Below are 54,819 nucleotides of genomic sequence, written 5' to 3' on the forward strand. Positions count from 1 at the left end.
GGTCCTCCCAACTCATCGTCGATCTTCACGTAGAGTGCGGTGAGAAGGGTCTCGATGTCGTTCGTCACAAAACGATCATGGAGGCCCTTCCCCTATGCACCGCAAGCCTTCGGACTTACTCGTCTAGGGTGTGCCTCGTGTGGTGGTGCATCGCGCTCACACCGCGACCATGGTGACGCCCGCGTCGTCGAGGGCCGCCTTGACCCTGATGCGCATCTCCCTGGCCACCTCGGCCTGCTCGTTGGGCAGCGTCTTCGCGGTGATGCGGAACACCACCGAGCTGTCGGAGAGCTGCTCCACGCCGAACACCTGCGGCTGCTCCACGATCTTGCTCTCGCGCAGCTCGGGGTCGGCCCAGACCTCCTCGGCCAGGTGCTCGAGCAGCACCCGCACGCTGACGATGTCGGCGTCGTAGGCCACCGGCACGTCGACGTAGGCCCGCGACCAGCCCTGCGACTCGTTGCCGACCCTGGTGATCGTGCCGTTGCGGACGTACCAGACGCGCCCGTCGGCGTCGCGCAGCCGCGTGATGCGCAGGGTGACGGCCTCGACGGTGCCGACCGCGGCGCCCACGTCGACCACGTCGCCCACGCCGTACTGGTCTTCGAGCAGCATGAACATGCCGGCGATGAAGTCTTTCACCAGCTCCTGAGCGCCGAAGCCGATGGCCACCCCGAGAATGCCGACGCTCGTCAGCAGGGGAGCGATCGGGATCGTCAGCCGGTCGAGCACGGTCAGCACGGCGGTGCCCAGGATGACGATCGAGGCGACGTGCTTGAGCACCGAGCCCATGGTCTCGGCCCGCTGCTTCCTGCGTTCGCGGAGCAGCGCGTCGATGCTGTCGGTGGCGGCGCCCCTGCGGAACCGACGGGTGATCGAGCTCTTCGCGGCGGTGCGATGGACCAGCCGCGTGATCATCTGATGCGCGATCTTGCGGAGGACGAGCGCCAGCACGACGATCAGCACGATGACGATCGCGCTGGCCGCCATGGGTGCCCATACCGCATTGTCGAACATCCCGACGAGGGTAGAGCAAACAGGATCCTTGGTACAGATCCCGGCCATGTCCTGGACGACCTTCTCCGGATCAGGCAGCCCGCTCGACGGTGAGGCGGGCGGTGGCGACGGCGTCACCAGCAGTAACAAAGGTGGATCCCCCTCCAGAAGCGGTTCGGTCGGGCTCTTTGGACCGTTGCGATCCAAAATACCGCCGACCGAACCGCCCGCCGTCACATCACGCCGGGGAAGACGGGGTCGCCGGCTCTCTGGGCCGCGGAGGGAGAGAGCGACGCTCCGATGACGGACGGCTCGGCAAGGGACAGGCACCCGGAAGCATGTCCCGTACCGGTTCCGGGAGGGATCCCCCCCAACACCCGCCCGGCGGACCGGGAGGGTGGCTTCGCGGGTACGGCGTGCGGGCCGTACCGGCCGCAGTCAGATGTGAGGCCAGAACCGGCGGAGTGACCAGGACCCCACAGGTGCGGGACCCTCCGCACCGGTCACTCCGCCGGCCCTGTGATGCCGCCGTGGATGCGGTGCGCCGCGGTGGCTGCGCTCCACCCGGCCCACCGCGTCGATCATTCGGCCACGGCGGCCAGCACGCGGGCGACTTTCGTCGCGGCACCGGCCGGGTCGTCGGCCGTGTGCATCCGTTCGCCCCAGGACCAGCAGTACCACCAATCCGGCATATCGGACACAGTGGCCGGCCTGCAGGTGACGTTCTCGGACAGGCTGGTCGCGTTCGGGTTGATGACCCGTACGAACCTGCGGCCGCTCTGGCTCTGGACCACTCGTGCGAGCAACCCGTGAGCGCCCAGTTCGGATACGAGTCGCTCCAGGTGCTCGAAGTCGTCGTCCCCCACCGTTAGTCCTCCCTACCAATCGCCGCTGGTGCGCCAAAGATGTCTCATGTCAACGGCGAACGCAACGAGCTTGAGTGGCTACAGGGAGTTGCTCTTCTCCCGAAGGATGGAAGAAACAGCCCCCGGGAGGACGATCCTTAACCGGAGGTCGGCGGAAGGCGTTTTCAAACCCGTCGTCTCTGGTTCATAGTCATGGGTAGGCGGACAGCGATCTGAGAGCTACGCTGAGTCACCAGTTGCGGACCGGTCGAGACGTGTTTGGAAGGGGCCGGGATGTCCGGCAGACAGCACAGGGAGACGGAGATCGCCCGGCGGATCAGGGCCAAGGGCCTGGCCGCCGGGCGCACTTCGGCCCAGATCGCGGATGAGATCCACGAGGCTTGCGCGTCGCAGTTCAGCACGACCCGCATCAAGGCGCACCGGTTGTCCTACGGGATCGCCTTGGCCGATGTCATCGAGCAGGTCAGGGCCCTGTTCGAGCGCGACTCCAAACCGACGCCGGGCATCGGCGAGACCCTGCTCTCGGCGTACGAGAGCGGGCTGAAACGCCCGGGGCCCGAATACCTCCACTACTTGTGCACGGTCTACCGTGTCGAGCCCGCCGCCCTCGGCTACGACGGGCCCTGCATCTGCGGCCACGGCCACGCGCACCGGGCGGTGGGGGCACTCGGCGGCTCCGAGTCCAAGGACCCGCCGCCGCTGCTGCCGACGGAGCGTGAGCTCAACATCCAGCCCATGGTCACCGAGCCCGAGGCGCAGGAGGACGAGAACATCCTCCGGCGCACGATGTTAAACCTGCTCCACACCGACACGAACCTCAACACAGCCCTCGACGGGGTCGTGCTCGGAGCGTGCGAGGGCATCAGGCGGCGCATGGACGAAACCCTCGTCTCGGCCACGGTCTCCGCCGCGATGCTCGATCAGTGGGAAGAGGCGACGCTCAGCTTCGGCCGCCAGTACACGACCACGGCCCCCCTGAGACTGCTGTGCGACGTGCTGCTCGAGCTGAGCGCGGTCCGTACGGCGATGTCCCGCCGCCAGCCCATCGACCTGCAGGAACGATTGTGCAGGATGGCCGCCCAGCTGTCCGGGCTGAGCGGCATGATCATGATCAACCTCGGCGACCACCGCCTGGCCCGCTCGTTCTTCCGCACCGGGCGCACCGCGGCCGACGAGACCGGCGACCGCGCGTTGCGCGCCTGGATCACCGCTCGCGAGTCGCTCGTTCCCCTCTACTTCGGCGACGCCCGTGAGGCGCTCTCCCTCGCCAAGAAGAGCCGCGACCTGGCCGGCTCGATGCCGTGCGCCGCGCAGGCCATGGCCCCGGTCGTCGAGGCCAGGGCGCTGGCCATGATGTCGGGGGGCGACAGCAAGAAAGAGGTCGTCGACCAGGCCAAACGCGCGCTGTCGAGGGCGCGCAGCGCCTTCTCCCACCTGAAGAGCGAGGACCAGGAGGACGTCGCCTTCGGCTACACCGAGAAGCAGCTCTACTTCTACCAGGGCGACGTGCTCACCAAGCTCGGTCAGACGATCGAGGCGGAGGTGGTGCTCGGCCAGGCGCTCACCAAATACCAGGACCACATCCTCGACCAGACGTTGATCAGGCTCGACCAGGCCCAGTGCCGGCTGATCGACGGCGACGTCCACGAGGCGCTGGCGATCGGCACCAAAGCGCTGCGCCTGGTGGGCGACGAATATCTCACCGACTTCATCGTGCGGCCGGCGCTGGCGCTCGAGCAGGCGATCGCGTCCCGTGACGCCGACGCCCCAGGGCTCGAGGACTACCGCGCCGAGTTGCGGCGATCGCGAGCCCAGCTGAAAGGGGGCGCATGAAACTGAAGATCCGGCGCTATCGATGGTCCGATCTCGACACCGTCCTCACCCTCCATCAGATCTGCCTGGCGCAGGTGGGTCTGGTGCCCGGCGACGGCGTCTACTACGACGACGATTTCCCCCGCATCCAGGAGATCTATCTGGCCTGCGGCGGAGACTTCCTCGTCGGCGAGATCGACTCCCGGGTGATGGCCATGGGCGGGCTGAAACCCGTCGACACGTGCACGGCCGAGATCTGCCGGCTGCGTGTCCATCCCGGCTTCCAGCGGCGTGGCTTCGGTGAGGCCATGCTCGTCACCCTGCAGCAGCGGGCCGTGGAGCTCGGCTTCGAGCGCGTCAGAGGCGACACCACGCTCAACCAGGAGGCCGCTCTGGCGCTCTACGCGCGCCAGGGGTGGCGCGAGCTCTCCCGGCACAAGGTGGGCGCGCTCGTCGTGGTCAACGTCGAGAAGCTGCTGACCACGGGCGTGCCCCTCGACCGCTAGCACCCCCGCTCGTCCGGCGGCCCCACCCATCCCCCTCCGGGGCCGTACCCCTCCTTGGGTGAGCATTCCCCGCACTTCCGGAGCTTCCGGCGTGACTTCTCCGCCGGCTCGTCTCGTCACTCAGAGTGACGTACGGCAGTCTCGTGAAGTGGACGATTGCGGATGATCAGCCTGACGAATCTGTCGGTGACGACCGACTCCCGCCGTCGCGGATAAGGAAGTACGAACCCGCGGGTGAGGCTCTTAACACCGAGTTGTAGAGGACCATCACCGGCTGCTCACTGTACACCTATGGCTGCGAATAGTAGTGAGATGCTTTGGGGCATGGCAGTCTTGCCCGCTCCCCGCCCCCTCCTGGGAGCTGTGCTTCTCTTGTTCGTCAGCGCCGCCTGGGGGTCGGCCTTCCCGCTGATGAAGGATCTCATCGGCCGTATACCGGTCGAGGATCTGCTCGCAGAGCGTTACGTCCTCGCGGCGCTGACGCTGCTCGCCATCAGGCCCGGCTGCCTCGGGGGTCTTCCACGGGTGACGTGGGTCTACGGAATCATCCTCGGGGTCATGTTCGGGGTCGGGCAGGTCGGGCAGGCGGTCGCCCTGCACGGGCTGCCGTCGGCGGTGTCCGGGTTCGCCGTGGGCTGCAGCGTGGTGATCACGCCGATCCTGGCGCTCATCCTGCACAAGACGAGGGTGCCGCGGCGCATCTGGGCCGGGGTCGTGCTCGCGCTGGCCGGCATGGCGGTGTTCACGCTGCTGCAGGAGATGGAGGAGCACGAGGTCTCGGTGCTCGCGCTCGGCGTCACGCTGGCCGCCGCCGCCCTCTACTCCGGCCACACGCTCCTGCTCGCACAACTGTCCAGCCGCGGGGTGGGTTTCCACGCGTACGCGCTGACCGTGATCCAGTTGTTCACCATCGGGCTGCTCACGGGCGGATACGCCGTGCGCGACGGGATCGTGCTGCCGACCGGCCCGCACGACTGGTCGGTCCTGGCGCATCTGTCGGTGGTCTCGTGCGCGCTGGGCTTCCTGGCCCGCTCGTACGGCCAGGCGCACGTGCCCGCCGTGCCCAGCGCGATCCTCATGTCGTCGCAACCCGTCTGGGTGGCCGCGATCGCCGTGATCTGGTTCGACGAGGCGATGGGTCTGAGCATGGTCGTCGGGGGCGGGTTGATGGCCGGGGCGATGTTGCTCGCGCTGCCGGGCAGGTCCGCCGCCCTGCGTCGCGGGCGTGGCCGTCGCGATCTCCTCGCAGACGCGACCAGGGCCGCCGCCACAAGGCTCGCCGACCTGAGAATCAAAAGGGTCGATCCACTGCGGCTGGACGGCGCCCCGTCGCCGATCATCGCCAAGACCGCCTGTGAGGACGTCGCGTCGTGTCCCTGGCACACCCGCTCGCTCAAGGGCGGGGGCGAACCGAGCCTGGAGCGGCTGATCGAGCGGGCAACCCTCATCGTCAGGGCCCGCAACCTGCCTCAGCCCGGCTGCTGCCAGTCGGTCACGCTCCTCGGCAAGTGCCTGTGCGACTTGATGGAGCAGTCCGAACGGACGCGTGCCACAGGATTGCACCGCTGGTTTCGCTCCCAATAGGTTACAAATACCAATCAAAAGGCAAGTGCTTGTTATCCGTTAATCCACCACTTATTCTGCCTGAACCTTGATATTCGGTGGGGTGCCTTAATAATGGAGGATTATCCCCGAGTGGAGAGGTGCATCATGAAGCGCATCATCGTCCGCAAGCCTGGCACCGTGAGGCTCGCGGGGACCTCCAGCGTCATTCACAAGGGGTGACCGGGGCGAGGTCCCACCACAGGGTTCCGGGCGAACCATATGCCCGGACAGGGCTCGCGCGACTGCTGATGCCGGTGATCGACGGGCATCGGCGGCCGCGTGGCCCGTACACCGTCGCCGCCGCGCTGTTGCGGCACCTGGTGCCGTCCGTTCTGGAACGCTCCAGTGCCCTCGTGGCGGCGTACGACATCGAGATCAGGGCGGCCGCGCCCGAGCTGGCCGGGATCGTGCCGGCCGCGCGAGTGACGATCGACGCCGGGCTGTCCGAGGAGGAACGTATCCTCGTGCCCGCGCCCCGGCGCACGCTGCGGCTGGCCAACGGGCTCACGGAGTTCTTCCACGCCGCCGTGCCTCCCGGGCGGGCGCTCGTGGTGAGCAACGCCGCCGAGGCCGATGCCACGGACGTCGAGCTGCTCGAGGTCATGATGCGGCGGATCTCGCCCGCCCTGCTGGAGATCACGGTGTTCTCCGGCGGGCCGCCGCACCCGCCCGACGACCGCGACGCCGACGAGCTGCGGGCCGTGGTGGACCGGTGCGTGCGGGAGGGGTTCCTGCACGCCGTCGCCGAGGTGGGCGAGCTCGGCATGTCCCGCACCGAGCCGGGCAGCGCGCTCTGGTGGCGTTTCGCCCAGCGTACGGCGACCGCGCTGGCCGGGATCGACCGCGCCGCCGACGCCCTCGCGGTGTGGGAGCGGGTGCGCGAGGTCAGCCAGGACCCGGCGATGCACGCCGCCGGCGCGTACGGCACCGCCATGCTCGACGCCCGCCACCGCGACCCCGCCCGCCGCGACCTGGTCAGGGCCAGGAAGTGGGTCAACGAGGCGATCGCCATCTCCACCCTCCTGCCCGACCCCCTGGAGCGGGCGTTCAAGCTCGGCTTCGACCGCAACGGCCTGGCGCTGATCGAGCTGCGGCACGGCCGGCTCCACGCCGCGCTGTCGCTGGTCGAGTCGGCCATCGAGCTGGCGGGTGAGCTGGGGGAGCGGCACCCGCTGCACCGGATGGTGCTGCTGGCCAACCGGGCCCAGCTGCTGGCCTCGCTGGGGCGCCCCAAGGAGGCGCTGGAGGACTACGCCGCCGCGATCGCCGTGGATCCGGCCTTCCCCGACTACTACCTGGAGCGGGGGAACCTGCTGTTCGGGCTCGGCCGACACGAGGAGGCGCTGGCCGACTTCGAGCAGGCCATGCGGGCCGGGCCCCCGCTGCCCGAGGCGCACTACAACCGAGCCGAGCTGCGTACCGTGCGGGGCGACGTCGACGGGGCGCTGGCCGACCTGGGCCGGGTGATCGAGCTCGACCCCACGTACGTGGACGCCTACATCAACAGGGCCGGGCTGCTGGCCGCCGCCGGCCGCGACGACGAGGCCAGGGGAGACGTCGAGGCCGGGCTCGCGCTGGCGCCGGGCAACCCGCACCTGTTCACGGTGCTGGGCCAGCTGGAGACGGCGGCGGGGCGGCTCGCCGAGGCCAGGGTGGTGCTGGACCTGGCCGTCGAGCGGGCTCCCCGGCTGGCGGCCGCCTGGGGCAACCGGGGGGTGCTGCGCTTCACCGCGGGAGACGTGGAGGGCGCGGCCGAGGACCTGTCGCGGGCCATCGAGCTCCAGCCGCAGCCCGACCTGTACGCCAACCGGGCCGTCGCCCTGCGGGCTCTGGGGCGCGACACCGAAGCGGAGGCGGACGAGCGCCGGGCCGTCCTGCCGTCCTGATGGGACGATGAGCTCATGACGGGGCGTGTGGGGCGGGCTGCCGCAGTGTGCGCCGCCCTCGGGGTGTTGTGGTGGGCCACCGTACGCCTGGCGTGGGCGGGTGTCGGCTGCGACGACTGGGGATGCCTGGTGCCGGCCATCGGGGTCGTCGTACTGATCTCGCTGGGCCTGCTCGCCTGGTCGGTCCACGCGCTGGAGCGGGTCGGCGTGCGGCCCGGGCGTCGGGTGGCGCTGGCGGCGGCCGGGGTGCTGGTGGCCTTCCGGCTGGCCGGAGAGTCGCTGCCCTCGTGGACGTCGTCGTTCGCGCACGTCGTGGCGGCCGCGCTGGCCTTCGGCGGGGCGGGGGCCGTGGGGGCGTTCGTGACGGAGAGGGGGGTGGCGCGGCGGTGGCGGGTGGCCGCCGTGCTGGCGGTGGTCGCGCTCGTTCCCGTCGCGCTGGCCGTGGCGGTGGTGCGGTCCGGCGCTTGACCCGTCCCCCCCACGCGGCCGCGTGGCGTCAGATGCGGAGCAGGGTCTTGCCGGTTACGCCGCGCGCCTCGATGGCGGCGTGCGCCGCGGCGGCCGACTCCAGGGGGAACGTCGCACCGATGATGGGCCGCAGGCGCCCGGCGGCGGCCAGCGTGAGCGCCTGCCGGGCCAGCTCGCGCATGTCCGTCGCGGGCCAGGCGATCGCCGTCACGCGGGGGCCGGGCTTCGTCATCGGGCCGCCCGCCATGCCGTACACGCTGATCCTGCCCCCGTCCTTGAGCAGCTCCTGCGCGGCCGCGCCGGTCTCGCCGCCGACGCCGTCGAAGACCACGTCCAGCCCGCCGGTGGCCGCGCGGACCAGCTCCGTCCAGCCTGGGTCGGTGTAGTCGACGGTCAGCTCGGCCCCCAGGCCGGCCGCGAGGTCGCGCTTGGCAGCGCTGCTCGCTGCGCCGACGACGCGGGCTCCGGCGTCGCGGGCGAGCTGCACGAGCAGGCTCCCCACGCCACCGCCCGCGGCCTCCACCAGCACCCACTCGCCGGGCCGGGGCGCCGCGGCGGTCGCCAGGCCCACCGCGGTGCGCCCGTCGGCGAGCAGCGCCACCGCCGCCTCGGGCGACAGGCTCTCCGGGATGGGGATGAGGTCGCCGGCTCCGGCCACCGCCAGCTCCGCGTAGCCTCCGTAACCGCCGAGCGTGCTCACCACCCGCGTGCCGGCCAGCGCGGGGTCGACGCCTTCGCCCGTGGCCTGCACGGTGCCCGCCACGCCGTTGCCCAGGATCGCGGGCAGCTCGGCCGGCCACGGCCCGCGACCGCCCCGCACCTGCGTCTCCACGAACGTGATGCCCGCCACCATGACCTTGATCAGCACCTGCCCAGGCCCGGCGACCGGATCGGGCATCTCCTCCAGGACCAGCGCCTCCGGCCCTCCGCACTGCCGCACCACCATCGCGCGCATGTCTCGACCTTCCTTAATCGGAGCGCTTCGCTCCGACAAGCTTAACGGAGTAGTCCGCTCCGGAATATCCTGGACGCCATGAGCAGACGCGGCCGGCAGGCCGAGGCGGCGCGCAACGATCTGCGCCTGTTGCGGGCGGCGCACGAGGTGTTCACGACGCAGGGGTTCGACGCACCGGTGTCGGCCATCGCCAAGCAGGCGGGCTTGGGCATGGGCAGCCTCTACCGCCGCTACCGCACCAAGGAGGCGCTGCTCCAGCGCCTGTGCCTGATCGCCATGGAGCGGGCCGTGGCGGCTGCGCAGGAAGGGCTGGCCGAGGCCGATCCGTGGGACGGCCTGGTCCTGTACGTACGCACGTGCGTGGAGTTCCGTTCCGGCGCGCTGGCCCCGATCGCGGGCACCATCGAGGTGACCGCCGAGATGTGGCGGGTGGCCAGGCTGGCGGAAGAGACCGCTGACCGGCTCGTCGCCAGGGCGCACGAGACGGGCGTGCTCAGGAGCGACGTGACGGCGCTGGACATCTCGCTGCTCATGGAGCAGTTCAGCCGCCCGGCTCCGGGCCCGCCCGACGACGGGCATCGCAAGGTCAGGGACCGCCTGCTGGCCATCGCGCTCGACGGCCTGCGCGCGCCCGGCGCCACCGAGCTGCCAGGAGACCCGCCGAGCGTCGAGTGGTACGAAGGTCGATGGGGGAGTGCGCCGTAGGTCTACGGTGGGGTGCGTGTCGTTCAACGAGTTGCTCCGTGACCTCGATGTCAGCGCCAGTGTCCAGGCCGCGGGCATCAGACGCGGCTACGGCGGGCCGCCCGCCCGCCAGGTGAGCATCCGGTCGGGCATGGCGCGCCTGCGCTGCGCCTCCCTGCTCAAGCCCCTGTACGCGTGGGTGAGCGCGGGCCGCGTCACCGAAGAGCGGTGGCGCCGCCACGCCGAGCCCGCCGTGGTCATCTCGTCGAACACCGACACGCTCAACCTGTGGCTGGCCGTCGGTCCCGGCGTCATCCTCGACGACATCCGCCGGCGCACGGGCGTGGCCTGGTCACCGCCGAACGGAGACCCGTCCAGGTTCGGCTCGGTCGAGGTCGCCGCCGACGAGGTCGCGACCGCGTACGCGGCGCTCGCCCAGGCCGGGGCGGCCGGAGATCCGGCCGCCGCGACCGTCATGGAGTGGATGCGGCAGGTGGAGGGGGCGCAGACGTTCGGAGCGCGCGAGGCGACGCGCTCGCCGGAGGCAGCGGTCAAGTGCGGCTGGTACGGCGCCCCCGACGAGACCTGCCTGCGCACGCACGCCGTGACCGTCCTGCCCAGGGGCGGCACGCGCACCACCGTGGCTGTGGCGCTGACCGCGCTGCCCTACACCGGTCCGCGCGAACGCGCGGTCTACCAGGAGCAGGTCAACCAGGGCCTGTCCGTGGAGGCCGAGCACGAGAAGGTGGCCGGCGCGCAGCTGCGCGGGCTGCTGGCGGCGACGCTGGCGGAGCTGGGCCACTCGTCGGGTGGCGACGCGTGAGGTTCACGGTTCTCGGCGGATGCGGCGCCTGGCCCGCGGCGGGTCAGGCGTGCAGCGGGTACGTCGTCGAGGAGGAGGGCTTCCTGATCTACGTCGACCCCGGCTACGCCACGCTGCCCAGGCTGCTGGAGCGCCGGCAGGCCGGCGAGGTCGACGCGGTGCTGATCACGCACGGTCACCCCGACCACTGCGCCGACCTCAACCCGCTGCTGCGCGCCCGCGCGCTCGCCGGGCGGCCCGTTCCCCCGCTGCCCGTCCACGCTCCGCCGGGCGCGCTCGACGCCGTTCTGGCGCTGGACGGCCGGCGCATGCTGGCCGGCAGTTTCGTGGTGCACGAGCTGGCGCCCGGCGTTCCGCAGGAGCTCGGGCCGTTCCGTCTCGACTCCTTCGACCTGCCGCACCACGTGCCCAACGCAGGGCTGCGGCTGAGCGGCGGCGGCCGGGTGATCGCCTACACCGGCGACACGGGACCGTCCGGCTCCTTGGTGGCGTTGGCGAAGGACGCGGACCTGTTCGTAGCAGAGGCGACATATCCGGAACGGGTGCCGAATGAGGATGCGCCTTACCTGTCCAGCGCCCTCGACGCGGGCCGCACCGCGGCGTCGGCCGGCGCGGCCCGGCTGCTGCTCACCCACCTGTGGCCGGACACCCCGCCCGAGCCCGCGCTGGAGGCGGCCGCCACGTCGTACGACGGCCCGCTCGAGGTCGCGTCCGCGGGCGTCACCGTGGATCTGCCGTGAGCGCCGCCACGACCTCGGCCAGCAGGGGAGGCTCGACCCCCTCTGGCAACTCCTCGGCCCAGGCGTAGCCACGGAAGACATGGCGCTCCTCCTCCGTCAGCGCCTTGGGGACCACCTCGGGACGGACCTCGTCGAACACCGCCAGGAAGAACGGCTCCGCCTTCACGTACCGGACTCCGAGCCACGAGAAGTCGCGCCCGACCTCGACGCATCTGCCGGACACGGCCGAGCCCGGCAGCCCGGTCTCCTCGGTCAGCTCGCGCCTGGCCGCCTCCAGCGCCGTCTCGCCGGGGTCGATGCCGCCGCCCGGCGGCTCCCAGACGTCCACCCGGCCGACCGGGTCGTACCAGTGCATGAGCAGCACCCGGCCGTCACGGTCGAGACAGACGACGCGCGCCGCGGGGCGATCACTCACGCTCTCCTGTGGGGTGCTCATCCGGAAAGAGACTATCCAGGGCGTTCCGCAGGCCGTCGGGGTAGGGCGCGAAGTACGTCTGGCCGCGCACGTAACGGGTGGCCCGCCGGTGCAGTAGCCTCGCGGGATGGCTCAACGGCGCCCGGCCCGCCTGGTAGGCGTCGATGGCGGCCAGCGCCTCGTCCCGCCTGGCCGGGTCGAGGCCGAGCATGCCGAGGCAGTGCTGCAGCACGTTGACGTTCTTGCCGACCGTGGCGGGGGTGGCGAGGGCCCGCCGGAACACCTCGGCGTACTCGCCGGCCACCTCGCCGAGCGGGCGGGCGCCGGCCCCGGCCACCACGCGCCCGGCCTGGCGGTATCGCGCGGGGTCGTGGGCGAGCACCTGCATCTTGTGCCGGGTGTGGAACTCGATCAGGTCGCGCGGCCCCCAGTCGCCGTCCAGCAACGTACGCAGCCTGGCGTGTGCGAAGATCCGCTCCGCGAAGCCCGCCAGCGCCCGCGCGTCGTCGCCGGCCACGAGCAGCGGCAGCGCCTCGCCGCCGCCCGAGCCGCCGCCCGAGCCGCCGCCCGAGCCGCCGCCCGAGCCGCCGCTGTCGGCAACGCGGCCGTCCACGCCGATCTCCCCGGTCGTCCGGCTGGGCACCCACTCGACGTACGGTCCGAGCACGCCGGCAAGGAGGCGGTCGGCCGCCGGAAGACGGTCGACCGCCACGCGAGGCCGTACGGCGGGCATGTTCACAGTGGAGCCCGGGGGCACCGGGCCGGGCAACCAACCGCGGGAAGATCAATGCCGGTCTTCGCCAAGGGCGGAGCCTCAGCGTTTCATCGCGCCGTCGGCGATCGCGTCGGCGGCGTCGCCGATGGACACGCCCACGATCTCCAGGCGGCGCACCAGCTCGCGCTGCTTCATCGCGTCCGCGGTGAGCTCTCCCGAGAAGATCCGCGAGATCTCGTACTGGTACATCCGCCGGATGGCCCCGCCCGCCTTCTTCGCCTCCAGCGCGTCCTGCACCACCGCGGAGGGCCGGGAGGCGAGGTCGCGGACGGCGTTCTCCAGGGCGTCGATGCCGACGATGACCTGGTCGAGCAGGGGGGTGAAGCGGATCTGGTCGGGCACCCGGTAGAGATGGGACTCGCGCACGAAGTCCCGCAGCGAGTCGAGCACGTCGTCGATCGAGCGCGACAGCCTGAACAGGTCCTCGCGGTCGATGGGCGTGACCAGGGCCGTCTTGAGCTCGTCGACGAGCCGGGCCCGTTCCTCGTCGCCGAGATGCTCGATCGCGCGCATCTGCTCATGCGCGCCCGTCCTGCCCACCTCACCGCCGATCATGGCCATGGCCAGCCACGCGCCCTCCTTGGTGGCTTCCAGCTGCCCGAGCAGCGCCTCCGTGAGCGCGCTGTCCATACGGCCGGTCATGAGGTCGCGGATCCGCCGCAGCCGCTTCACGACCCGGCCGCTTTCGATGCGCAACGGCGCTCCAACGCTCGTCCTCCCTTTCATGACAGTTCCACGCTCGCGATCCCCTTCACCATCGACGCCAGTGTCCAGCCGAGCAGCCCGCTCGCCGGCAGGGTCAGCAGCCAGGCCACAACGATCTTGACGGCGGCGTACCAGCGGACCCGGCCGCCGCCCTGCGCGACGCCCGCGCCGATGAGCCCGCCGGCGATGGACTGGGTCATGCTCACCGGCATGCCGACGCCCGCGGAGGCGATCACCGCCGTGCCGGCGGCCAGCTCGGCCACGACTCCGTGCGGGGGCCGGGAGGCGATGATCTCGCGGCCGAGCGTGCGGCCCGCCTTCGGCAGGCCGTACAGGGTGCCGAGGCCGAACAGGACGGCCACCAGCGACGTGTACGCCGGCGGCGCGTCCGAGAAGCCCAGCGCGATCATGAACACGGCCAGCATCTTCTGGCCGTCGTTGGCCGCGTACGCGAGGGTCTGGAGCAGGAAGCCCGCCCAGTGCCAGCGCGGCAGCGCGCGCGCCGTGGTCACCGAGACCAGGACCCGGATGAGCGCCCAGGCCAGCAGGCCTCCCACGATGGGAGCCGCCAGCCCGAACGCCAGCACCAGCCCCACCGACCCGGCCGAGACCGGCAACCCCCAGCCCAGCCCCGCACCGGTGAGACCGCCCACGACGGCGAGCGTGAGGCTGGTCGGCCGGCCTTTCGCGCTGAGCACGGTCACCACGATGAGCGCCGAGACCACCGCGGACGTCATCGCGAGCCGCCCGCCCGGCTCGTCGAAGGTGGCCAGCCTGGTCACGAACGTGAGCGCCACCTGGTGCGTTACCAGCGGAACCAGCGCCACCATCAGCACCAGCACGAGAACACCGGTCGCGGGGCGCACCGTGGGCAGTTTGAGGCCCGTCGCCAGGACGGCGCCGCCGTCGTTGACCCCGGAAACGACGGCGAACAGACCGGCGACCACGATCAGCACGACGGCGTCCAACGGCAAGCGCTCCATCCCGGCCCGCCCTGCCCGGGCGGGGCCACCTCGATCCACTCACGGCACTCATGGCGGAAAGACGACTGCCCCGTGACCCCCGGCTACAGTCTTTCCTTGATGACCAAGAACTACCCGCGTTCGTGTGGAAGATGGATGAAGATCCAATTATCAGGGTGTTCGCCCGGCTGAAGGCTGTGGGGTCAACCCCTGCTCAACCGCCTGTGACCGGACACTTCGCCACACCCGACCGCACATTGGCGGCAGGTACTCTCGGACGTGGCCGCCACGGTTGTACGCTGCCTGCACCGACCGCAAGGCGCCCGCTGACCCCACGCCCGCGAGAGTGAAGCATGACCGATCCCGCCGAATACATCCTGACGTTGTCGTGTCCCGACCGGCCCGGTGTGGTGGCCGCCGTCTCCGGCCTGCTGGCCGGGCGCGGTTGCACCATCATCGAGAGCCAGCAGTTCGGAGACCGGGCCGCCCAGCGGTTCTTCATGCGCGTGCAGTTCGCCGGCCCGCTGGGGGAGGACGAGATCACCAGCGCCTTCGCCGCGCTCGCGCCCGACTTCGGCATGGAGTTCAGGCTGCGCGACGTGGCGAGAAGGCCGCGGGTGCTGATCATGGTCAGCAAGTTCGACCACTGCCTGAACGACCTGCTCTACCGGGTGCGGGCCAAGTCGCTCGACATCGAGATCGTCGCGGTGGCCTCCAACCATCCCGACCTGCGCCCGCTCACCCAGGCGCACGGCATCGACTATCACCACCTGCCGATCACGCCCGAGACCAAGGCCAGGCAGGAGGCCGAGGTGCTGGCGCTGGTCGAGCACTATCAGGTCGACCTGGTGGTGCTGGCCCGCTATATGCAGGTGTTGTCGGAGGAGCTCTGCGAGAAGCTCGCGGGCCGGGCCATCAACATCCACCACTCGTTCCTGCCGTCGTTCAAGGGAGCCAGGCCCTATCGCCAGGCGCACGACCGCGGGGTCAAGCTGATCGGCGCGACCGCCCACTACGTGACCTCCGACCTCGACGAGGGGCCGATCATCGAGCAGGAGGTGGCCAGGGTCAACCACAGCCACTCGCCCGACGACCTCGCGGCCATCGGGCGTGACGTGGAGTGCGTGGCGCTGGCCAGGGCCGTCACGTGGCACGCGGAGCAGCGGGTGCTGCTCGACGGGCACAAGACGGTCGTCTTCCCCCGCTGAGCTCTTCTAGGGTTCGCCGATGGCGCCGACGAGCAGCGGGCCCGACAACAGGCCGGCGGTGAACTCCACCCCGGTGATCCGGGCCGCCAGCAGGAACGCCCGGGCCAGGCCGTTGGCCGACATGTCCTCCCACCGCGCCTCCCACCCGTCGTCATCCTCCTCGGGGGCCAGCCCCACCTCGCGCATCAGCTCGTTGAGCCGGTCCTTGTCATCGCCGTGCCGCTCGCTGGGCATGATGGGCCGGAAGGTGGTGACGACGGCGCCGTCGACCGCGTAGCTGAAGTCGTCCTCCGCGTAGTCGTGCCTGCTGACGGTCACCACCTCACAACCCTGCGAGAGCGGCGCGATGGCCTCCGGCAACGTCGCCGTCCAGCCCGACGGCTCGATCCCGACGCACCACTCGCCGAGCGGGACCACGCCGATGTGACCGCCGCCGTCACCCCCGGCGGTCTCCTCGACGAACGCGTGGACCTGCTCGTCCAGCTCGTCGAAGCTCATCTCCCTGCCCGGCGGCCCGGCCGGGCCGAAGCGGCGCAGCACCTCGGCGGGGCCCAGCCCGCGGAAGAAGGACACGCAGAAGATGTCGCCCAGGGGGTTGCCCGGGTCGCCGTCGGCGGCCTGGAGCCAGCGGTAGGGGGCGAGCGGATCGTTGGTCATGCCCCGGATCGTGGCAGGCGCCACCGACAAAACCCGTCAAAAACCCGTCAGGGCCTCCCACGGCCCCTGGCAGGTCGCCGACCGGCAAGAGCGCTGGGGGCGGCCTCGACCGTGTCCGGCCCCCACGCGCTCATGCCGCCGAGGTCACAGGCCGGTGTGCCGTGCCAGGAAGGTGAGCGTGTCGGCCGACAGGTCGACCGTCCTGCTCACCGAGCGGGCGCCGTGGCCCACCTCCGTCTCGTTGCGCAGCAGCACGGGACGCTCGCCCGTCGTGGCGTGCTGGAGCGCCGCGCACATCTTCCACGCGTGCATCGGGTGCACGCGCGTGTCGGACTGGAAGACGGTGAAGAGCGTCGCGGGATAGGCGACCCCCTCGTTGACGTGGTGGTAGGGCGAGTAGGCCCGCAACCAGGCGAACTGCTCGGGGTCGTCGGCGGAGCCGTATTCGACGTTCCAGGTGGCGCCGAGGCCGAACTTCTCGTACCTGATCATGTCGAGCAGCGGCGCGGAGCAGACGACGGCGGAGTAGAGGTCGGGGCGCTGCGTCAGCGCGGCGCCCACGAGCAGGCCGCCGTTGGAGCCGCCGGAGATGCCGAGCTGCTCCTTCGTGGTGACGCCGGTGGCGATGAGGTGCTCGGCGGCCGCGTGGAAGTCGTCGAACACGTTCTGCTTGTTGGCCAGCATGCCCGCGCGGTGCCACTCTTCGCCCTCCTCGCCGCCGCCCCGCAGGTTGGCGATGGCGTAGACCCCGCCCGCCTCCACCCACGCCAGGATCGAGGCGGAGTAGCCGGGCGTCATGGAAAGGCCGAAGCCGCCGTAGCCGTAGAGGATCGTGGGGCGAGGGCCGGAGGCCTCGCCGGCCGGAGAGATGATCAGCATGCGGACGTCGGTGCCGTCGTGAGACTGGTAGACGACCTGCGAGGTGCGCACCTCCGGCACCTCCACCGCGCCGGGGGAGGCGGCCCAGAAGGTGGTCTCGCCGGTGCGGGCGTCGTAGCGCTGGATGGTGGGCGGCGTGGTGTTGTCGGTGTAGCCGAACCACGCCTCGTGGCCGCCTTCGGGACGCTCGGCGATGCCGCCGATGGAGCCGAGGCCGGGCGCGGGCACCTCGCCGACGCGCTCGCCGGTCTCGAGGTCGTGCACGGTGATCTCGCTGATGGCGTGGCGGGTCCAGCCCACCAGCATGACCGGGCGCTCGAGGTCGTCGAGGATCGCGAAGTCGCTGAGCACCGCCTCGGGATCCTCGGGGACGAGGTCACGCCAGGTCTCGAACCCCGGCGCGGCCGGGTCGGCGAGGCACACCCTGCCCCGCGGCGCGTCGCGGTCGGTGTGGACGTAGAGGCGGCCGTCGCGGCCGAACACCAGCGCCGACTGCGCGTCCACGCCCTCCTGCACCACCCGCAGCTCGGGCCGGTCGGCGGGGGACTGCGTCAGGTCGGCCACCCAGATGTCGTTGCGCGGCGCGGTGCCCTCGTGCGCCGAGACCTGCAGCCAGCGCCCGTCACGCGAGACGGAGACGCCGTAGTAGTTGGTCAGCTTCAGGCCCTGCCCGAAGATCATCGCGTCGTCCTCGGTGGAGGTGCCGACGCGGTGGAGGTAGACGCGGCGGTGGAACTGCGTCTCGTTCTCCGGCACCTCGGTGCTCGGCAGCCGGCGCACGTAGTAGAACGCCTCCCCGCCGGGCAGCCAGGCGACGGGGGAGTAGCGGCAGCGGTCGATGGGCCCCTCGACGCGCTTTCCCGTCGCGACGTCCATGATGTAGAGGACCGACTCCTCGTTGCCCCCCACCGAGATCTGGTAGGCGAGCAGGCGGCCCTCCTTGTCGGGCTGCACCGCGTCGAGCGTGGTCAGGCCGGAGGGGTCGATGTCGATGGGGTCGATCAGCGCCCGCTCGGTGCCGTCGGGTTCGACGACGTAGTAGACGGCGTGCTCCTGGTCGGGGGTGCGGCGCGAGAAGAAGTGGCGCCCGCCGCGCCAGGCCGGCACGCCCACCGAGCCCGACCTGAGCAACTCGGCGATGCGGCTCTTGAAACGTTGCGGACCGCGCTCCCGGCCGAACAGCTCGGCCTGCGCGAGCAGCCATCCCTTGGTCTCGGGACCGTCGGGGTCCTCGAGCCACCGATAGGGGTCGGGCACGGGTGTGCCGTGCAGGATGTCACTGGTTTCTTCGCGTCGTGCGGTCGGGTACGGCTCTCGCGTCATGCCAGGAACCCTATGCCAACGGGGATGCGTAAAGCGCTGGTCGAGCGGGCATAAAACGTACCGTGCGTCCCTTTAGTCAGTCCGCCGGATGCTTTTGGGGTGGCGGGGACCACGGTGCAAACGCCAGACTTGGTGACAGGACGGTGCCGTGGTGACCATCCGCTGGGCCGTCCGGCGGAGGTCCACGTGACGGAAGCACGAGTGCCCCAGGAGGGCCCGACAGGCGGGACATGCCGCGGCATGTCCCCTTTGATACGCGCGCAGCAGGGAGAGGCCCGATGATGCGCCAAGTCCTGCTGCTCAACGCCACCTACGAGCCGCTGACCACCCTCTCGCTGCACCGGGCCATCGTGCTCGTGCTGCGGGAGAAGGCCGACGTCGTGCACCGCGACGGCCGGGGCGCGGTGCTGCGTTCCGCGAGCCGTACGCTCGACGTTCCTTCGGTGATCAGGCTTCGCAGATACGTCCGCATTCCCTACCGGTCGCGCATCCCTCTGACCAGGGCCGCCCTCATGCGACGCGACGACTACCGCTGCGCCTACTGCGGGCAGCGGGCCGAGACCATCGACCACGTCATCCCGCGGTCCAGGGGAGGCACGCACACCTGGGAGAACTGCGTCGCCTCCTGCACGACCTGCAACCACAGGAAGGCCGACAAATACCTGGAGGAGCTGGGGTGGACGCTCCGCGTCAGCCCGGCGGTGCCACGGGGCGCCCACTGGAGGCTCATCGGCGCCTCGCTCGTCGGAGACCCGCAGTGGGCGCCCTACCTCGAGGCCGCTGCCTGAAAGGTTTTGATGCGAGGGTTCGCGTCCTGACACCATGAGCAGGCATGTGGACCTTCACCTCAGAGGTTGAGGAATACGCCGCGGTCGCCGAGCCCTTCCTGCTCGGCGACCCGGTGCGCAACACCGTCCCGCTGACCGTCCTCGCCAACCTGCGCGCGGGCATGCCCGCCAAGGACCCGCTCTTCGGCTGGTGGACGGTGGACGGCGAGGTTCGCGGCGCGGTCTTCCGCACTCCGCCGCATCCCATCGGCATGTTCTCGATGCCCGTCGAGGCCGTCGCACCCCTGGTCGAGGCGCTCGACCGAGAGCTGCCCGCGCTCGTGGGCCCCGTCGAGCTGACCTCCGAGGCCATCCGGCTGCTCGGGAAGCCCGGCAGGGCGGTTTCGGAGCGGCTCTACCGCCTCGGCACGCTCACCATGCCCGACGTGCCGGGCCGGGGGAGGGTCGCCGTCCCCGGCGACTTCCCGCTGCTGGTGAGCTGGTATCACGCGTTCCACGACGAGGTGGAGATGCCCGCGGCCGACCTGGCCGAGCGGGCGGCGCAGCGGCTGGCGCGCCGCGAGCTGTTCGTGTGGGAGGTGGACGAGGCGCCGGTCTCGTTGGCCGGGCTGTCACCGGCGGCCGGCGGGGTCTGCCGCATCGGGCCCGTCTACACACCGCCTTCGTGCCGCAGGCGCGGCTACGGCGCCGCCGTCACGGCGTTCGCCAGCCAGACGGGCCTGGCCGAGCGGTGCGACCATGTCGTGCTCTTCACCGACCTCGACAACCCGACGAGCAACGCCATCTACCAGGCCATCGGCTACGAGCCGGTGTCCGACTACGCGCATCTCACCTACTGACGGCCGGGCGCGGCGGCCCTTGGTGCCCGCACGGCCGCCGGAGGTAAACTCGGCGCATGCCGCGATACGACTTCCGCTGCCGCGCGTGCGACTCCACGTTCGAGGTTTCCCGCTCCATGTCGGCCTCCAACGACCCGGCCACCTGCCCCGAGGGCCACGACGACACGGTGAAGCTGCTGTCCACGGTGTCCATGACGGGCGGCGCGGCCGCACCCCAGGGCGGCGGCGGTTGTTGTGGCGGAGGCTGCTGCTCCTCCTGAGCGTCACGCCCCGGTGGCGTATACGGGGTCGCGCTCGGCCGGGTGCGCGTGGCGGCCGCCGGCCTCGCTTGCCCGGGCTGCGCTCCGGCGTGCTGGTCGAGCAGTCCCACGCTGGTGGCCGTCCACAGCCCGTCGTGGACGCCGGCGGGCAGTCATCCGTTTCCAGCGCCGCCTAACGCCTGTGACGGCCGACGACCTGAGCTTCCCGGCGTAGTGCCGGTTCGCCGGGATCGCTGAGAGATCCTCCGGCGCCCGCCGCCGCCGGCCCGGGCGGCCGGAGGCGGCAGGTCGAACGGGTGGTGAGGCTCTTACGCGGCCCTGACGCGCTTACGGCGCTGGAACGGCAGGAACCGGTCGGCGAGATGCGGTCGGGACGGCGTGAGCGTGGGCTCGACCGCGATGATCCGGTCGAACCTGAACGCCCTGATGGCCCGGCGCATCCTGCACACGCCGACCAGATACCAGTATTCGCGGTGGACCAGGCAGGTCACCGGCTCGACGTCGCGCGCGGTGACGGTGCCGTAGGCGTCGCGGTAGTGGAGGCGGATCATGAGGCGGCTGGTGATGGCGTCGGCCATGAGCCTGGCCCGGGAGGCGACGTCGACGGGCAGCGGCTCGGTGAGGGTCGCGAGGGTGGTGGAGATGACGTCGTCGTCGAGCTCCAGGTGCTCGAGCGCGTGCTGCAGGCCACGCCTGGCGGTGACGGCCTGCGGTCCCGCTCCGAGGTGGGCGAGGGAGAGGGCGAGGGCGGCGATCTCGGCGGTCGTCAGCGGGCGAGTATCGTGCTTCACGACTGTCGTCATACCCCAAGAATACGGACGACCACCGACAATTTTCGAAAATCTGTGCGGCGGGGGAAGGGCCTGTACGGCAGGCGAGAACCCGGTCGCCTGCCGTACAGGGGCAGCACTTATCGCGACAGTTGTGACAGGTCGCGCGAGGCGCCCGTGGACGCGGACGTCGTCATCGCCGCGTAGGCCTGCAGCGCCACGGTGACCGGCCGGTCGCGGTCGCGCGGGCGGAAGCGGCCCAGCTCGGCCAGCAGCCGCTCGCGCCGGGCCGCCAGCTCGGCCTCGGCCACCCGCAGCTCCATCGACCGGTTGGGGATGTCGATGTCGATGATGTCGCCGTCTTCGACCAGCGCGATCGTGCCGCCCTCGGCCGCCTCGGGCGAGGCGTGGCCGATCGACAATCCCGAGGTGCCGCCGGAGAAGCGCCCGTCGGTGACGAGGGCGCAGGCTTTGCCCAGGCCCCTGCCCTTGAGGAAGGAGGTGGGGTAGAGCATCTCCTGCATGCCGGGCCCGCCCTTGGGGCCTTCGTAGCGGATGACCACCACGTCGCCCTCCTTGACGCGCCCGCCCAGGATGCCCTCGACGGCCTGCTCCTGCGACTCGAACACCACCGCGGGCCCGCTGAACTTCCAGATCGACTCGTCGACCCCTGCGGTCTTCACGACCGCTCCGTCACGCGAGATGTTGCCGTAGAGGACGGCCAGCCCGCCGTCGGCGGTGTAGGAGTGCTCCATGTCGCGGATGCACCCCTCGGCCCGGTCGAGGTCGAGGGAGTCCCAGCGGTTGTCCTGCGAGTAGGCCTTGACCGTGCGCACGTTGCCGGGCGCCGCGTGCCACAACTCCACGGCTTCCGGCAGGACCGACGGCGAGCGCACGTCCCAGTGGGCCAGCACGTCGGCGAGCGTGCCGCCGTTGACCGTGGATACGTCGCGGTGCAGCAGGCCGGCCCGGTCGAGCTCGCCCAGGATGGCCGGGATGCCGCCGGCGCGGTGCACGTCCTCGACGTGGAACTTGCTGGTTGCAGGGGCGACCTTGCACAGGCAGGGCACCCGCAGCGACAGCTCGTTGATCTCCTTGAGGCCGAAGTCGACCTCGGCCTCGCGGGCCGCGGCCAGGATGTGCAGGATCGTGTTGGTCGAGCCGCCCATTGCCACGTCGAGCGTCATCGCGTTCTCGAACGCCTCGCGGGTCGCGATCGAGCGCGGCAGCACCGACTCGTCGTCTTCCTCGTAGTAGCGGCGGCTGATCTCCACCAGCTGCCGGCCGGCGTCCTCGAACAGCTTCTTGCGGGCCTTGTGCGTGGCCAGGATCGTGCCGTTGCCGGGCAGCGCGAGGCCGATCGCCTCGGCCAGGCAGTTCATCGAGTTGGCGGTGAACATGCCCGAGCAGGAGCCGCACGTCGGGCAGGCGGCCTCCTCCATCTCCAGCAGGTCGGCGTCGGAGACGGACTCGTCGGCGGCGGCGATCATCGGGTCGATGAGGTCGAGCTTCCCGCCCGGCGTCTTGCCGGCCTCCATGGGCCCGCCGGAGACGAAGATCGTCGGGATGTTCAGCCGGAACGCCGCCAGCAACATGCCCGGCGTGATCTTGTCGCAGTTGGACACGCAGATCAGCGCGTCGGCGCAGTGGGCGTTGACCATGTATTCGACGGCGTCGGCGATCAGCTCGCGCGAGGGCAGGGAGTAGAGCATGCCGCCGTGGCCCATCGCGATGCCGTCGTCGACCGCGATCGTGTTGAACTCGCGGGGGATGCCGCCGGCCTCCCTGACGGCCGACGCCACGACGTCGCCGACCTCGCGCAGATGCACGTGGCCGGGAACGAACTGCGTGAAGCTGTTGGCCACCGCGATGATGGGCTTGCCGAAATCGCCCCCGGCTACGCCGGTCGCCCGGAGCAGGGCCCGGGCACCGACCATGTTCCTGCCGTGGGTGACTGTACGTGACCTGAGGGCCGGCATTGCGCTTCTCCCATCGCTAGCAAGTCCTCACATGTTACGGCCACCCGCCCGGCAACTGAGACGTCTGTCCATACATCGGACTGCCGCCGGCCGCCCGTATCACGACGGGGGACGGGTGGGGCGCACGAGGAGGCCGCTCCGAATGGCGTTCAGCCTGCGGCGATGGGAGAGAAGCCGCCGGTCGAACGCGTAGCCACCGGGTGGCTCAGTCTTCGCCGTAGCGGGCCGGGAGCACCTGGGCGGCGATGTCGTAGATCCGGTCGATCTCGCCCTCGGTCAGCGCCCGCTCCCGCTTGGTGATCCACTTGCGGGCGCGGTCGCCCTGGTAAACGTCCACGCCGCGGATCGTCATGATCTTCCACGGCACCTGCGGCCCGTAGATGGCAAGGGAGGGCACGACCGAGACCTCGCGGCCGAACGACCTGCTGATCAGCTCGCTCGCCTGCGACGCCTCCCACTTGGCCTCGTTGATGCGGGGTTTCATGTCGAACGGCCCGTGGTAGAGCTTCTTGCCCATCTGCACGCGTACGGGCAGCCGCTTGTCCCACTTCTCGGAGTCGACCGCGTAGACGCCCGTCGGGCCCACCACGAGGTGGTCGATCTGGGCCTCGCTGTCCGGGATCGCCCTGGCGTGCAGCGTGCGGTAGCCGTTGCGCTCGAGCTTGCGCAGTTGCGCCTCGGTGCGGCGCTCGGCCACGGACGTACGCCGCCACGCGGGCACGGATGAGTTGGAGCGCGCCCGATAGATCGCCTCCGCGATGGCCGCGAGCACGCCCGCGGTCACACCGGCCCGCCAGTCGCCCACGAGGAAGCCCACCACGAGGCCGACGACCACCGCCAGGATCGCGCGGTTGCGCAGGCGGCGGACCCGCGGCTGCTGCAGCAGGCTGCGCACGGACACGCGCTTGACCGGCGCGTATGTGGAGGTGGGCGCCGAAGGCTTCGCGGCGGCGGTCTGCTCGCTTTCTGGCTTGTCGCTCACCCAGATGGGTGACGCATTGTGACCGTCTTCTCGCTGGATGTCGGAGTCCACGTAACTCACCGTAGCCCGGGGGTTCGATCGATTCCTAGTGTTGCCGTGTCCATAGTTTTATGGCCCAGCTCATCGTGTTCCACGCGTGTTTTCCGGGTATGTCTTACGTTCTTCTCTAGAGAAGCCAGGGGGCCTGGGAAAGATCCTAACGTGGCGTGCGGCCTACGGATCATGTGGTGTGTGCAGGACACCCCGTGACGGGTCTGGCCGGACCCGCCGCAGCGGTTTACCGTCAGGGTGTGAACAGCGCGGCGGAGATTCTGCTCTTGCTCATCGGGGTGTCCATGGGGCTGTTCGTGCTGATCAGCCTGCTGGTCATGGTGCCGGGCCGGGCGCCACGGCGGCGGGAGGGATCGTGGCCGGTGTGGATCGGCGGGCCGTCAAGGAGCGAGCGCGGCGTGAGCACGTCCGCGCTGGTGCTGGCCGACCGGGTGGCGCACTGGGCGGACGTTCCCGAGGACGACTGGGTGGCCGCCGCCGAGACGGCCGAGCCCGGCAGGCGCGTCGGCGGCGCGTCCGCGGGGTGGTGAGGTGACGATGCGCGGACTGACCGCCCCACAGGCCGACGACATCAGGAAGGCCGCGCAGGCCGCCGAACAACGAAGCGGCCTGCGGTTCGGGTTGTTCATCGGCCGGCCGGAGGGATCTCGGCGGCACTTCGCCGAGCGCCTGCACGCCGCCCTGGGCGACGAGGCCGCCGGCGCCGTGGTGATCTTCGTGGATCCCGAGGGGCGGGCGCTGGAGATCGTCACCGGCGACACCGCCCGGCTCCGGCTGCCCGACAGCGTCTGCCGGCTGACGGCGATGTCGATGGCCACCTCGTTCAGCGTGGGCGACCTGGTGGGCGGCCTGTTGTACGGCATAGCCACCCTCGCGGAGCAGGCCGCGGCCCGCCGCTGATCCCCGGCCGAGGCGTCAGTCGCGTTCGAGGAGGCTGACGATGTGCCGGCTGACCCCGTCGAGCAGGGTCGCCGGCTCGATCGGGGCGTCGGCGACGGCCGAGAACAGCGCGGGCAGCCCCGGCAGCGGGAACCCGTCGTCCTTAAGCGCCGCCGACCCGATGGCGTTCTTGTCGAGCCCGGCCCGGCTGCGCTCCCACGCGTCGAGCACCTCCTCCGGCGACGGCACCCCGAACCCGTGCCCCACCGGCGCCGCGTGGCGCAGCCGGACGAGCGGGGTCTCGGCGAAGGCCAGGGCCGTGCGAGCGCGCAGCTGGAGGTCGGCCCGCGGCTCCGGCTCGATCCAGTCCATGGCCGTGCACGGGTTGCGGCAGGTGGCGACGCACACGGCGAGCGCGCCGGCGACCTGGCTGTGCTGGCGGTCGAAGTAGGCTCGCCAGCCCTCGCCCGGCTCGGCCGACACCCGCAGCGTCCGGTTGGTGGCCGACTGCTCGGACTTCGTGTGGTCGCACTCCCGGTCGCCGATCACGCCGAACCTGCTGCCCGCCACGCTCAGCGCCTCGGGCCAGCGCGCGGGGTCGCCCGCGTGGCCGAGCTGCGGCTCGAAGGCCAGCAGCGGCAGGTATTCGCTGGCGATGTGCACCGCGGCGATCATCGGGCTCAGCTCGCGCCGGTGCCATCGTACGGAGATCACTTCGAGCAGCAGCTCGTACGCGGGCCGCAGGGACTCCAGCGCCCCGCGCGGCTGCTCGCGCGGTGTCTGCGGCATGTGACAGGCTCGCGCGCGCCGCCGCAGATCGGCGGGCACCACCCGGGCCTCGGCCGCGAAGTCCTCGGCGTCGAGCGAGAGCAGCCGTTGACCGAAATCACACACCTCGGCGATGTCGGCGGCGGGCGCCAGCGCACCGAGGTCGGCGAAGGCATAACGGCGGGCAAGGGCGACGAAAAGGTCACGAGTCGAGTCCACGCGAAGACCTTCTCACGTTCGGCGAGCCGCTAAGGACGCCGGCGCCACAGGCCGGTCACGGGCACGGAGCCCGGACGCACTGGATCTCGCCCGGAGGCGGCGGCCGGGAGATCGTGGGCTCAGACGTCGGCTCCTCGGGGGCGTCGGTCGTGGGCTCCTCGGTCGGCTCGGGCTGGGGAGTGGTCGGCGAGACGGTCGGGGTCTCGGTCTCCGTCTCGGTGGCGGTGACCGTCGGGGTGGGCGTCGGCAACGTCGTGGTGGAGCGGGAGGGCCTGGGGCTGGAGGTGCGCCTGGCCGGCGGCACCGGCTGCTTCGTGGTGGCCGAAGACGACGGCGAGGTCGCCATGGCCGTGGCGGTGACGGTCGGCGGCTCCATCCGGCCCACCGTCGCGGGCGTCACCGGACGCAGCCAGATGAATCCCGCCACCGCCGCGGACACCGCCACCGCGGCGGTGATGGTGAGCACCGCCCGCACCGAGCGGCGGCGGCGCGGCACGGGCAGCGTGGTGGGAGAGGTCAGCGCCTTGCGCGCGGCCTCGCCCATCAGCGCGGCCGACGGCCAGCGCCCCTCGGGAGTCTTCTCCAGCGCCCGCTCCACCACCTGCCGCGGCCCGGCCGGCACGTCGGCGGGCAGGCGCGGGACCGGGGAGTTGAGGTGCTTGAAGATGATCTGTACGGGCGTGTCGCCCTGGAACGGCAACTGCCCGGTCAGGCACTCGTACGCCACCACGCCCAGGGCATAGACGTCGACCGCGGGGGTCACGTCGCTGCTGGCGGCCATCTCGGGGGCGCAGTAGCCGGCCGAGCAGAGCATCGTGCCCGTGGCCGTCAGATGCCCCGCGGAGACGGAGTGGGCGATGCCGAAGTCGGTGAGCGCCACGCTGCCGTCGGGCCTGATCATGAGGTTGGCCGGCTTGACGTCGCGGTGGACGATGCCCTGCGCGTGGGCGGCGGCCAGCGCGTCGCCGACCTCGGCGACCAGCCGCATGGTGGCCTCCGGACCGAGCGCGCCGCGCCGCAGCACGTGGTCGAGCGACTCGCCCTCCACGTATTGCATGACCAGGAAGCTGACCTGGCGGCCGTCGACCTCGCTGACGCCGTAGTCGTAGACGTCGACCACGCCGGGATGCCGGAGCGTGGCCATGGCCCTGGCCTCGTTCTGGAAACGCTGGGTGAAGGAGGGGTTTTCGGTGAGCGCGGGCATGAGCACCTTGACCGCCACCGCGCGCCCGAGAACCGTGTCGTCGGCACGCCAGACCTCGCCCATGCCGCCGCCGCCGAGACGGCCGGTCAGCACGTAGCGATCATTGAGCGTGGTCCCGGCGCCTAGCACGTACTTGAGGCTAACATCGCCGCTGCGCCGCCATGGCCAAGTCGGCGCAGCTCGCGGGCCCCCGCCGGGACGGGCGGGGGCCCGCGGCGGGCGTGTCAGGCGGCGGCGTCCGTCTCCCGGTTGCGCAGGGCCCTGCTCACGCCGTCGGCGCCCTCGAGGATCAGCCGGCGCAACGCCTGCGGCGGCTCCTCGTCGGCGAGGTAGCGCTCCGCGGCCTCGACGGTCGCCGGCTCGATGAGCAGCGCGGGGAAGCACCCCACGGCGAACGTGGACGCCTGGTCGAACGTCCACTCCTTGTAGATCCGGCCCACCTCGGCGAAGTATTTCTCGCGGAAGGGGGCCAGCAGCTCGGGGTGGCGCGGGTCCTGGAAGCCGCCGATGGTCGTACGGGCGATGTGGTTGGCCAGCTCGCCGCCCACGATCCGGTCCCACGCGGCGGCCTTGGCCTCGGCGGTCGGGATCGCGGCCCGGCAGTGCGCGGCCGAGCGCTCACCCGTCGCCGTAGGGTCGAGCTCCAGCTCGGCGTCGATGTCCGGCTCGGTCAGGCGGCCGCAGGAGACGAGCGCGTGCACCAGCGACCAGCGCAGGTCGGCGTCGACGGTCAGGCCCTCTGGCACGGTCGAGCCGTCGAGGATGCTCTGCAGCAGGTCGAGGTCCTCGGTGGAGCCGGCCACGGGCGCGAACGCCTGGAGGAAGGCGAGCTGGTGGTCGGAGCCCGGCTCGGCGGAGGCGAGCAGCGCGCGCAGCTTGCCGGCCAGCAGCTCAAGGCCCTCCTGCCGCCACGCCGGGTCGGCGTACTGCTGCACGGCCATGCGCGCCTGCCGCAGCACCGCCTGGAGGACGGTGATGTCGGAGACCGTTTCCACGCCCGAGACGACCAGCTTGACGTAGTCGCGCGTGGACATCTCGCCGTCGCGGGTCATGTCCCAGGCCGCGGACCAGCACAGGGCCCGCGGCAGCGACTCGGTGAACGCGGCGATGCCGCCGTCGACCAGCGTCTTCAAGGAGCGCTCGTCGAGGCGGATCTTGGCGTAGGTCAGGTCGTCGTCGTTGATCAGCACGAGGTCGGGCTGCTCCTCGCCGACGAGCTGGGCCACGTTCGTGCGGGCGCCCACCACGTCGAGCTCCACCCGCTTCGTACGGGTCAGCTCGCCGCCGGCCAGGGAGTACAGGCCGATGGCGACCCGGTGGGAGCGCAGCGTCGGGTAGTCGGCCGGCGCCTCCTGCAGCACCTCGAATCGGGTGAACCGGCCTCCTGACACCTCGAACGAGGGCCGCAGCGTGTTGACCCACGAGGTCTCCAGCCACTCCTTCGACCAGGACGACAGGTCACGGCCCGACGTGCGCTCCAGCGCGGTGAGCAGGTCTTTCAGCTCGGTGTTGCCCCAGGCGTGCTCGGCGAAGTAGTCGCGTACGCCGGCCAGGAAGTTGTCCAGGCCCACGTAGGCGACGAGCTGCTTGAGCACCGAGGCGCCCTTGGCGTAGGTGATGCCGTCGAAGTTGACCTCGACCGCCTGCATGTCGGGGATGTCGGCGGCGATCGGGTGGGTGGAGGGGAGCTGGTCCTGGCGGTAGGCCCAGGCCTTCTCCACGTTGGCGAAGGTCGTCCACGCGCCCTTGCCCCACCGCGTGGCCTCGGCCTGGGCGAGCACGGACATGTAGGTGGCGAACGACTCGTTGAGCCACAGGTCGTCCCACCAGCGCATGGTGACGAGGTCGCCGAACCACATGTGCGCCATCTCGTGCAGGATCGTCTCGGCGCGCCGCTCGACGACCGCGTCGGTGACACGGGAGCGGAAGACGTAGTCCTCCAGGAGCGTCACGCAGGCGGCGTTCTCCATGGCGCCGGCGTTGAACTCGGGCACGAAGAGCTGGTCGTACTTCCCGAAGGGGTAGCGCACCCCGAAGACCCGGTGGAAGAAGTCGAAGCCCTGCTTGGTGACCTCGAAGATGTTGTCCGCGTCGAGGTGGCCGGCCAGCGAGGCCCGGCAGTAGACGCCCAGCGGGATGCCGTCGTGCTCGGAGGTCACCTTGTGGTAGGGGCCGGCCACCAGCGCGGTGATGTAGGTGGAGATGACCGGTGTGGGCGCGAACTGCCAGCGCCTGGCGGCGGGCACCGCGCCGTGCTTGCCCGCCTGTTCGGGCAGCTCCTCCACGCCGGTGGCGGTGGCGTTGGAGATGACCTCCCAGCCGGCCGGGGCCAGCACGGTGAGCTGGAAGGTGGCCTTGAGGTCGGGCTGGTCGAAGCAGGCGTACATGCGGTGCGCGTCGGCCGTCTCGAACTGGCTGTGCAGATAGACGTTCTTGTCGACCGGGTCGACGAAGCGGTGGAGCCCCTCGCCGGTGCGCATGTAGGAGCAGTCGGCGTCCACGCGCAGCTCGTTGGCCTCGGCGAGCGAGGGCAGCGGAAAGCGCCCGGCGGCGGCGTCGTAGCTCGCCACGTCGAGCTCCTCGCCGTTGAGCACGACCTTGCGCACGCGGGCGCCGTGCAGGTCGATGAAGGTGGACGCGCCCGGGCTGGTGCTGGCGAAGCGGACCGTCGTGACGCTCTCGAAGCGCTCGTCCCCCTCCGTCAGGTCGAGTGCGACCTCGTAAGACTCGACCTTCAGCAGCCGGGCGCGCTCACGGGCCTCGTCTCGGGTCAGGTTGCCTGCCAAGTTGCGCTCCTTTTCACCGCTTCGTAGAAGTTTGTCGGTATCCTGCCACGGCGGGAATAGGACCCGAACCACCTCAGGTTATGGCCCCACGTGACTGAAAAGATTCCCGTGGACCTGTGGTTCGACCCATCCTGCCCCTTCGCGTGGGTGACGTCACGATGGCTGATCGAGGTGGCGAAGGTTCGCCCCATCGAGCCGCGCTGGCGCATGATGTCGCTCCACGTCCTCAACGAGGACAAGGACGTCTCCGACGACTACCGCGAGCGCGCCGCCCGGGCCATGGGGTCGGTCAGGGTGGTGGCGGCCGCCGCCGCCAAGCACGGCGAGCAGGCCATCGGCGAGCTCTACACCGCTCTCGGCACGCTGCTGCACAACGAGGGCAGGAGCGAGGAGCCCGAGCGGCTGCGCGAGACCGTCGAGACCGCGCTCGAGCGGGCCGGCCTCGACAAGGGCCTCGTCGAGGCCATGCACTCCGAAGAGTGGGATCCCACCATCCGCGCCTCCCACGACGAGGGCATCACGCTCGTCGGCCAGGAGGTCGGCACGCCCATCATCCGCCTCGGCGCCAACGCCTTCTTCGGGCCCGTGATCACCCGCATCCTCCGAGGTGAGGACGCGGGCAAGCTCTGGGACGGCGTGCTGGCGGTCACCGCGTACGAGGACTTCTTCGAGTTGAAGCGCACGCGCACCAAACGACCGCAATTCGACTGACGTTTCCGTCTATGCCCTTTGCGTCGTCTTACGCTGGCGGTGGAATAAGGCCGGCGCTGGTGGAGAAGGCTCATCCCGACCAGGGATGAGCCCTTTCATTGCCGTGTCAAGCGCTGTCAAGATGGTGCCATGCGTCAGCTCTATATCGGCGGCTCCTGGACCGCGTCGACTTCGGACGAGTCCATCGAGGTCGCGAACCCGGCCACGGAAGAGATCATCGACCGAGTCCCCGCGGGCACGCCCGGCGACGTCGAGGCGGCCGTGCAGGCGGCCAGAAGAGCCTTCCCCCGATGGGCGGAGACCGCCGCCGCCGAGCGCGGGAAGCTGCTCGGCGACGCCGCCGACCTGCTGAGACAGCGAGCTGACGAGATCGCCAAGACGATCGCCACCGACATGGGCGCGCCGCTCGGCTTCGCGCTCAAGGTGCAGACGCTCATGCCCGCGACCGTGCTGTCCTCCTACGCGCGCCTGGCGGAAAGCCATCCGCGCGAGTCGCGGGCCGGCAACTCGCTGGTGCTCAAGGAGCCGGTCGGGGTGGTGGCGGCGATCACGCCGTGGAACTATCCGCTGCACCAGATCATCTGCAAGGTGGGTCCCGCGCTGGCCGCCGGTTGCACCGTGGTGCTGAAGCCGAGCGAGGTGGCGCCGCTCGCGGCGTACGCGCTGGCGGAGATCTTCGACGAGGTCGGCCTGCCCGCGGGTGTGTTCAACCTGGTGAGCGGGCGTGGACCGGTGGTCGGGGAGGCCATGGCCGCCCACCCTGACGTCGACATGGTGTCGTTCACCGGCTCGACCGGCGCGGGCCGGCGGGTGGCCTCGCTCGCGGCCGAGTCGGTCAAGCGCGTTGCGCTCGAGCTGGGTGGCAAGTCGGCAAATGTCATCCTTCCCGATGCCGACCTGCCCCTGGCTGTCAAGGTGGGCGTGGCCAACTGCTTCGTCAACGCCGGTCAGACCTGCTCGGCGTTGACCCGCATGATCGTCCACCGCGACCAGTACGACGAGGCCGTGCGGCTGGCCGTCGAGACGGCGCGCGGCTACACCGTCGGCGACCCTTTCGACGAGTCGACCAGAATCGGCCCGCTGGTGTCGGCGACCCAGCGCGAGCGCGTCGTCCGCTACATCAACAGGGGCCAGGAGGAAGGCGCCCGACTGGTCACCGGCGGCACCGAGCGGCCTCACGAACGGGGCCACTACGTCGAGCCGACCGTGTTCGCGGGTGTGGAGCCGGGCATGACGATCGAGCAGGAGGAGATCTTCGGCCCCGTGTTGTCGCTGATCCCGTACACGACCGAGGACATGGCCGTCGAGATCGCCAACGGCACGAAATACGGGCTGGCCGGAGCCGTCTGGTCGGGCACCGAGGAACACGCCCTTTCGGTCGCCCGCAGGCTCCGCACGGGCCAGGTGGCCGTCAACGGCGGCCGGTTCAACCCGATGGCCCCGTTCGGCGGCTACAAGCAGTCGGGCGTGGGCCGCGAACTCGGCGAGTACGGGCTCGAGGAGTTCCTGGAGATCAAGGCGCTGCAGCTGTAAGGGCCGGAGGAGACGCGCTGGCGGGTCAGACGAGCAGCCCGCCGGTGGCGTGCACGTTGTGGCCGGTGACCCAGCGCCCGTCCGGGCCCGCCAGGAAGGCGACCACGGCGGCGAGGTCGTCGGGCCTGCCGAGACGCCGCAGCGCGGTCAACGCCTCCGTCTGCTCCAGCGCCTCCGGCGGGTTGGCGGCGCGCAGCATGTCGGTGTCGGTCGCGCCGGACGAGACGACGTTCACGGTGATGCCCCGCCCGCCCAGCTCGCGCGACGCCACTTTGGCGAACTGCTCGACCGCCCCCTTGCTGCCGCAATAGAGCATCAGACCGGGCGCGGGCACCTGGGTGTTGAGCGTCGAGATCGTGATGATCCGCCCGCCGTCGCGCATGACGCGGCCCGCCCACTGCGTGGCCAGGAACACCGCCCGGGTGTTCACCGCGAAGACCCGCTCGTAGTCGTCGCCGGTGATGTCGGCCAGCGGCCTGCTCAGGCTCAGCGCGGCGTTGTTGACGAGGATGTCCAGCCCGGGCAGCCGCGCCTCCGCCTCGGCGAACAACCGCTCCAGATCGTCCTCGTCGCCCAGATCGGCGCGTACGGCGTGCGCCCCGGTCTCCCTGGCCACCTGCCGGGCCGCCTCTTCGGAGCGCTCGTAGCAGAACACGACCTGCGCCCCGTCGCCCGTCAACCGCTCCACGACGGCCCGGCCGATGCCCCTGGAGCCTCCGGTGACCAGTGCGCCTTTTCCTGAGAGCACGCTCATGCGGCCAACCTACGCCCTGAGCATGATTTCGCGGGCTTCGTTCCTGGGGAGGCGGTCGACGTACAGCTTGCCGTCCAGATGCTCGGTCTCGTGCTGGAAGCAGCGCGCCAGCGATCCGCGCGCCTTGACGCGCACGGGCCGCTGCAGCCGGTCGACGCCCTCGACGGTGACGCCCGCGGCCCGCGCGACAGGGGCGTAGATCGGTTGGCCCGTGCGGCGATCGGGCACCGACAGGCAGCCCTCCTCGTCGAGCGCCTCCTCCGGGTCGTCGACGGTCAGCCGCGGATTGATCACGTGGCCCTTGCGCCCGCTGATGTCGTAGACGAACAACCTCCGTGACACGCCGATCTGGGGGCCCGCCAGGCCGACGCCGTTGACCGCGTACATCGCCTGGAACATCTCGTCGATCAGCCGGCGCAGGTCGCGGTCGAAGTCGGTGACGGGATCGGCGGTCGTGCGCAGCACCGGATCGCCGATGATGCGGATCTCGCGCATACGATTTCTGCTTTCGTAAGGACTGGAGTGCGGGACAGGTCCTTACCCTACAAGAGGGCCTGATCGGCGAGGGCTGTGGAAGACTGGTCATGTGCGTGTCTACATCGGTGCCGACCATGCCGGCTATGAGCTGAAGAACCACCTCGTGTCCTGGCTCAAGGACCACGGTCACGACGTGATCGACTGCGGTCCCCTCGTCTACGACGCGGAGGACGACTATCCCGCGTTCGTCCTGCGCGCGGCCGAAGGCGTCGCGGGCGACCCCGGCAGCCTGGGGGTGGTCATGGGAGGCTCGGGCAACGGCGAGCAGATCGCCGCCAACAAGGTGCGCGGCATCCGCGCGGCACTGGCCTGGAGCGAGGAGACGGCCGCCCTGGCCCGCGAGCACAACAACGCCAACGTCGTCAGCGTCGGCGCGCGCATGCACGCCCTCGACGAGGCGACCAGGTTCGTGGAGGTCTTCCTGACCACGTCGTTCTCCGGCAGCGAGCGCCACAGCAGGCGGATCGCGCAGCTCGACACCTACGAGACGATCGGCCAGCTGCCCTCCCTGCCCTAGCCCTTGCGCTTGGGCTCGCGCCTGGGCATCTCGTCGCGCAGAGGCCGCCGGTCGGCGGCCTCCTGCTGCTCTTTCGACGGTCTCGACACGTCGCGGGCACGCATGGCGACGGTCGCGGTGATCTGCAGACTTTGCAGGGCCATGTCCCCGACCCTACGTCAGAACGTCAGCCCCGCCCATGGCTTCGGGCTCCACGACATGGCGGTGGCGAGCGAACGCAGCGCGCCGGGGGAGTGCTCATGCACCAGCCCCGCCGCCAGCTCCTGCATGAGCAGGCCGTCACCGAGGAACGCCGAGCCGAGCGAGGCCACCGGCAGCGTCACGTCAGGCTGGTCCTCGACGGGCGTGCACTCCGCGCCCGCGGGGCCGGCGGCCAGCCGCCAGCGCCGGGCGTTCCACGGGCACACGTCGTCCTCGACCTCGATCACCACGTCCACGGGCGCGGAGTAGGACCGGGAGACGAGAGCTCCGTCCACCTCGACCACGCGCACCCACAGCTCGTCGTTCCAGCTCGCGCGCACCTGCCGCGGGTCGGCCAGCAACGCGAGCAGGGGGTCGTCCACCGGCCTGGGGCGGGCGTCGACCCGGGAGACCAGATCGCGGTCGAGCACGCTGCGCCACAGCAGCGCGTACGCCGCCGGGTCGGCCGCCTCCAGCTCCTGCAGCTTCAGCTCCCCGTCGGGGAGGCCGTTGGCGTCCCACGACGACTTGATCCGGAACAGGGCGTAACCGCGCACGCCGCCGTCGTCCTCGGCCAGCACCGAGCGCAACGGGCCGGCCCCGCCCTGGTCGGCCTCCTCGTCGGCCAGCACGTTGTCCCAGAACCGCGCGTTGCGCTCGTAGCGGCCGGGACGCCGAGCCACGACGGAGGCGAACACCTTCTCCAGGTCGGCGCGTACGTCGGCGGGCCTGGCGACCCTGAGCCTGAGCGACGGGTCCGACGGAGCGTTGCCGACGAACGCCGAACCCTGCTTCCTGAGGTGGAACGACAGCTCGCTCGACGCCCTGCCGTAGCCGTACCTGCCGTAGATGGGAGCCTCGGAGGCGTAGAGCGCGGCGACGCTCTCCCCACGCTCCCTGATGTCGGAGAGCTGCCTGCGCATCAGCGACGACAGAACGCCGCGCCGGCGGTGGGAGGGCAGCACGCTGACGGCCGTCACGCCCGCGACGGGGAGTTGCCTGCCAGGGACCGTCATGGTGAGGCTGTAGATGGACGTGACGCCCGCGATGAGGTCTCCGTCGAAGGCCGCGAGCGTGCGGTCGAACTCCGTCTCGGCCTTGAAACGCTCGTTCTGCGTGGGGTTCGGCCGCCAGCCGAACGCCTCTTCGAGCACCAGCGCGAACGCCGGCCACTCGGACTCGTCAATCGGGCGGATCGGGTACGTCATCTGTCCACGGTAGGAGCGGGCGAAGCGGGAGGGCCACCGAATATCCGTGCTTAATGATCAAGGCCTTGGTCAAGTGGGCTGCCCAAACACCAGTCAGACCGATACAGTCAGGCCCATCATGAGTTCCCGACCGGCGCCACTGATCCCGCCACGGGTCCGTGCCGTCCTGGTGCGGGTGCCGGGGCTGGTGGCTGCCGTCCGGTTCATCCGGCGAGGGCCGCTGGCCCGCGACCGCAACCTGCTCCTCACGCTGACCGTTCTCGCGCTCGTCATCGGGTTCCTCGCGGTCGAGGCCTCGACCGAGTGGTTCTCACCCTCCCTGCTCATTCTCGTCACCCTGATCGGCGGGCTCCAGCTTCGGCTGCGCAGCCTGGTCAAGCTCCTCGTGGGCGTCGGCGTCGCGCTCGGCTACATCGCGATCGCGCTGGGCCCCTGGCGCATCGGCGTCGGGCTGACCGTGACGATCGTGTTCACCACGGTGCTCGCCGTGCTCATGGCCCGCACCAGGGGAAAACTCGGCGTGCAGGGGCTGCGCGGCGACGCCATGCTGCTGGAGTTGCGCGACCGCCTCAAGAGCCAGGGCGAGCTGCCCCCGCTGCCCAAGGACTGGGGCGGCAAGGTGGTGCTCAAGCAGGCCGGCGGGTCGTCGTTCGGCGGCGACTTCCTGGTCTCCATGCGCGACGGCAACTCCGTCGAGATCGCCCTGGTCGACGTGTCCGGCAAGGGCGTCGACGCGGGCACCAGGGCGCTGCTGCTGTCCGGCACGTTCGGCGGGCTGCTCGGATCGGTCGACGACTTCCTGCCCGCCTGCAACACCTACCTGCACCGCCAGCGAGGCGACGAGGGCTTCGTGACCGCGGTGCACGTGCGGCTCGACCTCGACACGGGCGACTACACGATCACCTCGGCCGGGCATCCGCCGGTGGTGAAGTTCGACGCGGGCACCGGCAACTGGCAGGTGGCCTCGGCCAAGGGCGTGGTGCTCGGCGTGGTGCCCGACCTGCACTGCGAGCCCGACAGCGGCACCCTGCGCAAGGGTGATGCGCTGTTGCTCTTCACCGACGGCCTGATCGAGCAGCCGGGGCGCGACATCGACGCCGGGCTCGACCGGCTGCTCGGCGAGGCGGAGCGGCTGCTGCCGTCCGGTTTCCGCGACGGCGCGCGTCCGCTGGTCAACGCCATGGCCTCCGGCCACAACGACGACTGCGCATTGGTGCTGATCTGGCGCCCCTGATGACGAACCACATGGTTCAGGTCGTGTTGGCAGTCACTGGCAGTGGGTTCGACTCTGCTGAGATCCTCTAGAGGTTCGGGCCCCGGCGGAGCGGCGCGGCTCCACCGGGTCCCGTCACAGCCAGCCCTGGTCGCTGGCGATGCGCACGGCGTCGAGCCGGTTGCGGGCCCCGGTCTTGCACATGATGCGCGACAGATGGTTGCGTACGGTGCCCACCGACAGGAAGAGCTGGTCGGCGATCTCGGTCGAGCGGGCCCCGCCCGCCGCGACGCGCAGCACGTCGAGCTCCCTCCTGGTGAGCGGATTCGTCTCACACTGGAGCGCGGCCGCGGCCAGCTCCGATTCGATGGCCCGGCGGCCCGCCGCCACCAGGCGCACCCCCTCGGCCAGCCGCTCCGGCGGCACGCACAGGCTCATGAACCCCAGCGCGCGCTCGGCCAGCGCCCTGCGCACCTGCCCTGGATGGGGATCGGCCGACAACATCAGCACCTTGCATCCCGGCGCCTGCGCGGAGAGTCCGGCCAGAACGGAGCTCCCCGGCAGGCCGGCGTCGACGACGGCCACGTCGGGGCAGCTCTCGATGGCCGCTCGCACCGCGTCGTCCGCGCATCCCGCCTGCGCCACGACCCGCAGATCGGGCTCGGCTCCAAGGATGGCCAGCAGGCCACGACGCACCAAGGGCAGGTGCTCTGCGATCAGTATGCGGATCAAGGACTCCCCCTTCATCGTCTCTTAGGGTGATCGTTTGATCGCGTACTGTCAATGCGTTCCAAAAAGCGGGCAAGCCGTACCGCGCGGCAGATTCGACTACCCTTGGGTTGGCGGTTTTTTCGCCGGTCCTGCCGTCTGCCGTGGAGCGCGACTCGATGAACTGGCTCTATCTCGTGGGGATCATCCTTTTCCTCCTCGGGCTGATGTTCTCCATCGCGCTGCATGAGCTCGGTCACCTGCTGCCCGCCAAGATCTTCGGCGTGCGGGTGACCCAGTACATGGTGGGTTTCGGCTCGACGGCCTGGTCGCGGCGGAAGGGCGAGACCGAATACGGCATCAAGTGGATCCCGCTCGGCGGCTACATCCGCATGATCGGCATGCTGCCGCCGCGCCCGGGCGACGACCCCTCCAAGGCCAGGAGCACCGCGACGGGTCCGTTCCAGGGGCTCATCGAGTCCGCCCGCGACGCCGCCCTGGAAGAGGTGCGGCCGGGCGACGAAGACCGCGTCTTCTACCGCAAGAAGTGGTGGCAGAAGGTCATCATCATGTCCGGCGGCCCGGCGATGAACTTCGTGCTGGCCTTCGTCTTCTTCAGCATCCTGCTGGTCGGCATCGGCCTGCCGACGTGGGCCCCGATCGTCTCGCCCGAGACCAACACGTGCGTGATCCCCGTCTCGGAGCAGCGCACCACGTGCAAGCCCACCGACAAGCCGACCCCCGCCGCCCAGGCCGGCCTGAAGGCCGGTGACCGCCTGGTCTCCCTCGACGGTAAGAAGATCGGCGACTGGGCCGCCGCCACCGACCTGATCCGTTCCCACGGGCCGGGAGCCGCGCAACTCGGCATCGTCCGCGACGGCAAGCCGATAACGCTCACCGTCACGCTCATCGCCCAGGACCGGCCCAACCTCGAAGACCCCGAGAAGATCGACAAGAACGTCGGCTTCCTCGGCGTGCTGCCCACCGAGGTCATGCAGCAGCAGAGCATGGGCCAGGTCGTCGGCTACATGGGAGAGCTGACGGGCAGGGTCGCGAGCTCGCTGCTCAACCTGCCGGAGAAGATGGTCGGCGTCTGGCACGCCGCCTTCTCCGGCGAGGAGCGCGACCCCGAGGGGCCGGTCGGCGTCGTCGGCGCGGGCCGCATGGGCGGCGAGATCCTCGCCTCCGACCTGTCCAACGAGAAGAAGATCGCCATCTTCGTCAACCTGCTGGCCGGGTTCAACCTGGCGATCGGCATGTTCAATCTCATCCCGCTGCTGCCGCTCGACGGCGGGCACATCGCCGGTGGCCTGTGGGAGGGCATCAAGCGGGCCTACGCCAAGATCCTGCGCAGGCCCGAGCCCGGCTACGTGGACATCGCGAAGGTGCTGCCGCTGACCTACGCCATCGCCATCGTCATGATGATCATGGCGGGCCTGCTCATCTACGCAGACCTGGTCAACCCGCTGCGGCTGACGGGCTGACGGCCGGGCCGGCTCAGCCCCGCGTGAACGGTGCCAAGGCAGGGCCGAAGGCCGCGCCCAAGGCGAGCCATCCGAGAAGGATGACGAGCCAGATCAGGGCGCGTCTGCTCGGCGGGGGAGCGCTGCGCAGCAGGGAGATTCCCAGAGGGAGCAACGCGACGCAGAGCCCGCCCGCGGCGATGACGGACTGCGGGATCTGAGTGCCTTTGAGCGTCCCGAGCGCGAGCGCCGACATGAGGCCGAGCGCGACGGAACGGCCCAGCCCCAGCGCGCCGGAGCGGTAGGCGCCGATGGCCAGCACGATCCAGCCCAGGAAGGCCGGCCCCGACAACGTCCTGAACGGATGCCAGCGCGTGTCCCGCCATGCCAGGTAGTAGTCGTCGATGCCGCTGATCACTGATGACAGGCCCAGGCTGTCGGTCAGGTGAAAGGCCAGGTGGTCGGTGCCGTACTGGAAGGTTCGGGTGAACAGGCCGGCGATCACGAGGCATCCGCCCCACAGCCCCCACAGCGGTCTGGTGGCGGCGATCCTCTGCGCCAGCGTCATGATCGCAGGACACAGCAGGATGATCCCGCAGGCGAAGCAGGCATAGGCGGCGGTGACGAGGGCGGGGTGCCTGGTGTAGGCGGCAAGCTGATCAGGGAAGAAGAAGTGGAACGGGGAACGTAGGAGGATCCCGGTCATGAGCAGGGCGGGGCCGCCGATCAGCGCGACGGCGCTCACCCATCGTCCGGGGAACGGCGGTTGCCGGCTCAGGTTGGCCGTGGCGTTGGCGGCACGCCGGTCCGCGTCGGCCTGTCGCCATCGGGTGATTCGCCGGCGAAGCTCAACATTCATGCGTTCCTGCCCGTCGTGTCGATGTCGGCGCGGCTCGGTGTGCCGGGCTCAGCAGCATGGTGATGGGCGGGACTGCGGGAGCGCGTCGGGCTCAGGTCGCATCCTGGCGCGGCACGCACGAGGCACGTACGACCCCAGACAGACGCGGTTGTCCTACCGTGGTCAGATGCCGGGCGATGGGTGAGGCGATAACTTCTCGTCATGAACTGGGCTCGGCGGCTCGGCCGGAGTGGTGTGGCCGATGCGGTGGCGGCGGTCGCCGTGGCGCTGCTCGTCGGCTACACCCTCGTCGATCCGCCGGGGCCGCCGCCGTCATGGCCCGTCTGGTCGGCCTGGCCGGTCGTGGCGGTCGTGAGCTTTCCCGTCGCGCTCCGGCGGCGCCGGCCGCGGGCCATGCTCGCTGTCGCGTGCGCCGCGGGTGCGCTGGCGACCGTGGCCGGCGTCGCCGCGGCGGGCGCCATCTCGGTGTCGTTCCTGCCGACGGTGCTCGTGCTGTACCTCGTGGCCTCCACCGCCTCCCTAGCCTGGTCGCTGGCGGGCTTGGCGGCCTGCCTGTCCGCTGCGGTGATCACCATTCTGATCTTCTATGCCAAGGTGCTCCCAGGCCTTTCGCCCGCGGACGCGCCCAGCGAGCTGCCTCCCCACTGGCCGGTCGAGATCGGCGTGATCGGTGTGTTGCTGGCGGGCGCATGGGTGCTCGGCGCGGCCGTGCGCTGGAAGCGGGACACGACCGCCCGCCTCGTCCGCCACCTGGCCGAGGCCGCGGTGGGCGACGAGCGCAGGCGCATAGCCAGGGAGTTGCACGACATCATCGGCCACAGCATGAGCCTGATCGCGGTCAAGGCCACCGTCGCCAACCACGTCGCCGACGCCCGCCCGCAGGAGGTCCGTGCCGCGCTGTCCGTCATCGAACAGACCAGCCGGAGCACGCTCACCGAGATCCACCGCGTGCTCGACCTCCTGCGCTCCGACGGCGATCCCCAGCAGGCCCATCTGCTTGTCCCCGCCATGGCCGGCCTGCCCGAGCTGGCCGCACACGCCCGCTCCGCCGGGGTCGAGGTCGATATGACCGTCCGCGAAGAGGCCGCGCTCCCTCCCGCGGTCGCGGTGTCGGTCTACCGGATCGTGCAACAGGCCCTCACCAACGTCGTCACCCACGCGGGGCCGACGCGCTGCTCGGTCACCGTGGACATCGACGGGCGCGCAGCCGTGATCGAGGTCGTGGACGACGGCCCCCGCCACGGCCGGCCGACGCGGCCGGGCCACGGCGGACACGGCCTCATCGGCATGCGGGAACGCACGAAGGCCTACGGAGGCACGTTCGGCGCGGAGGCGCGCCCTGAAGGAGGCTTCCGCGTGACGGCTCGGCTGCCCTACGACCTGAACGGCGACCCGGCATGAGCATCGACGCCGCCCCGCACAGTGTGTCCCCGCCCATCAGGGTGCTGCTCGCCGAGGACCAGGTCCTCGTACGCGACAGTTTCAAGCTCCTTATCGACACCACGCCGGGGCTGGTCACGGTGGGGGAGGCGGGCACCGGCGCCGAAGCCGTGCTCCTGGCCCGCCGGCATCGTCCTGACGTCGTCCTCATGGATGTGCGCATGCCAGACATGGACGGCATCGAGGCGACCAGGAGGATCTGCGCCGACCCGGCCGGCTCCGGCACGCGCGTGCTGATGCTCACCACGTTCGATCAGGACGACTACGTCTACGCCTCGCTCCGGGCCGGCGCGAGCGGTTTCCTCCTCAAGCACGCCACGGCGACCGAATTGCTGGCCGCGATCCGGGTCGTCGCCGCCGGCGAAGCGCTGCTGGCGCCCACCGTGACCCGCCGGCTCATCGCCGACGTCCTGCGACGCTCCCATCCCGCCCCGGCCACACGCGACCTCGGCCACATCACCCAGCGCGAGCGCGAGGTGCTCACCCTCGTCGGCACGGGCATGTCCAACTCCGAGATCGCCGAGCACCTGCACCTCACCGTCGGCACGGTCAAGACCCACATCGGCCGGCTCCTGGCGAAACTGCACGCCCGCGACCGGGCCCAGCTCGTCATCGCCGCCTACGACGGCGGGCTGGTCAACCCGTCGCCGCGGTGATCGCCGGACATGCCCTCAGTTCATCGAGATGTGCACGTGGTCGTAGTGGTTCTCGGTGATGCTGCCCCGGTTGGACATCGCGCTCCAGCCCGAGCCGTGGTTGATGCGCTGCTTCCAGATGACGTACTTGACGCCCAGCTTGCTCTTGTTCTTGATGGCCCACTCCGCGATGCGGTCGCCCAGGGCGGCGTTGGCGGCGGAGGGCATCGAGCCGCCCGTGCTCATCATGAAGTCACAGGCCCGGCCCAGGGGATGCTCGCCGCTGGATCCGGAGCGGAAGCAGCCGACGGTGAAGGGCAGCGCGAAGTTCTTGCCGATCTGCTCCTTCATCAGCCGCGTGCGCGGGGTGATGTTGTCGGAGCCGGACGGCAGTTCGGGCGCCCAGCCGCCGTCGGACCTGCGGTTGGTGCCGAACGGCACCAGGTCCTGAAGCTTCTTCTCGATGTCGTCGATGACGTCCTCGGCCTCGTCGCGCTGGCCGGCCACCTCGGCCGCGTCTTTGCGGATCTTGTCGGCGAGCTCGACGGCCTCCACGGAGGCCTTCTTCTTCTCGTCGCGCGCCTTGACCACGCCCTGCACGAACGCCTGCTGCTCGGCGGTGACCTGATTGAGCACCGCCGCGCCGCCGCTGTTCTCCGGCAGCATGAACGCGGGCACCCCGGGGTTGCCGTTCTGGTAGCGCAGGCGGGCTATCTCGGCGACGCGTTTCTCGGCCGTCGTCAGCGCCTCTTCGGCGGTGGCCAGCCGGGCCTTGGCCGCCTTGGCCGACTTCTGCGCCTTGGCCAGCTCGACGCGCTTGAGGTTGTAGGCCTCGATCAGCTTGTCGACCTTCTTGTTGAGCTGCTTGAGCTGCGCGCGCAGCTCGGACTCCTTGGGTTTGGGGGCCGCGGACGCCGCGGACGCCGGGGCCGCCGAAACGATGACGGCGGCGGCGGTGATGAGACCGATGGCAAGACTCGCGGGGGACGAAGCCGCCACGTAGGTGTTCCTCTCCCTCTGCCGGCCGGGTTAGCTGACGGGTTCGGGTATGGGAGCTGCGTATCCCTACCACTGATGTGGATTCACCCCAGGTGCGATGGGTCCCCGGCTCCTGGGCAACTCGCCCAGGATTAGGCGGTGCAACGGCTGTTACGGCCGATGCATAAGGGGATATTAGTGGTAGATCACGAGACATGCGACCTTAAGTAGAAATCTATTCTTGATCTACTTGTGATCGGAGCATGCGCGCGGCCTCCTCCGGCAGCACGTCGTTGACGAACGCGCCCATCGCGGACTCCGAGCCCGCCAGATACTTGAGCTTGTTGGGCGCCCGCCGGATGCTGAAGAGCTCCAGATGCAGGTACGCGAGCTCGCGATCGCGCCGCACGGGAGCCTGGTGCCAGGCCGAGATGTACGGCATCACGACCCCGAACAGCCCGTCGAAGGCCCGCAGCACCGAGGTGTAGAGCGGGGCGAAGGCCGCACGCTCCTCCTCCGTGAGCGCCGCCAGGTCCGGCACCTGCCGGTGCGGATACACGTGCACCTCGTACGGCCAGCGCGCGGCCGCGGGCACGAACGCCGTCCACAGCTCGTTGCCGGCCACCACCCGTGTTCCGGCGGCACGTTCGGCGGCCAGCACGTCGGCGAACAGGTTGCCCGCGCCCTGGTAGCGGGCCGCGGCGCCGAGCTGGAGTTTCGTCCTGGGTGTGACGTACGGGTAGGCGTAGATCTGGCCATGCGGATGCGCCAGCGTGATGCCGATCTCCTCGCCCCGGTTCTCGAAGCAGAACACCTGCTCCACGCCCTCGATCCCGGACAACTCGGCCGTACGGTCGGCCCACGCCTCCATGACCAGCCGCACCTGGGCGTCGGAGAGCTTGGAGAAGGAGGACGAGTGGTCCGAAGTGAAGCACACCACCTCGCACCGCCCAACTCCCGGACGAATCTCACTCAGCCCGCCCACATCGTGATAAGTCCCAAAATTTGTGGAGAAGGAGGGAAAGCGGTTCTCGAACACCGCCACGTCGTAGTCGTACGCCGGAATCTCCGTCGCCCGCGTGTCCGACGACGGGCACAACGGGCACTCGGCGGACGTGCCCGTCGGCAGGAACGTCCGCGTCTGCCGGTGCCCGGCCATCGCGATCCACTCCTCGGTCAGCGGATCGTAGCGCAGCTCGGACGCCACCGGCCGGGGCTCGAGCGGACGCCGGTCGAGCGCGCTCCGGTCGGCGTCGTCGCGCCGGTCGAAGTAGATCAGCTCTCGGCCGTCGGCCAGATGGGTGACGGTGCGCTTCAATGCGTGTCCTCCGCGATTATCAGTTCTCCGGCCCGCTCGGCCAGTTCGGTGCGTGCGTCCTCGGGCAGCCCCGCGTCGCTGATGACCACGTCGGCCTCGCTCAGCTCGGCGATGGTGCTGATGCCCACGGTGTTCCACTTCGTGTGGTCGGCGGGCACGACCAGCCGGTGCGCGGCCGTCACAAGCTCCCTGTCGGTCTCCGACTCCAGCAGGTTGGGCGTGGTGAACCCGGCCCGCACGCTCATCCCGTGCACGCCGAGGAAGAGCGTGTCCACGTGCAGGCGGCGGATCGCGGCCACGGCCACCGGGCCGACCAGCGCGTCGGACGGCGTGCGCACGCCGCCGGTCAGCACGACGGTGCGGTCGGCGCGCGGGTTGCGATGGAAGACCTCGGCGACGGGGATCGAATTGGTGATCACCGTCAGCTCGGGGACGCCGATGAGGTGGTGGGCCAGCGCCCACGTGGTCGTGCCAGCCGACAGCGCCACGGCGGTGCCGGGGCGTACCAGCCTGGCCGCGTGCCGCGCGATGGCCTCCTTCTCCTGCTGCTGGCGAGCGGACTTCGCGGTGAAGCCCGGCTCCTCGGTCGATCCGGGGCCGAGCGCGGTCGCGCCACCGTGCACCTTCTCCAGCAGACCGCGTTCGGCCAGCACCTCGAGGTCGCGGCGGATGGTCATGTCGGAGACGCCGAGCTCGCGTACGAGGTCGGCGACCCGGACGCCGCCGTTGCTGCGCACACGTTCGAGGATCGTCTGCTGACGCTGCTGTGCGAGCACGCCCACTCCTTCCAACAGATTCCACCAAATTATGACACGACGCTGTTGGGGAATGTTAGTTCGGTGCGGATCACTTGCGCTGGTCAGCACGGGCGAGAGACGTTGGAAGGACACCGACTCCGGAGGCGAGCTTATGGCCAGGCGAGCACGCAAGGGCAAGGCACGCAAGAAGAAGAAGGCGAATCACGGCAAGCGCCCGACAGCACGCTGACTGGTGGCCGCCCGCCGGCGGCCATCACCGTCCCGCAGCCCGGCACGCGAGTGAGCAGCCTGTCTCCTGCGGTGCGCTCCTCCTGCACCAGGTCACAGGAGGAGCGCGGGCCGGTCGGGATGATCGGCCCTGAGCACGACGTCGGCCGCCTTCTGGGGCCGCACCTCGCGCTCGTACCGCTCATAGGCGGGCAGCCGCCACCGCTCCTCCTCGGGCGTGCGGCGCCCCAGCGCCGCCGCGGACAACCACACATGCACGCTCAGCTCGAACGCCAGCCCTCGCCCCAGCAGCAGCGTCCCGTCCACGATCACCACCCCGCCCGGCGGCAGCTCCTCATAGGGCAGCCGGTACGCCCGGTCGATCCGGCTGTCCCACAGAGCCGGCAGCACCCGTGCAGAGCCGTCCTCGTCCAGGGGATCCAGCACCTCCCTGCGCAGCGCTTCGACGTCGAGCCAGTCCTCGTAGAAGGCGTCAGGATCGGCCCTGCCGTGCTCCAGCCGCAGCGACGAGGGTCGCAGGAAGTCACCCGCAGAAACCCGCAGCACAGGCCGGCCGCGCAGCCGGAGCGGCGCGACGAGGTCGTCGGCCAGCGCCTCCGGCCGTCCGGCGGGCGCCCCGTCGACGGCCACCCGCACCCGACGCTCGCGTGGCCACCGGGAGACCCGCTCGGCCAGCTCGTCGACGAGAACGTCACGGGAGATCGGTCGCGCACGCATCGGAACCAGCTTACGAGCGCCCTCCGCCCGGCGTACCCGCCGCACGCGCGGTCGCGGAACGGCATTCGATCATAAAATCCGCCCATGGACTGGCAGACGTGGCACGACGAGTACGACGACCCCGGTTCGCGCCTGGCGCAACGACTACGGGTCGTGCAGCAGCGGATCCGGCTGGCGCTCGACGCCTGCCCGCCAGGTCGGCTGAGGCTCGTGAGCCTCTGCGCCGGCCAGGGCCGTGACCTGCTGGAGGTGCTCGACGGCCATCCCCGCCGCGACGACGTGCTGGCCCGTCTCGTGGAGCTCGACCCGGGCAACACCGCGAAGGCCGAGGAGACGGCCGGTGCGGCAGGGCTGGGACAGGTCGAGGTGATCACCGCCGACGCCGCGCTCACCGATCACTACCAGGGCAGGGTGCCCGCCGGCATCGTGCTCGTCTGCGGCGTTTTCGGCAACATCACGGACGAGGACGTCGAGCGTACGGTCGACACATGCGCCCAGTTGTGCCGGGCGGGCGGCACGGTCATCTGGACGCGCCACCGCAGGCCCCCCGACCTGGTGCCGCAGATCTGCCGGTGGTTCGAGGAGCGCGGCTTCCACCTCGAATGGCTGTCGGAACCGGACGCCGGCTACGGCGTCGGCGCACACCGCTTCACCGGCACCCCGCAGCCCCTGACCACGGGAAAACGCATGTTCACGTTCGTCGGCCACGACCTGCTCGGCAACGCTTGACCGCGGCACGACGAAGGCCAGGCCCCGAGGCGGGTGACCTGGCCTTCTCCTCACCAGAGCGGACGACGGGAATCGAACCCGCGTAGCTAGTTTGGAAGACTAGGGCTCTACCATTGAGCTACGTCCGCGCGAACCGGTCGAAGTCTGGTCTAGACTTCATCCGGTCGTCAGGGCGTAAGCGTACCGGAGTCGCGGACCGCATGCGCACTCGGCGAGACGGGGCGTGGCGCAGCTTGGCAGCGCGCTTGCTTTGGGAGCAAGAAGTCGCAGGTTCAAATCCTGTCGCCCCGACCATGTCGCGAAGGCCGCTCACCGAATCGGTGAGCGGCCTTCGTACGTGCCGGCTCCCGGCAGGGGTGCATCTATGTGCACCCCTGCCGGGTAGCCAGGCCGATTCTCCCTGGCCGTGTCCGGCCCTAGCGTCGAGGCAAGCAGCCGATCGACAGGGGAGAACGCCGTGACCACCACAGAGAACAAGGCCGATCGAACGGCGGCCGGCGGGCGCGCCCTTTCCGCCGTCCTCTGGATCCTCCAGGTTGCCGTGGCCGGTGTCTTCCTCATGTCGGCCATGGGCAAGTTCTCGAACGTCGAGCCGGCGAAGTCCACGTTCGAGGCCATCGGGTTCGGCGACTGGTTCCGCATCCTGGTGGGCGTGCTGGAGGTGGCAGGGGCCGTGGCGCTGTTCGTGCCGCGGCTGGCCGGCCTGGCGGGTCTGGCGTTCGTCGGGCTGATGGCGGGAGCGACGCTGACCGAGTTGTTCGTGTCGGGTGGCGGCGTGGTGATGCCGCTGACGACGCTGGTGCTCTGCGCCGTGATCGCCTGGGGGCGCAGGCGGAGTACGGCCCGGTTGTGGGCGGTCCTCACCCGGCGGTAAATAAACTGTGAAGTCCCGCCCCCATCACGGGCAAGGACGTGTTGAAGCTGTTCGACGACGACCCGATCTCCCGCCCCCTCACCTATCCAGGCCGGATCCCGGAGACCTCCGGGGTCCTGGTCGACGACGCGTACGTGCCGCTCAAGCCGGTGGGCAGCAGCCCGGGGGAGTGGCGGGCGGCCGGCGAGCCGCTCAGCGCGCTGCTGGCACACCGGGGCTGCCGGCCGCTGTCGGCTCGCCAGCGCGTCGTCGCCGTCGGATCCAACGCCGCGCCGAGCCAGGTGCGCAGGAAGTTCCTCGACCACGGGGTGTGCGGCGTCGTTCCCATGACGCTCGCCGACGTGCCGGGCGTCGCCCCCGGTGTCTCCGCCCATGTGAGCAGGGCGGGCTACGTGCCCGCCGCGCCGATCGAGACGCCCGGCGAGACGTCCAGGCTGTTCGTGCTCTGGCTGGACGAGCGGCAGCTGGCCGCCCTCGACCTCACCGAGCCCAACTACACGAGGACCACGCTCGCGCACCCGCTCACGCTGGAGCCGGGGCTGCGCCTCCCGCCCGCCTTCGTCTACGAGGGAAAGCACGGGTGCCTCATGGACGCCGGCCGCCGCCCCCGCCGCCTGACGTCCCAGCGAGCGCTCATCCAGTCCCTCCTGGAGGAGACCCCAGGGCTGAGCCACCTGTGCGGCGACACGCCGGACGACTTCGTCGCCACCGTCAGGGACGAGACCGTGCGCGCGGCGGCCTCCCGCCTCCTCCAGGCTCGGCAGGGGCGCGAGCGGGCCGCCGGGTAGAGTCTGGCAACGTGACCGACACCAATGCCGACACCCGCGTTCCTCCACCCCGGATCGGGGACGAGCGAAGCATCCTCGACAACTGGCTCGAGTGGCACCGCGGCACGCTCGCCGTCAAGTGCGCCGGTCTGACGGACGAGCAGCTGCGCCTGCGTTCCGCGCCACCCTCCGCCCTGTCCCTGCTGGGCCTGGTCAGGCACATGGCGCACGTCGAGCGTTCCTGGTTCCGTCGTGTGCTGAACGGCGAGGACATCCCCAAGCTGTGGGACAAAGACCGCGACAACGACGCCGACTTCAACGAGGTCGACACCGCCTCCGTCGAGGAGGCGTTCGCCACGTGGCGGGAGGAGATCGAGCTGGCCCGCTCCATCTCGGCCGCCGCGCCGCTGGACGCCGTCGGCGAACACAGGGGCGCCGACTGCTCCCACCGCTGGATCCTCGTCCACATGATCGAGGAGTACGCCCGCCACAACGGCCACGCCGACCTGCTGCGCGAGCGCATCGACGGCGCGAAGGGCGACTAGGGACGGCCGGTCTCGCGGAAGATGATCGCGGCGCCGAACGCCGCGCGGGCGGGCACGACGAGCTCCCCTGCGGAGGTCCTGCCCAGCGGGATGCCGCCGGCGCGCAGGAGGCGTTCGGTTCCCGCGGCGTCGTCCACGCCGACCGCGTAGGCCACGAAGCCGGGCAGGGCCGCCGCGCTCTCGCCGGGCAGCAGCTCGTCCAGTCTCGACGCGGCGGCCAGCGTGACCCTGGCCTCTCCTTCGAGGTCGAACACCCGCACAGGCCCGTCCCGCCGTGCCGTACGCCCCAGGTAACGCTCGTAACGCCGCTCGGCCTCGTCGAGCGCGTCGTCGGCCACGCACAGCACGCACTCGACCAGGCCGTGCGCGCCGTTGGGGTGGCTGATGCCGGCCGAGGCGCGGTCGTTGGCCGCCAGCCCGACCCGCCCTTCGGGGACGCGGCCGGGCCCGATGCCGTCGATCTCCAGATAGCGGACGGGCTCCATCCGGGTCCCGTCCGCCGTCTCGACCGGGCGCTGAGCGGCATGGACGCCGCCGTGCCCGACGCGGGCCGCCGCCAGCCGCGCGGCGGCCCCGTCGATGTCCTGCGCGTCGAACATCAGGATGTGCACGCCCTCGAAACGTCGCAGGCAGGCCTCCAGGTTGGCCGCGGTACCGCGGACGGCCTCCTTGAGCGCGGCCAGCCGCTCCTCGGGAGCTTGCAGGGGGATCAGTCTGGCGTCGCCCGGCACCCGCCCGGATCCAGCGACGGTGACCAGCTCGACGAAGTTGCCGGGGAAGTACGCGTGCGTGTTGCCCACGCCGAACGGCTCCGGGGGCTCGCCGAGCACCGGATAGGCCGGGCCCGGCAGGCTGAACCCGAGCCGCCGGTAGCGGTCCAGCGCCTGGTCCATGTCGCGGACGAGGTGGCCGACGTGGTGCAGCCCGTCGATGTCATGATCCATGTTTGCCTCCGTAAGCGGCGTCTTTGAAGTCACGGGAGAGCCGTTCGAAGATCTCGACGACCTCTCCGGCGGCGGGCTCGCGTGCGGACGGCCGCTCGGGCTCGAACGTCCTGCGCAGGGTGTCGGCCAGATGCCCGGCCTTCTCCTCCAGCCCGAGCGTCACGTCGGCGGGCAGCAGCGGTTCGATCGCGAAGAACCCGAACACGATGGTCGGCAGCGAGTAGTCCAGATCCTCAGGGCGCAGCCCGGCGCGCAGCAGCCCGTGCCCGGCCAGCACCCGCAGATAGTCGCGCGAGGCGATCAGCTTGGCGCCCTCCAGAGGTTTCCTCGCCGGGCTGGAGAGGAACTTGTCGAGCGTCTCCGCGTCCCTGGTGAAGAGGGCCCGCAGCACCGGCCGGTCCATCGCCTCCAGGTAGAACCTGCGCATGTAGCGGTGCAGCATGATCTCGTCGGGGTCGGCCCGCATGGCCGCGGCCACCGCGTCCAGCATCGCGACCGCCTCGCGGGCAGCCACGGCGAAGAACAGCTCCTCGCGCGTGCGCCAGTGCAGGTAGATGGTGCCCTTGCCGACTCCGGCCAGCTTGGCGATCTCGTCGATCGTCACCCGCCGGTATCCCCAGCGCAGCAGCAGTTCCTTGGCCGCGTCGAGGATCCGATCGGCCCGCCCGTCGTGCTCGCCTCGCATGTCCGTACTCCTATGACTGATGACTCATGACCAATATAGCGTTCTGGTCACGCCGGTGCGCATGCGGGAGCGCACGACCGCGCCTGAAAGCGGGTCAAGGGGGTCGTACAGGAACTAAGGGGTCTCTCTAAGGGGCGTCGGCGCGGAAGAGCGCCCAGACGGCCTTGCCGCCGCTCGCCAGCGGGTCCCAGCCCCAGCACTGGCTGTACGTCTCGACGATGTAGAGGCCGCGCCCGTTCTCGGAGATGAAGTCGGGCTCCTTGGGGCGCGGCACCTCGTCACTCGGGTCGGCCACCGCCAGCAACACGTGTGGTGCCACCCGCATGAGCAGCAGTTCGATGCCCCGGCTCCCGCGTGCGTACATCGCGTACCTGATGGCGTTGGTCACCAACTCCGACACCACCAGCGCTGCGTCGTCGCTCAGGTCGTGCAGGCCCCAGCCGCGCAGCGTCGAGCGGGTCACATCCCTCGCGGTCTTGACCGAGTCGGCCTGGAAGGGCAGCGGGCACGAGGTCGTGTACGGCTTCACGCCCATGAGAAGGTGCTCGAAACCGACTTCGCGGGTGATCTGCAGGCAATCGGCAGTGGCCAGCGGATCCTCCACCATGCTGCCGATACCTCCCCGTTGCACCTTCGTTAGTGCATGTTTGGCCCAATATGCACTAACCCATGATGGGTCACGCGGCCGGGTCGCTGCAAGACCCAAATGCACGTGCAGTTGCATTGTGCAGGAGCAAGCCGCGTCAGGGTGACGGCCGCCGAATCGGACACGAGGTTGAGACCTTGTCATACGTGGCGATGTGGTGTCACTGTGTGTGCGGACCTTGATAGGAGGAAGCAAGTGACGCAGAACCACCCGGGTTCCGGGCCGACGGCGCTGCGCATCCTCCTGGGCTCCCAACTGCGCAAGCTCAGGGAAGCGAAGAACGTCACGCGCGAGGAGGCGGGCCACCTCATCCGGGGCTCCGAATCCAAGATCAGCCGCATGGAGCTCGGCCGGGTGGGGTTCAAGGAACGCGACGTGGCGGACCTGCTCACGTTGTACGGGGTCGTGGACGCGCAGGCCCGTGCCGCCGTGCTCGACCTGGTCGCCACCGCCAACGAACCCGGCTGGTGGCACCGGTTCAACGACGTCCTGCCCACGTGGTTCCAGGCGTACGTCGGCCTCGAGGAGGCCGCCGCCAGGATCAGGACCTACGAGGTCCAGTTCGTGCCGGGATTGTTGCAGACCAAGGAGTACACCCGGGCCGTGGTGACCGCCGGGGCGGCGGGCATCGGAGCCGAGGAGATCGCCAGGCGGGTGGACCTCCGGCTGGAACGCCAACGGATCCTGGACAAACCCGACGGGCCCGTCTTCTGGGCGGTGATCGACGAGGCCGCGTTACGCAGGCCCATCGGCGGCGCCGAGGTGATGAGAGCCCAGATCGAGCACCTGATCGAGCTGATGCGCCAGCAGAGCATCACCATCCAGATCATGCCGTTCAGCTTCGGGGGGCACAGCGCGGAGGGCGGAGCGTTCAGCATCCTGCGCTTCCCCGACAACGACCTGCCGGACGTCGTGTACGTCGAGCAACTCGCCAGTGCGCTCTACCTCGACAAGCGCGAGGACGTGGACCGATACACCGAGGTGATGGAGCGGTTGTGCGCCGTGAGCACCACCCCGGACGAGACGATCGAGCTGTTGCGGACGATCGCGGACGAGTTCTGAGAGTCGTGACGTCGTTGTCGGGTGTGCATCTGCCCTAGACTGGCAGTCGGCGTTGGATCCCGCCGTGGCGGAGCATGCCCGACACCGCTCATGTGGGCGCGGCGCGTGAGCCGAAACCGATGAGACGCGCCCGCGATCACTCGTAGCTTGATCAAGGAGACCATTCCGTGAAGACCGCTGTCGAGGAGCTCAGCCCGACCAGGGTCAAGCTCACCGTCGAGGTGCCGTTCGACGAGCTGCGCCCCAGCATGGATGCGGCATACAAGAAGGTCGCGCAGCAGGTGCGCGTCCCCGGGTTCCGGCCTGGCAAGGTTCCGGCCCGCATCATCGAGCAGCGCTTCGGCCGGGCGGTAGTGCTGGAGGAGACCCTCAACGACGCGGTGCCCAAGCTCTACGGCCAGGCCGTCGACGAGGTCGACGTGTTCCCGGTCAGCCAGCCGGACATCGAGGTCACGAAGATCGATGACGGTGAGCAGATCGAGTTCACCGCCGAGGTCGACATCCGGCCCAACTTCGAGGTCCCCGAATACCAGGGCGTCGAGGTCACGGTCGACTCCGCCGAGGTCTCCGACGACGACGTCAACGCCCAGCTCGACGCGCTGCGCCAGCGTTTCGCCACGCTCACCGGCGTCGAGCGGCCCGCCGCCAACGGCGACTTCGTCGTCATGGACCTGCGCGCCGAGATCGACGGCAAGAACATCGAGGAGCAGCAGGCCAGCGAGGTGTCCTATGAGGTGGGCGCCGGCTCGGTGCTGCAGGGCCTCGACGCCGCGCTCGAAGGCATGTCCGCGGGTGAGGAGAAGAGCTTCAAGACCGAGCTGGTCGGCGGTGACAACGCCGGCGAGGAAGCCGACGTGATCATCACCGTCAAGTCGGTCAAGGAGAAGGTCCTGCCCGAGCTCGACGACGAGTTCGCCCAGCTCGCCAGCGAGTTCGACACGCTGGAGGAGCTCCAGGCCAGCATCCGCGAGCAGGCTCGCCGCAACAAGCTGATCGACCAGGTCGTGCAGGCCCGCGACAAGGCGCTCGACGCCGTGCTCGACCAGATCGACATCCCGCTGCCCGACAGCGCGCTCAAGGCCGAGGTCGACGCCCGCAAGCACAACCTCGACCACCAGGTGGCCGAGAGCGGCCTGAGCCGTGACGCCTTCTTCCGCCTCTACCAGACGACGGAGGAGGAGCGCTTCGCCGAGTTCGAGTCCAGCGCCGCCAAGGCGATCAAGGTCGGCTTCGTGCTCGACAAGATCGTCAAGGCCGAGGAGCTGGGCGTCTCCGAGCAGGAGCTGACCAACTTCGTGGTCCGCCGGGCCATGGAGATGGGCGTGCAGCCCAACGAGCTGGCCAAGCACCTCGCCGACAACGACCAGCTCACGCTGGCCATGGTCGAGATCGTCCGTGACAAGGCCAAGTCCGTGCTCGGCGACGCCGCCAAGGTGGTCGACACCGAGGGCAACGAGGTCGACCTCAAGGGCATCTACAGCGAGATCAACGGTGGCGAGGCCGTCGAGGAAGAGGACGCCGAGGGCGAGAAGGCCGACGGCGAGAAGGCCGACGCCTGACGCTCCGAGCCAACCGGAGCCCCTGGACCCGCCGGTCCGGGGGCTCCGTCGCGACCGCGGACGCCCTCAGCCCAGGGGCGGAGCGCTCAGACGGCTTGTGAGGCGCCAGGAGGGCCCGCGCCCCCTGCGGATGGCGGGCCGGCGCTCATCGCGCGGCGCTCGCCCTCTCAGGACGTCGGAGAGAGGTCGCCGTACGCGTGCCACGTCGCCAGGGGCGAAGACCGCACAAGCCGCAGAAGCGTAACAGGCAACCATTCGCTCGAACCTGCGCCGTCAGCGAACAGTACGGGGGACCGGGCATGACCTGTGGGCCGGGCGCGTTAGGGTCACAAGCAAAGCCCATCGATTACGACGCATCGGAAGGTGACGCTGTGACCAGCCCGCCGACCTTCTATCAGCCTGAGTCTCGAGGCCGTGAGAACGGCTCCGCCTTCCGGCTTGAGGACCAGCTTTACCAGCGCCTGCTTCGCGAGCGCATCATCGTTCTCGGGCAGGAGGTCAACGACGAGATCGCCAACCGCATCTGCGCAGAGCTGCTGCTGCTCGCGGCCGACGATCCCGACCGCGACATCACGCTCTACATCAACTCGCCGGGTGGCTCGGTAAGTGCGGGCATGGCGATTTACGACATGATGGAATACGTGCCTAACGACGTATCCACGGTCGTTATGGGTATGGCCGCCTCGATGGGGCAGTTCCTGCTGTCCGCCGGCGCCAGGGGCAAGCGATACGGCCTGCCGCACGCCCGTGTCATGATGCACCAGCCGTCCGGCGGCATCGGCGGCACCGCCGCAGACATCGCCATCCAGGCCGAGCAGATGCTCTACGTGAAGAAGACGCTGGCCGAGCGGATCGCCCACCACACCGGGCAGCCACTCGAGCAGATCGAGGCCGATTCCGACCGCGACCGCTGGTTCACGGCCGAAGAGGCCAAGGACTACGGCTTCATCGACCACGTGGTGCGCAGCGCACGGCAGGTGCCCACGCAGGGCCCGGTCTCCTAGGGGAGCTGACATGAACATCGAAAGCCGTTACGTTCTCCCCTCCTTCGTCGAGCGCACGTCCTACGGCGTGAAGGAGATGAACCCGTACAACAAGCTCTTCGAGGACCGCATCATCTTCCTCGGAGTGCAGATCGACGACGCGTCGGCCAACGACGTGATGGCCCAGCTGCTGACGCTGGAGTCACTCGACCCCGACCGTGACATCAGCATCTACATCAACTCGCCCGGCGGCTCGTTCACGGCCATGACGGCGATCTACGACACGATGCAGTTCGTCCGGCCGGAGATCCAGACCGTCTGCCTCGGCCAGGCCGCGTCCGCCGCGGCCGTGCTGCTGGCCGGCGGCACCCCTGGCAAGCGATTCGCGCTGCCCAACGCCAGGGTGCTGATCCACCAGCCGTCCACCGAGGGCGGCGGCCAGGGCAGCGACATCGAGATCCAGGCCCGCGAGATCCTT

The 54,819-nt window shown here is 70.3% G+C and carries 57 protein-coding genes, 2 tRNA genes and 1 riboswitch (1 of these 60 only partly in view); of the genes, 30 read left to right on the top strand and 29 right to left on the bottom strand.

Translation table 11 applies throughout. The features are described from left to right. Positions 1-156: 156 nt before the first annotated feature. Together ABGB01_RS41020 and ABGB01_RS41025 are read right to left on the bottom strand one after the other, a co-directional pair. Entirely contained in the window at positions 157-1,017 is an 861-nt protein-coding gene (locus tag ABGB01_RS41020; protein ID WP_347779309.1) for a mechanosensitive ion channel family protein, read from the bottom strand. Between the two features lie 560 nt (positions 1,018-1,577). Next, positions 1,578-1,862: a hypothetical protein gene (locus ABGB01_RS41025; protein WP_132604302.1), complete on the bottom strand. Its 285-nt coding sequence runs from the start codon at positions 1,860-1,862 to the stop codon at positions 1,578-1,580. Between the two features lie 273 nt (positions 1,863-2,135). Between ABGB01_RS41025 and ABGB01_RS41030 the strand changes: the two genes are divergently transcribed. From ABGB01_RS41030 to ABGB01_RS41050, 5 genes are all read left to right on the top strand, one after another. Continuing rightward, positions 2,136-3,695, top strand: coding sequence for an XRE family transcriptional regulator (locus ABGB01_RS41030; RefSeq protein ID WP_347779311.1), 1,560 nt, complete (start codon positions 2,136-2,138; stop codon positions 3,693-3,695). After that, on the top strand, positions 3,692-4,180 hold the full coding sequence (locus tag ABGB01_RS41035) for a GNAT family N-acetyltransferase (RefSeq protein ID WP_347779313.1): 489 nt from the start codon (positions 3,692-3,694) through the stop codon (positions 4,178-4,180). Before ABGB01_RS41030 ends, ABGB01_RS41035 begins: the two co-directional genes overlap by 4 nt. 363 nt (positions 4,181-4,543) lie before the next feature. Then, complete coding sequence (locus ABGB01_RS41040) at positions 4,544-5,764, top strand: DMT family transporter (protein WP_347779315.1); 1,221 nt, start codon at positions 4,544-4,546, stop codon at positions 5,762-5,764. A 269-nt stretch (positions 5,765-6,033) separates the two neighbouring features. Further along, complete coding sequence (locus ABGB01_RS41045) at positions 6,034-7,671, top strand: tetratricopeptide repeat protein (protein WP_347779317.1); 1,638 nt, start codon at positions 6,034-6,036, stop codon at positions 7,669-7,671. Between the two features lie 15 nt (positions 7,672-7,686). Beyond that, positions 7,687-8,139: a hypothetical protein gene (locus tag ABGB01_RS41050; RefSeq protein WP_347779318.1), complete on the top strand. Its 453-nt coding sequence runs from the start codon at positions 7,687-7,689 to the stop codon at positions 8,137-8,139. Positions 8,140-8,167: 28 nt separating this feature from the next. On the opposite strand, the gene ABGB01_RS41055 is transcribed toward ABGB01_RS41050, so the two are convergent. After that, complete coding sequence (locus ABGB01_RS41055; RefSeq protein WP_347779320.1) at positions 8,168-9,094, bottom strand: zinc-binding dehydrogenase; 927 nt, start codon at positions 9,092-9,094, stop codon at positions 8,168-8,170. Between the two features lie 78 nt (positions 9,095-9,172). Here ABGB01_RS41055 and ABGB01_RS41060 point away from each other — a divergent pair, with 78 nt between their 5' ends. The 3 genes from ABGB01_RS41060 to ABGB01_RS41070 are packed head-to-tail and all read left to right on the top strand — an operon-like array spanning position 9,173 to position 11,341. Next, on the top strand, positions 9,173-9,799 hold the full coding sequence (locus tag ABGB01_RS41060) for a helix-turn-helix domain-containing protein (protein WP_347779321.1): 627 nt from the start codon (positions 9,173-9,175) through the stop codon (positions 9,797-9,799). A 16-nt stretch (positions 9,800-9,815) separates the two neighbouring features. Beyond that, on the top strand, positions 9,816-10,601 hold the full coding sequence (locus ABGB01_RS41065) for a hypothetical protein (RefSeq protein WP_347779322.1): 786 nt from the start codon (positions 9,816-9,818) through the stop codon (positions 10,599-10,601). Next, positions 10,598-11,341 (top strand): MBL fold metallo-hydrolase, encoded by a 744-nt coding sequence (locus ABGB01_RS41070; protein ID WP_347779324.1) that lies wholly within the window; start codon positions 10,598-10,600, stop codon positions 11,339-11,341. Before ABGB01_RS41065 ends, ABGB01_RS41070 begins: the two co-directional genes overlap by 4 nt. Here ABGB01_RS41070 and ABGB01_RS41075 read toward each other — a convergent pair. The 4 genes from ABGB01_RS41075 to ABGB01_RS41090 all read right to left on the bottom strand — a co-directional run bounded on the left by ABGB01_RS41075 (position 11,322) and on the right by ABGB01_RS41090 (position 14,210). Beyond that, positions 11,322-11,756, bottom strand: a complete 435-nt coding sequence (locus ABGB01_RS41075; RefSeq protein WP_347779326.1) for an NUDIX domain-containing protein — start codon at positions 11,754-11,756, stop codon at positions 11,322-11,324. The two genes, ABGB01_RS41070 and ABGB01_RS41075, sit on opposite strands and share 20 nt — an antisense overlap. Beyond that, entirely contained in the window at positions 11,749-12,489 is a 741-nt protein-coding gene (locus ABGB01_RS41080) for a YbgA family protein (RefSeq protein WP_347779327.1), read from the bottom strand. Before ABGB01_RS41080 ends, ABGB01_RS41075 begins: the two co-directional genes overlap by 8 nt. Positions 12,490-12,570: 81 nt before the next feature. Beyond that, on the bottom strand, positions 12,571-13,227 hold the full coding sequence (locus tag ABGB01_RS41085) for a DUF47 family protein (protein ID WP_347779328.1): 657 nt from the start codon (positions 13,225-13,227) through the stop codon (positions 12,571-12,573). A gap of 26 nt (positions 13,228-13,253) precedes the next feature. Continuing rightward, positions 13,254-14,210 (bottom strand): inorganic phosphate transporter, encoded by a 957-nt coding sequence (locus ABGB01_RS41090; RefSeq protein WP_347779329.1) that lies wholly within the window; start codon positions 14,208-14,210, stop codon positions 13,254-13,256. Positions 14,211-14,551: 341 nt separating this feature from the next. Here ABGB01_RS41090 and purU point away from each other — a divergent pair, with 341 nt between their 5' ends. Next, positions 14,552-15,406, top strand: coding sequence for a formyltetrahydrofolate deformylase (purU, locus tag ABGB01_RS41095; protein ID WP_347779331.1), 855 nt, complete (start codon positions 14,552-14,554; stop codon positions 15,404-15,406). 6 nt (positions 15,407-15,412) lie between these two features. Here the strand turns inward: purU and ABGB01_RS41100 are convergent, their stop codons facing one another. After that, on the bottom strand, positions 15,413-16,063 hold the full coding sequence (locus ABGB01_RS41100) for a DUF6461 domain-containing protein (RefSeq protein ID WP_347779332.1): 651 nt from the start codon (positions 16,061-16,063) through the stop codon (positions 15,413-15,415). Positions 16,064-16,207: 144 nt separating this feature from the next. Further along, positions 16,208-18,265, bottom strand: coding sequence for a prolyl oligopeptidase family serine peptidase (locus ABGB01_RS41105; RefSeq protein WP_347779334.1), 2,058 nt, complete (start codon positions 18,263-18,265; stop codon positions 16,208-16,210). A gap of 281 nt (positions 18,266-18,546) precedes the next feature. Here ABGB01_RS41105 and ABGB01_RS41110 point away from each other — a divergent pair, with 281 nt between their 5' ends. From ABGB01_RS41110 to ABGB01_RS41120, 3 genes are read left to right on the top strand one after another with little or no spacing between them, the layout of a single operon-like run. Next, complete coding sequence (locus tag ABGB01_RS41110; RefSeq protein ID WP_347623960.1) at positions 18,547-19,053, top strand: HNH endonuclease; 507 nt, start codon at positions 18,547-18,549, stop codon at positions 19,051-19,053. 44 nt (positions 19,054-19,097) lie between these two features. Continuing rightward, positions 19,098-19,892 carry a GNAT family N-acetyltransferase gene (locus tag ABGB01_RS41115; protein ID WP_347779335.1) on the top strand — a complete coding sequence of 265 codons (795 nt, stop codon included), beginning with the start codon at positions 19,098-19,100 and terminating at the stop codon, positions 19,890-19,892. Positions 19,893-19,948: 56 nt separating this feature from the next. Beyond that, positions 19,949-20,152: a zinc ribbon domain-containing protein gene (locus ABGB01_RS41120; RefSeq protein WP_347779336.1), complete on the top strand. Its 204-nt coding sequence runs from the start codon at positions 19,949-19,951 to the stop codon at positions 20,150-20,152. A gap of 308 nt (positions 20,153-20,460) precedes the next feature. Here ABGB01_RS41120 and ABGB01_RS41125 read toward each other — a convergent pair whose 3' ends face one another. The 3 genes from ABGB01_RS41125 to ABGB01_RS41135 all read right to left on the bottom strand — a co-directional run bounded on the left by ABGB01_RS41125 (position 20,461) and on the right by ABGB01_RS41135 (position 23,934). Then, positions 20,461-20,955 (bottom strand): WYL domain-containing protein, encoded by a 495-nt coding sequence (locus tag ABGB01_RS41125; RefSeq protein ID WP_347779337.1) that lies wholly within the window; start codon positions 20,953-20,955, stop codon positions 20,461-20,463. A gap of 107 nt (positions 20,956-21,062) precedes the next feature. Then, positions 21,063-22,901: a dihydroxy-acid dehydratase gene (gene ilvD, locus ABGB01_RS41130; RefSeq protein WP_347779338.1), complete on the bottom strand. Its 1,839-nt coding sequence runs from the start codon at positions 22,899-22,901 to the stop codon at positions 21,063-21,065. Between the two features lie 205 nt (positions 22,902-23,106). Then, positions 23,107-23,934 (bottom strand): nuclease-related domain-containing protein, encoded by an 828-nt coding sequence (locus ABGB01_RS41135; protein WP_347779339.1) that lies wholly within the window; start codon positions 23,932-23,934, stop codon positions 23,107-23,109. A 239-nt stretch (positions 23,935-24,173) separates the two neighbouring features. On the opposite strand from ABGB01_RS41135, the gene ABGB01_RS41140 reads away from it, so the two are divergent. Both ABGB01_RS41140 and ABGB01_RS41145 read left to right on the top strand, forming a co-directional pair. Next, entirely contained in the window at positions 24,174-24,464 is a 291-nt protein-coding gene (locus tag ABGB01_RS41140) for a hypothetical protein (RefSeq protein ID WP_347779341.1), read from the top strand. 7 nt (positions 24,465-24,471) lie between these two features. Beyond that, positions 24,472-24,834, top strand: a complete 363-nt coding sequence (locus ABGB01_RS41145; RefSeq protein WP_347779384.1) for a DUF5130 family protein — start codon at positions 24,472-24,474, stop codon at positions 24,832-24,834. A 15-nt stretch (positions 24,835-24,849) separates the two neighbouring features. Here the strand turns inward: ABGB01_RS41145 and ABGB01_RS41150 are convergent, their stop codons facing one another. From ABGB01_RS41150 to pepN, 3 genes are all read right to left on the bottom strand, one after another. Beyond that, complete coding sequence (locus ABGB01_RS41150; RefSeq protein ID WP_347779343.1) at positions 24,850-25,800, bottom strand: hypothetical protein; 951 nt, start codon at positions 25,798-25,800, stop codon at positions 24,850-24,852. A 55-nt stretch (positions 25,801-25,855) separates the two neighbouring features. Next, positions 25,856-27,133, bottom strand: a complete 1,278-nt coding sequence (locus tag ABGB01_RS41155; RefSeq protein WP_347779344.1) for a protein kinase — start codon at positions 27,131-27,133, stop codon at positions 25,856-25,858. A 95-nt stretch (positions 27,134-27,228) separates the two neighbouring features. Then, positions 27,229-29,790: an aminopeptidase N gene (pepN, locus tag ABGB01_RS41160; protein WP_347779346.1), complete on the bottom strand. Its 2,562-nt coding sequence runs from the start codon at positions 29,788-29,790 to the stop codon at positions 27,229-27,231. A gap of 90 nt (positions 29,791-29,880) precedes the next feature. Here pepN and ABGB01_RS41165 point away from each other — a divergent pair, with 90 nt between their 5' ends. Together ABGB01_RS41165 and ABGB01_RS41170 are read left to right on the top strand one after the other, a co-directional pair. Next, positions 29,881-30,501 (top strand): disulfide bond formation protein DsbA, encoded by a 621-nt coding sequence (locus ABGB01_RS41165; protein WP_347779347.1) that lies wholly within the window; start codon positions 29,881-29,883, stop codon positions 30,499-30,501. A gap of 129 nt (positions 30,502-30,630) precedes the next feature. Then, complete coding sequence (locus ABGB01_RS41170) at positions 30,631-32,034, top strand: aldehyde dehydrogenase family protein (RefSeq protein WP_347779348.1); 1,404 nt, start codon at positions 30,631-30,633, stop codon at positions 32,032-32,034. Between the two features lie 25 nt (positions 32,035-32,059). Here the strand turns inward: ABGB01_RS41170 and ABGB01_RS41175 are convergent, their stop codons facing one another. Then, positions 32,060-32,788 carry an SDR family oxidoreductase gene (locus tag ABGB01_RS41175; protein WP_347779349.1) on the bottom strand — a complete coding sequence of 243 codons (729 nt, stop codon included), beginning with the start codon at positions 32,786-32,788 and terminating at the stop codon, positions 32,060-32,062. 9 nt (positions 32,789-32,797) lie between these two features. Continuing rightward, on the bottom strand, positions 32,798-33,283 hold the full coding sequence (gene def, locus ABGB01_RS41180) for a peptide deformylase (RefSeq protein ID WP_347779351.1): 486 nt from the start codon (positions 33,281-33,283) through the stop codon (positions 32,798-32,800). 91 nt (positions 33,284-33,374) lie between these two features. Between def and ABGB01_RS41185 the strand changes: the two genes are divergently transcribed. Further along, complete coding sequence (locus tag ABGB01_RS41185) at positions 33,375-33,842, top strand: ribose-5-phosphate isomerase (protein WP_347779352.1); 468 nt, start codon at positions 33,375-33,377, stop codon at positions 33,840-33,842. Here the strand turns inward: ABGB01_RS41185 and ABGB01_RS41190 are convergent. Beyond that, positions 33,839-33,985 carry a hypothetical protein gene (locus ABGB01_RS41190; RefSeq protein WP_347623940.1) on the bottom strand — a complete coding sequence of 49 codons (147 nt, stop codon included), beginning with the start codon at positions 33,983-33,985 and terminating at the stop codon, positions 33,839-33,841. The genes ABGB01_RS41185 and ABGB01_RS41190 overlap by 4 nt on opposite strands. Positions 33,986-34,000: 15 nt before the next feature. Continuing rightward, positions 34,001-35,230, bottom strand: coding sequence for a GNAT family N-acetyltransferase (locus ABGB01_RS41195; protein WP_347779353.1), 1,230 nt, complete (start codon positions 35,228-35,230; stop codon positions 34,001-34,003). 118 nt (positions 35,231-35,348) lie between these two features. Here ABGB01_RS41195 and ABGB01_RS41200 point away from each other — a divergent pair, with 118 nt between their 5' ends. Continuing rightward, positions 35,349-36,464 carry a PP2C family protein-serine/threonine phosphatase gene (locus ABGB01_RS41200; protein WP_347779354.1) on the top strand — a complete coding sequence of 372 codons (1,116 nt, stop codon included), beginning with the start codon at positions 35,349-35,351 and terminating at the stop codon, positions 36,462-36,464. 114 nt (positions 36,465-36,578) lie between these two features. Here ABGB01_RS41200 and ABGB01_RS41205 read toward each other — a convergent pair whose 3' ends face one another. Beyond that, entirely contained in the window at positions 36,579-37,175 is a 597-nt protein-coding gene (locus ABGB01_RS41205; RefSeq protein ID WP_347623943.1) for a response regulator transcription factor, read from the bottom strand. A 155-nt stretch (positions 37,176-37,330) separates the two neighbouring features. Here ABGB01_RS41205 and ABGB01_RS41210 point away from each other — a divergent pair, with 155 nt between their 5' ends. Then, a complete protein-coding gene (locus ABGB01_RS41210; protein WP_347779355.1) occupies positions 37,331-38,635 on the top strand; it encodes a site-2 protease family protein in 1,305 nt (434 codons plus the stop codon). Positions 38,636-38,648: 13 nt separating this feature from the next. On the opposite strand, the gene ABGB01_RS41215 is transcribed toward ABGB01_RS41210, so the two are convergent. Then, the gene (locus tag ABGB01_RS41215; RefSeq protein ID WP_347779357.1) at positions 38,649-39,473 is read right to left on the bottom strand and encodes a hypothetical protein; all 825 of its coding nucleotides are present in this window, start codon (positions 39,471-39,473) and stop codon (positions 38,649-38,651) included. 201 nt (positions 39,474-39,674) lie between these two features. Here ABGB01_RS41215 and ABGB01_RS41220 point away from each other — a divergent pair, with 201 nt between their 5' ends. After that, complete coding sequence (locus ABGB01_RS41220; RefSeq protein WP_347779358.1) at positions 39,675-40,874, top strand: sensor histidine kinase; 1,200 nt, start codon at positions 39,675-39,677, stop codon at positions 40,872-40,874. After that, complete coding sequence (locus ABGB01_RS41225) at positions 40,871-41,569, top strand: response regulator transcription factor (protein ID WP_347779360.1); 699 nt, start codon at positions 40,871-40,873, stop codon at positions 41,567-41,569. The genes ABGB01_RS41220 and ABGB01_RS41225 overlap by 4 nt, the downstream gene beginning before the upstream one ends. Before the next feature lie 15 nt (positions 41,570-41,584). Here ABGB01_RS41225 and ABGB01_RS41230 read toward each other — a convergent pair whose 3' ends face one another. From ABGB01_RS41230 to ABGB01_RS41245, 4 genes are all read right to left on the bottom strand, one after another. After that, entirely contained in the window at positions 41,585-42,547 is a 963-nt protein-coding gene (locus tag ABGB01_RS41230) for a hypothetical protein (RefSeq protein ID WP_347779361.1), read from the bottom strand. Between the two features lie 5 nt (positions 42,548-42,552). Then, a riboswitch (cyclic di-AMP (ydaO/yuaA leader) is annotated at positions 42,553-42,695 on the bottom strand. A 66-nt stretch (positions 42,696-42,761) separates the two neighbouring features. After that, positions 42,762-43,844 carry a galactose-1-phosphate uridylyltransferase gene (galT, locus tag ABGB01_RS41235; protein WP_347779363.1) on the bottom strand — a complete coding sequence of 361 codons (1,083 nt, stop codon included), beginning with the start codon at positions 43,842-43,844 and terminating at the stop codon, positions 42,762-42,764. Continuing rightward, on the bottom strand, positions 43,841-44,620 hold the full coding sequence (locus ABGB01_RS41240) for a DeoR/GlpR family DNA-binding transcription regulator (RefSeq protein ID WP_347779365.1): 780 nt from the start codon (positions 44,618-44,620) through the stop codon (positions 43,841-43,843). The genes galT and ABGB01_RS41240 overlap by 4 nt, the downstream gene beginning before the upstream one ends. Before the next feature lie 303 nt (positions 44,621-44,923). Continuing rightward, positions 44,924-45,547 (bottom strand): uridine kinase, encoded by a 624-nt coding sequence (locus tag ABGB01_RS41245; protein WP_347779367.1) that lies wholly within the window; start codon positions 45,545-45,547, stop codon positions 44,924-44,926. An 84-nt stretch (positions 45,548-45,631) separates the two neighbouring features. On the opposite strand from ABGB01_RS41245, the gene ABGB01_RS41250 reads away from it, so the two are divergent. Beyond that, complete coding sequence (locus ABGB01_RS41250) at positions 45,632-46,276, top strand: class I SAM-dependent methyltransferase (protein WP_347779369.1); 645 nt, start codon at positions 45,632-45,634, stop codon at positions 46,274-46,276. 57 nt (positions 46,277-46,333) lie between these two features. Here the strand turns inward: ABGB01_RS41250 and ABGB01_RS41255 are convergent. Beyond that, positions 46,334-46,404 (bottom strand) — tRNA-Gly (locus tag ABGB01_RS41255). 89 nt (positions 46,405-46,493) lie between these two features. On the opposite strand from ABGB01_RS41255, the gene ABGB01_RS41260 reads away from it, so the two are divergent. The 4 genes from ABGB01_RS41260 to ABGB01_RS41275 all read left to right on the top strand — a co-directional run bounded on the left by ABGB01_RS41260 (position 46,494) and on the right by ABGB01_RS41275 (position 48,462). Then, positions 46,494-46,570 (top strand) — tRNA-Pro (locus ABGB01_RS41260). 163 nt (positions 46,571-46,733) lie between these two features. Continuing rightward, the gene (locus ABGB01_RS41265) at positions 46,734-47,150 is read left to right on the top strand and encodes a DoxX family protein (protein WP_347779371.1); all 417 of its coding nucleotides are present in this window, start codon (positions 46,734-46,736) and stop codon (positions 47,148-47,150) included. A 38-nt stretch (positions 47,151-47,188) separates the two neighbouring features. After that, positions 47,189-47,938, top strand: coding sequence for a hypothetical protein (locus ABGB01_RS41270; RefSeq protein ID WP_347779372.1), 750 nt, complete (start codon positions 47,189-47,191; stop codon positions 47,936-47,938). An 11-nt stretch (positions 47,939-47,949) separates the two neighbouring features. Further along, positions 47,950-48,462, top strand: coding sequence for a DinB family protein (locus tag ABGB01_RS41275; protein ID WP_347779374.1), 513 nt, complete (start codon positions 47,950-47,952; stop codon positions 48,460-48,462). Here ABGB01_RS41275 and ABGB01_RS41280 read toward each other — a convergent pair. The 3 genes from ABGB01_RS41280 to ABGB01_RS41290 all read right to left on the bottom strand — a co-directional run bounded on the left by ABGB01_RS41280 (position 48,459) and on the right by ABGB01_RS41290 (position 50,698). Further along, positions 48,459-49,406 carry a VOC family protein gene (locus tag ABGB01_RS41280; protein WP_347779376.1) on the bottom strand — a complete coding sequence of 316 codons (948 nt, stop codon included), beginning with the start codon at positions 49,404-49,406 and terminating at the stop codon, positions 48,459-48,461. The two genes, ABGB01_RS41275 and ABGB01_RS41280, sit on opposite strands and share 4 nt — an antisense overlap. Then, complete coding sequence (locus ABGB01_RS41285; protein WP_347779378.1) at positions 49,396-50,091, bottom strand: helix-turn-helix domain-containing protein; 696 nt, start codon at positions 50,089-50,091, stop codon at positions 49,396-49,398. The genes ABGB01_RS41280 and ABGB01_RS41285 overlap by 11 nt, the downstream gene beginning before the upstream one ends. Positions 50,092-50,218: 127 nt before the next feature. Further along, on the bottom strand, positions 50,219-50,698 hold the full coding sequence (locus tag ABGB01_RS41290) for an ATP-binding protein (RefSeq protein ID WP_347779379.1): 480 nt from the start codon (positions 50,696-50,698) through the stop codon (positions 50,219-50,221). 234 nt (positions 50,699-50,932) lie between these two features. Here ABGB01_RS41290 and ABGB01_RS41295 point away from each other — a divergent pair, with 234 nt between their 5' ends. The 4 genes from ABGB01_RS41295 to ABGB01_RS41310 all read left to right on the top strand — a co-directional run. Beyond that, positions 50,933-51,799: a helix-turn-helix transcriptional regulator gene (locus ABGB01_RS41295; RefSeq protein WP_347779380.1), complete on the top strand. Its 867-nt coding sequence runs from the start codon at positions 50,933-50,935 to the stop codon at positions 51,797-51,799. A 167-nt stretch (positions 51,800-51,966) separates the two neighbouring features. Further along, positions 51,967-53,358: a trigger factor gene (tig, locus tag ABGB01_RS41300; RefSeq protein ID WP_347779381.1), complete on the top strand. Its 1,392-nt coding sequence runs from the start codon at positions 51,967-51,969 to the stop codon at positions 53,356-53,358. A gap of 371 nt (positions 53,359-53,729) precedes the next feature. Further along, positions 53,730-54,362, top strand: coding sequence for an ATP-dependent Clp protease proteolytic subunit (locus ABGB01_RS41305; protein WP_132332989.1), 633 nt, complete (start codon positions 53,730-53,732; stop codon positions 54,360-54,362). Between the two features lie 10 nt (positions 54,363-54,372). Beyond that, a protein-coding gene (locus ABGB01_RS41310) for an ATP-dependent Clp protease proteolytic subunit (RefSeq protein ID WP_132516299.1) crosses the window boundary here: on the top strand, positions 54,373-54,819 show its 5' portion. Its footprint extends 177 nt past the window's final position; 447 of the gene's 624 nt are visible here — the first part of the coding sequence; the start codon lies at positions 54,373-54,375; its stop codon lies beyond the right edge, outside the window.

Source organism: Nonomuraea sp. B5E05 (assembly GCF_039880665.1).
In the GTDB taxonomy this organism is placed as follows: Bacteria; Actinomycetota; Actinomycetes; order Streptosporangiales; family Streptosporangiaceae; genus Nonomuraea.

Excerpts from the sequence above, each read along its gene's own strand:
- ABGB01_RS41020 (WP_347779309.1), bottom strand. The coding sequence starts at position 1,017 with ATGTTCGACAATGCGGTATGGGCACCCATGGCGGCCAGCGCGATCGTC.
- ABGB01_RS41030 (WP_347779311.1), top strand. The coding sequence starts at position 2,136 with ATGTCCGGCAGACAGCACAGGGAGACGGAGATCGCCCGGCGGATCAGG.
- ABGB01_RS41035 (WP_347779313.1), top strand. The coding sequence starts at position 3,692 with ATGAAACTGAAGATCCGGCGCTATCGATGGTCCGATCTCGACACCGTC.
- ABGB01_RS41045 (WP_347779317.1), top strand. The coding sequence starts at position 6,034 with ATGCCGGTGATCGACGGGCATCGGCGGCCGCGTGGCCCGTACACCGTC.
- ABGB01_RS41050 (WP_347779318.1), top strand. The coding sequence starts at position 7,687 with ATGACGGGGCGTGTGGGGCGGGCTGCCGCAGTGTGCGCCGCCCTCGGG.
- ABGB01_RS41055 (WP_347779320.1), bottom strand. The coding sequence starts at position 9,094 with ATGCGCGCGATGGTGGTGCGGCAGTGCGGAGGGCCGGAGGCGCTGGTC.
- ABGB01_RS41060 (WP_347779321.1), top strand. The coding sequence starts at position 9,173 with ATGAGCAGACGCGGCCGGCAGGCCGAGGCGGCGCGCAACGATCTGCGC.
- ABGB01_RS41080 (WP_347779327.1), bottom strand. The coding sequence starts at position 12,489 with ATGCCCGCCGTACGGCCTCGCGTGGCGGTCGACCGTCTTCCGGCGGCC.
- purU (WP_347779331.1), top strand. The coding sequence starts at position 14,552 with ATGACCGATCCCGCCGAATACATCCTGACGTTGTCGTGTCCCGACCGG.
- ABGB01_RS41100 (WP_347779332.1), bottom strand. The coding sequence starts at position 16,063 with ATGACCAACGATCCGCTCGCCCCCTACCGCTGGCTCCAGGCCGCCGAC.
- ABGB01_RS41105 (WP_347779334.1), bottom strand. The coding sequence starts at position 18,265 with ATGACGCGAGAGCCGTACCCGACCGCACGACGCGAAGAAACCAGTGAC.
- ABGB01_RS41110 (WP_347623960.1), top strand. The coding sequence starts at position 18,547 with ATGCGCCAAGTCCTGCTGCTCAACGCCACCTACGAGCCGCTGACCACC.
- ABGB01_RS41115 (WP_347779335.1), top strand. The coding sequence starts at position 19,098 with ATGTGGACCTTCACCTCAGAGGTTGAGGAATACGCCGCGGTCGCCGAG.
- ABGB01_RS41120 (WP_347779336.1), top strand. The coding sequence starts at position 19,949 with ATGCCGCGATACGACTTCCGCTGCCGCGCGTGCGACTCCACGTTCGAG.
- ABGB01_RS41125 (WP_347779337.1), bottom strand. The coding sequence starts at position 20,955 with ATGACGACAGTCGTGAAGCACGATACTCGCCCGCTGACGACCGCCGAG.
- ilvD (WP_347779338.1), bottom strand. The coding sequence starts at position 22,901 with ATGCCGGCCCTCAGGTCACGTACAGTCACCCACGGCAGGAACATGGTC.
- ABGB01_RS41145 (WP_347779384.1), top strand. The coding sequence starts at position 24,472 with ATGCGCGGACTGACCGCCCCACAGGCCGACGACATCAGGAAGGCCGCG.
- ABGB01_RS41170 (WP_347779348.1), top strand. The coding sequence starts at position 30,631 with ATGCGTCAGCTCTATATCGGCGGCTCCTGGACCGCGTCGACTTCGGAC.
- ABGB01_RS41175 (WP_347779349.1), bottom strand. The coding sequence starts at position 32,788 with ATGAGCGTGCTCTCAGGAAAAGGCGCACTGGTCACCGGAGGCTCCAGG.
- def (WP_347779351.1), bottom strand. The coding sequence starts at position 33,283 with ATGCGCGAGATCCGCATCATCGGCGATCCGGTGCTGCGCACGACCGCC.
- ABGB01_RS41190 (WP_347623940.1), bottom strand. The coding sequence starts at position 33,985 with ATGGCCCTGCAAAGTCTGCAGATCACCGCGACCGTCGCCATGCGTGCC.
- ABGB01_RS41195 (WP_347779353.1), bottom strand. The coding sequence starts at position 35,230 with ATGACGTACCCGATCCGCCCGATTGACGAGTCCGAGTGGCCGGCGTTC.
- ABGB01_RS41200 (WP_347779354.1), top strand. The coding sequence starts at position 35,349 with ATGAGTTCCCGACCGGCGCCACTGATCCCGCCACGGGTCCGTGCCGTC.
- ABGB01_RS41210 (WP_347779355.1), top strand. The coding sequence starts at position 37,331 with ATGAACTGGCTCTATCTCGTGGGGATCATCCTTTTCCTCCTCGGGCTG.
- ABGB01_RS41215 (WP_347779357.1), bottom strand. The coding sequence starts at position 39,473 with ATGAATGTTGAGCTTCGCCGGCGAATCACCCGATGGCGACAGGCCGAC.
- ABGB01_RS41220 (WP_347779358.1), top strand. The coding sequence starts at position 39,675 with ATGAACTGGGCTCGGCGGCTCGGCCGGAGTGGTGTGGCCGATGCGGTG.
- ABGB01_RS41225 (WP_347779360.1), top strand. The coding sequence starts at position 40,871 with ATGAGCATCGACGCCGCCCCGCACAGTGTGTCCCCGCCCATCAGGGTG.
- ABGB01_RS41245 (WP_347779367.1), bottom strand. The coding sequence starts at position 45,547 with ATGCGTGCGCGACCGATCTCCCGTGACGTTCTCGTCGACGAGCTGGCC.
- ABGB01_RS41250 (WP_347779369.1), top strand. The coding sequence starts at position 45,632 with ATGGACTGGCAGACGTGGCACGACGAGTACGACGACCCCGGTTCGCGC.
- ABGB01_RS41280 (WP_347779376.1), bottom strand. The coding sequence starts at position 49,406 with ATGGATCATGACATCGACGGGCTGCACCACGTCGGCCACCTCGTCCGC.
- ABGB01_RS41285 (WP_347779378.1), bottom strand. The coding sequence starts at position 50,091 with ATGCGAGGCGAGCACGACGGGCGGGCCGATCGGATCCTCGACGCGGCC.
- ABGB01_RS41290 (WP_347779379.1), bottom strand. The coding sequence starts at position 50,698 with ATGGTGGAGGATCCGCTGGCCACTGCCGATTGCCTGCAGATCACCCGC.